General features: G+C 73.8%; 45 protein-coding genes and 1 tRNA gene (1 of these 46 only partly in view). 30 read left to right on the forward strand and 16 right to left on the reverse strand.

What is annotated here, in order from left to right:
- The 4 genes from ABGA99_RS07070 to ABGA99_RS07085 form a co-directional block, all read left to right on the forward strand.
- Positions 1–11 carry the final stretch of a helix-turn-helix transcriptional regulator gene (locus ABGA99_RS07070; protein ID WP_347582322.1) on the forward strand. The gene continues 1,174 nt to the left of window position 1, outside the view, so 11 of the gene's 1,185 nt are visible here — the last part of the coding sequence; its start codon lies off the left edge, out of view; it ends in the stop codon at positions 9–11.
- A gap of 213 nt (positions 12–224) precedes the next feature.
- The gene (locus ABGA99_RS07075; protein ID WP_347582323.1) at positions 225–617 is read left to right on the forward strand and encodes an ATP-binding protein; all 393 of its coding nucleotides are present in this window, start codon (positions 225–227) and stop codon (positions 615–617) included.
- Positions 618–954: 337 nt separating this feature from the next.
- A complete protein-coding gene (locus ABGA99_RS07080; RefSeq protein ID WP_347582324.1) occupies positions 955–1,932 on the forward strand; it encodes a CPBP family glutamic-type intramembrane protease in 978 nt (325 codons plus the stop codon).
- A gap of 373 nt (positions 1,933–2,305) precedes the next feature.
- Positions 2,306–2,503 carry a hypothetical protein gene (locus ABGA99_RS07085; protein ID WP_347582325.1) on the forward strand — a complete coding sequence of 66 codons (198 nt, stop codon included), beginning with the start codon at positions 2,306–2,308 and terminating at the stop codon, positions 2,501–2,503.
- 15 nt (positions 2,504–2,518) lie between these two features.
- Here ABGA99_RS07085 and soxR read toward each other — a convergent pair whose 3' ends face one another.
- The 3 genes from soxR to ABGA99_RS07100 form a co-directional block, all read right to left on the reverse strand.
- Entirely contained in the window at positions 2,519–2,974 is a 456-nt protein-coding gene (soxR, locus tag ABGA99_RS07090) for a redox-sensitive transcriptional activator SoxR (RefSeq protein ID WP_347576201.1), read from the reverse strand.
- Between the two features lie 47 nt (positions 2,975–3,021).
- Positions 3,022–3,882 (reverse strand): alpha/beta hydrolase, encoded by an 861-nt coding sequence (locus ABGA99_RS07095; protein ID WP_347582326.1) that lies wholly within the window; start codon positions 3,880–3,882, stop codon positions 3,022–3,024.
- 396 nt (positions 3,883–4,278) lie between these two features.
- The gene (locus ABGA99_RS07100; protein ID WP_347582327.1) at positions 4,279–5,727 is read right to left on the reverse strand and encodes a DEAD/DEAH box helicase; all 1,449 of its coding nucleotides are present in this window, start codon (positions 5,725–5,727) and stop codon (positions 4,279–4,281) included.
- A 473-nt stretch (positions 5,728–6,200) separates the two neighbouring features.
- Here ABGA99_RS07100 and ABGA99_RS07105 point away from each other — a divergent pair, with 473 nt between their 5' ends.
- On the forward strand, positions 6,201–6,974 hold the full coding sequence (locus ABGA99_RS07105; RefSeq protein ID WP_347576198.1) for a ferritin-like fold-containing protein: 774 nt from the start codon (positions 6,201–6,203) through the stop codon (positions 6,972–6,974).
- 74 nt (positions 6,975–7,048) lie between these two features.
- Here ABGA99_RS07105 and ABGA99_RS07110 read toward each other — a convergent pair whose 3' ends face one another.
- From ABGA99_RS07110 to ABGA99_RS07125, 4 genes are all read right to left on the reverse strand, one after another.
- On the reverse strand, positions 7,049–7,336 hold the full coding sequence (locus ABGA99_RS07110) for a hypothetical protein (protein WP_347576469.1): 288 nt from the start codon (positions 7,334–7,336) through the stop codon (positions 7,049–7,051).
- A gap of 148 nt (positions 7,337–7,484) precedes the next feature.
- Complete coding sequence (locus ABGA99_RS07115; RefSeq protein WP_347576197.1) at positions 7,485–7,712, reverse strand: DUF3107 domain-containing protein; 228 nt, start codon at positions 7,710–7,712, stop codon at positions 7,485–7,487.
- 124 nt (positions 7,713–7,836) lie between these two features.
- A complete protein-coding gene (locus ABGA99_RS07120) occupies positions 7,837–8,478 on the reverse strand; it encodes a TetR/AcrR family transcriptional regulator (RefSeq protein ID WP_347576196.1) in 642 nt (213 codons plus the stop codon).
- A gap of 162 nt (positions 8,479–8,640) precedes the next feature.
- Positions 8,641–8,892, reverse strand: coding sequence for a hypothetical protein (locus ABGA99_RS07125; RefSeq protein ID WP_347576195.1), 252 nt, complete (start codon positions 8,890–8,892; stop codon positions 8,641–8,643).
- Positions 8,893–9,050: 158 nt separating this feature from the next.
- Here ABGA99_RS07125 and ABGA99_RS07130 point away from each other — a divergent pair, with 158 nt between their 5' ends.
- From ABGA99_RS07130 to moeZ, 7 genes are all read left to right on the forward strand, one after another.
- Positions 9,051–10,058: an alpha/beta hydrolase gene (locus tag ABGA99_RS07130; RefSeq protein WP_347576194.1), complete on the forward strand. Its 1,008-nt coding sequence runs from the start codon at positions 9,051–9,053 to the stop codon at positions 10,056–10,058.
- Between the two features lie 506 nt (positions 10,059–10,564).
- Positions 10,565–11,833, forward strand: a complete 1,269-nt coding sequence (locus ABGA99_RS07135) for a DUF3152 domain-containing protein (RefSeq protein ID WP_347582328.1) — start codon at positions 10,565–10,567, stop codon at positions 11,831–11,833.
- Between the two features lie 155 nt (positions 11,834–11,988).
- Entirely contained in the window at positions 11,989–13,647 is a 1,659-nt protein-coding gene (locus ABGA99_RS07140; RefSeq protein WP_347582329.1) for a DUF3492 domain-containing protein, read from the forward strand.
- 335 nt (positions 13,648–13,982) lie between these two features.
- Positions 13,983–15,095, forward strand: coding sequence for a hypothetical protein (locus tag ABGA99_RS07145; protein WP_347582330.1), 1,113 nt, complete (start codon positions 13,983–13,985; stop codon positions 15,093–15,095).
- Complete coding sequence (locus tag ABGA99_RS07150) at positions 15,092–16,171, forward strand: NAD-dependent epimerase/dehydratase family protein (protein WP_347582331.1); 1,080 nt, start codon at positions 15,092–15,094, stop codon at positions 16,169–16,171. Before ABGA99_RS07145 ends, ABGA99_RS07150 begins: the two co-directional genes overlap by 4 nt.
- Positions 16,159–16,971, forward strand: a complete 813-nt coding sequence (locus tag ABGA99_RS07155) for a spherulation-specific family 4 protein (RefSeq protein WP_347576189.1) — start codon at positions 16,159–16,161, stop codon at positions 16,969–16,971. Before ABGA99_RS07150 ends, ABGA99_RS07155 begins: the two co-directional genes overlap by 13 nt.
- Before the next feature lie 61 nt (positions 16,972–17,032).
- Positions 17,033–18,211, forward strand: coding sequence for an adenylyltransferase/sulfurtransferase MoeZ (gene moeZ, locus ABGA99_RS07160; RefSeq protein ID WP_347576188.1), 1,179 nt, complete (start codon positions 17,033–17,035; stop codon positions 18,209–18,211).
- 69 nt (positions 18,212–18,280) lie between these two features.
- Here the strand turns inward: moeZ and ABGA99_RS07165 are convergent, their stop codons facing one another.
- Positions 18,281–19,843 carry an alpha/beta hydrolase gene (locus ABGA99_RS07165; RefSeq protein WP_347582332.1) on the reverse strand — a complete coding sequence of 521 codons (1,563 nt, stop codon included), beginning with the start codon at positions 19,841–19,843 and terminating at the stop codon, positions 18,281–18,283.
- 130 nt (positions 19,844–19,973) lie between these two features.
- On the opposite strand from ABGA99_RS07165, the gene ABGA99_RS07170 reads away from it, so the two are divergent.
- Entirely contained in the window at positions 19,974–20,249 is a 276-nt protein-coding gene (locus ABGA99_RS07170; RefSeq protein WP_347576186.1) for a YciI family protein, read from the forward strand.
- A 69-nt stretch (positions 20,250–20,318) separates the two neighbouring features.
- Here ABGA99_RS07170 and ABGA99_RS07175 read toward each other — a convergent pair whose 3' ends face one another.
- Positions 20,319–23,213 (reverse strand): flippase-like domain-containing protein, encoded by a 2,895-nt coding sequence (locus ABGA99_RS07175; protein WP_347582333.1) that lies wholly within the window; start codon positions 23,211–23,213, stop codon positions 20,319–20,321.
- Positions 23,214–23,374: 161 nt separating this feature from the next.
- On the opposite strand from ABGA99_RS07175, the gene ABGA99_RS07180 reads away from it, so the two are divergent.
- The 5 genes from ABGA99_RS07180 to nudC all read left to right on the forward strand — a co-directional run bounded on the left by ABGA99_RS07180 (position 23,375) and on the right by nudC (position 32,782).
- Positions 23,375–23,752 (forward strand): MGMT family protein, encoded by a 378-nt coding sequence (locus ABGA99_RS07180; protein ID WP_347576185.1) that lies wholly within the window; start codon positions 23,375–23,377, stop codon positions 23,750–23,752.
- 174 nt (positions 23,753–23,926) lie between these two features.
- Positions 23,927–27,469 (forward strand): UvrD-helicase domain-containing protein, encoded by a 3,543-nt coding sequence (locus ABGA99_RS07185; protein ID WP_347582334.1) that lies wholly within the window; start codon positions 23,927–23,929, stop codon positions 27,467–27,469.
- A 92-nt stretch (positions 27,470–27,561) separates the two neighbouring features.
- The gene (locus ABGA99_RS07190; RefSeq protein ID WP_347576183.1) at positions 27,562–28,272 is read left to right on the forward strand and encodes a hypothetical protein; all 711 of its coding nucleotides are present in this window, start codon (positions 27,562–27,564) and stop codon (positions 28,270–28,272) included.
- Positions 28,273–28,423: 151 nt separating this feature from the next.
- A complete protein-coding gene (locus tag ABGA99_RS07195; RefSeq protein ID WP_347576182.1) occupies positions 28,424–31,726 on the forward strand; it encodes an ATP-dependent DNA helicase in 3,303 nt (1,100 codons plus the stop codon).
- Between the two features lie 105 nt (positions 31,727–31,831).
- Positions 31,832–32,782: an NAD(+) diphosphatase gene (gene nudC / locus ABGA99_RS07200; protein ID WP_347576181.1), complete on the forward strand. Its 951-nt coding sequence runs from the start codon at positions 31,832–31,834 to the stop codon at positions 32,780–32,782.
- A 78-nt stretch (positions 32,783–32,860) separates the two neighbouring features.
- On the opposite strand, the gene ABGA99_RS07205 is transcribed toward nudC, so the two are convergent.
- Positions 32,861–33,118, reverse strand: coding sequence for a mycoredoxin (locus ABGA99_RS07205; RefSeq protein ID WP_347576180.1), 258 nt, complete (start codon positions 33,116–33,118; stop codon positions 32,861–32,863).
- A 178-nt stretch (positions 33,119–33,296) separates the two neighbouring features.
- Between ABGA99_RS07205 and ABGA99_RS07210 the strand changes: the two genes are divergently transcribed.
- The 4 genes from ABGA99_RS07210 to ABGA99_RS07225 all read left to right on the forward strand — a co-directional run bounded on the left by ABGA99_RS07210 (position 33,297) and on the right by ABGA99_RS07225 (position 36,812).
- Positions 33,297–35,534: an ATP-dependent DNA helicase UvrD2 gene (locus ABGA99_RS07210; protein ID WP_347582335.1), complete on the forward strand. Its 2,238-nt coding sequence runs from the start codon at positions 33,297–33,299 to the stop codon at positions 35,532–35,534.
- Positions 35,535–35,704: 170 nt separating this feature from the next.
- Complete coding sequence (locus ABGA99_RS07215; RefSeq protein WP_347576178.1) at positions 35,705–36,025, forward strand: hypothetical protein; 321 nt, start codon at positions 35,705–35,707, stop codon at positions 36,023–36,025.
- A gap of 113 nt (positions 36,026–36,138) precedes the next feature.
- Positions 36,139–36,504: a WhiB family transcriptional regulator gene (locus ABGA99_RS07220; RefSeq protein WP_106966315.1), complete on the forward strand. Its 366-nt coding sequence runs from the start codon at positions 36,139–36,141 to the stop codon at positions 36,502–36,504.
- Positions 36,501–36,812 (forward strand): hypothetical protein, encoded by a 312-nt coding sequence (locus ABGA99_RS07225; protein WP_027773090.1) that lies wholly within the window; start codon positions 36,501–36,503, stop codon positions 36,810–36,812. Before ABGA99_RS07220 ends, ABGA99_RS07225 begins: the two co-directional genes overlap by 4 nt.
- Positions 36,813–36,854: 42 nt before the next feature.
- Here ABGA99_RS07225 and ABGA99_RS07230 read toward each other — a convergent pair whose 3' ends face one another.
- Both ABGA99_RS07230 and ABGA99_RS07235 read right to left on the reverse strand, forming a co-directional pair.
- A complete protein-coding gene (locus ABGA99_RS07230; RefSeq protein ID WP_347576177.1) occupies positions 36,855–38,255 on the reverse strand; it encodes an AarF/UbiB family protein in 1,401 nt (466 codons plus the stop codon).
- On the reverse strand, positions 38,248–39,612 hold the full coding sequence (locus tag ABGA99_RS07235; protein ID WP_347582336.1) for a ThiF family adenylyltransferase: 1,365 nt from the start codon (positions 39,610–39,612) through the stop codon (positions 38,248–38,250). The genes ABGA99_RS07230 and ABGA99_RS07235 overlap by 8 nt, the downstream gene beginning before the upstream one ends.
- A gap of 169 nt (positions 39,613–39,781) precedes the next feature.
- Between ABGA99_RS07235 and ABGA99_RS07240 the strand changes: the two genes are divergently transcribed.
- A complete protein-coding gene (locus ABGA99_RS07240; protein ID WP_347576176.1) occupies positions 39,782–40,366 on the forward strand; it encodes a M48 family metallopeptidase in 585 nt (194 codons plus the stop codon).
- Between the two features lie 81 nt (positions 40,367–40,447).
- Here the strand turns inward: ABGA99_RS07240 and ABGA99_RS07245 are convergent, their stop codons facing one another.
- Entirely contained in the window at positions 40,448–41,323 is an 876-nt protein-coding gene (locus tag ABGA99_RS07245; protein ID WP_347576175.1) for a peptidoglycan DD-metalloendopeptidase family protein, read from the reverse strand.
- A 112-nt stretch (positions 41,324–41,435) separates the two neighbouring features.
- Here ABGA99_RS07245 and ABGA99_RS07250 point away from each other — a divergent pair, with 112 nt between their 5' ends.
- Positions 41,436–42,527, forward strand: coding sequence for a GH25 family lysozyme (locus tag ABGA99_RS07250; protein WP_347576174.1), 1,092 nt, complete (start codon positions 41,436–41,438; stop codon positions 42,525–42,527).
- Between the two features lie 58 nt (positions 42,528–42,585).
- On the opposite strand, the gene ABGA99_RS07255 is transcribed toward ABGA99_RS07250, so the two are convergent.
- On the reverse strand, positions 42,586–43,116 hold the full coding sequence (locus ABGA99_RS07255; RefSeq protein WP_347576173.1) for an NUDIX hydrolase: 531 nt from the start codon (positions 43,114–43,116) through the stop codon (positions 42,586–42,588).
- Complete coding sequence (locus tag ABGA99_RS07260) at positions 43,113–44,606, reverse strand: zinc-dependent metalloprotease (protein ID WP_347576172.1); 1,494 nt, start codon at positions 44,604–44,606, stop codon at positions 43,113–43,115. Before ABGA99_RS07260 ends, ABGA99_RS07255 begins: the two co-directional genes overlap by 4 nt.
- Positions 44,607–44,781: 175 nt before the next feature.
- Between ABGA99_RS07260 and ABGA99_RS07265 the strand changes: the two genes are divergently transcribed.
- The 3 genes from ABGA99_RS07265 (at position 44,782) to ABGA99_RS07275 (ending at position 47,881) form a co-directional block, all read left to right on the forward strand.
- Complete coding sequence (locus tag ABGA99_RS07265) at positions 44,782–45,927, forward strand: SDR family oxidoreductase (RefSeq protein ID WP_347576171.1); 1,146 nt, start codon at positions 44,782–44,784, stop codon at positions 45,925–45,927.
- A gap of 109 nt (positions 45,928–46,036) precedes the next feature.
- Positions 46,037–46,516, forward strand: a complete 480-nt coding sequence (locus tag ABGA99_RS07270) for a molybdenum cofactor biosynthesis protein MoaE (RefSeq protein WP_347576170.1) — start codon at positions 46,037–46,039, stop codon at positions 46,514–46,516.
- 270 nt (positions 46,517–46,786) lie between these two features.
- Positions 46,787–47,881, forward strand: a complete 1,095-nt coding sequence (locus ABGA99_RS07275; protein ID WP_347576169.1) for a PDZ domain-containing protein — start codon at positions 46,787–46,789, stop codon at positions 47,879–47,881.
- A 76-nt stretch (positions 47,882–47,957) separates the two neighbouring features.
- On the opposite strand, the gene ABGA99_RS07280 is transcribed toward ABGA99_RS07275, so the two are convergent.
- Positions 47,958–48,557, reverse strand: coding sequence for a PPA1309 family protein (locus ABGA99_RS07280; protein WP_347576168.1), 600 nt, complete (start codon positions 48,555–48,557; stop codon positions 47,958–47,960).
- A 147-nt stretch (positions 48,558–48,704) separates the two neighbouring features.
- On the opposite strand from ABGA99_RS07280, the gene ABGA99_RS07285 reads away from it, so the two are divergent.
- From ABGA99_RS07285 to ABGA99_RS07295, 3 genes are all read left to right on the forward strand, one after another.
- Complete coding sequence (locus tag ABGA99_RS07285) at positions 48,705–51,677, forward strand: UPF0182 family protein (protein ID WP_347576466.1); 2,973 nt, start codon at positions 48,705–48,707, stop codon at positions 51,675–51,677.
- A 99-nt stretch (positions 51,678–51,776) separates the two neighbouring features.
- Positions 51,777–51,850: transfer RNA gene (locus ABGA99_RS07290), tRNA-Met, on the forward strand.
- A 375-nt stretch (positions 51,851–52,225) separates the two neighbouring features.
- Positions 52,226–54,022 (forward strand): tetratricopeptide repeat protein, encoded by a 1,797-nt coding sequence (locus ABGA99_RS07295; RefSeq protein WP_347576167.1) that lies wholly within the window; start codon positions 52,226–52,228, stop codon positions 54,020–54,022.
- The last annotated feature ends 79 nt before the right edge of the window (positions 54,023–54,101 follow it).

Raw genomic sequence — 54,101 nt, forward strand, 5'->3', positions numbered from 1 at the left:
TCGGTCTCTAGCAATCACACTCCGTAGCCCCCACTTTCACTCAACTGTGAAAGCTGGGGGCTCTTCGTGTCCTCAGGATGGATCACGGGCCGATCGAGCGACTGGGACCCGATGGGCGGCCCAAGACCAACGTTTTGAGGCGATGAGTGATGCCGAGGACAACGGGCGATCGGACCTCCGACCCATCGGTGATGACGTGGCAGTGGCGGCAGCATCCCCGGTGTGTGGCGCTGGCGCGCGCGCAGTTGCGTAAGGCGTTGGCCGGGTGGGGGCTGGCCGGGATCGAGGGATCGGCCGTGTTGGTGGTCTCGGAGTTGGTCACGAACGCGGTCGTGCATGCGGGTGTGTCGCCGGGGCGGGATGTCGCTACGCGGTTTGTCCGTCAGGACGGTGGGGTGCGTATCGAGGTGCATGACGCCTCGGATGTGTGGCCGGTGCCGCGTGTGCCCGGTGATGACGGGGGCTTCGGGTTGCACCTGGTTGATGAGTTTGCGGCTGCGTGGGGGGTCGAGGAGCGTGAGATCGGCAAGACGGTCTGGGCTGTGGTGCTCGATCCGGCTGCGGCGAACAGTGATGCTCCGGCAGATGGGGGCGATGCGTCGTGCGGCAACGACTGATGGTTGCGTTGTGGTTCGCGGCGTGCGCGGTGGTGTTCGTGTGGCTGGCGAACAAGGCCGACCCCTCCTGATGTTCGATAGCCCGGACCACCCCGGTACCCGTGATCGCCGGGTAAGCCCCCGCCCGTCCCTGCGCCGTAGCTCCCGCGCGGGAATCGGTCGGGCGGGGCGGGTCGTCGTTCTGTCGGCTCCGGCGGCTCGCCCCATCCACTCCTCCCCTCACCAAGGATCTGCATCACTTATGCCTCTGCTCGGCATCGCATCTTCGATCGGCACGTGTCCGCACCGCCGAGTCCACGTTCCGGGCCCGCTCACGGGCCGGTCGTGGGCCTGCACCGTGCGCGTCTACCTCACGGTCGCGGTGCTGTGGTTCGTCGTTACGGCCCCGTACGCATGGTCCGCGGGGGAGGAGTTCCTGAGCCTGTGCGGGGTGGATGTCAGCGCTCGTTGGAACGGGGCGGCGTTCGTGTCGTCGCTGTCGATTCTGTGCACCACTGCCGTGGTGGCCTGGCTGCACATCCTGACGCGGGGCAGGCCGAACACCGACCCGTCGACCGCTGTGCGAACGGTCTTAACCGGCGCCGCGCTGTTCGGCCTGTACCTGGCGCCGCTGCTCCTGGGCGGAAGCGCCGTTGCCGCCGTGGTCAGCAGGCTGGCGCACCTGGGGCTGCTGGTGTGGCTCGTCGTCAGCCTGTGCCGTCGTCACGGCCTGAGCCCGCAGTACTGGGGACTGTGGCCCCGGCCGGCACGTGACCTGTGGTCCGGCAAGAGCGCCAAAACGATGTCCCTCGCCCTGGAGGCGTGCGTTCTGGCCGCACCCCTGGCCCTACTGCTCTCCACGCTGCCCGGTCCGGTTCAGCAGGTCGACCAGACCACCGTCGAGGGCTACGGCCCCGGCCTGTTCTTCGGTCACATGCTGTGGTCCTCCGTGGTGGAAGAGGTGGTGACCACCGGCGCCGTCGCGGCGCTGCTGAGCACGGTGCGGCGGCCGGTGGGGGAGATCGCGCTCGTCATCGGCGTGATGCGTGCGATCCCGCATCTGTACTTCGGTCTCCCGGCCCTGGCGATGCTCGCACTCGGTGCCGCCTGCACCGTGCTCTACCTGCGTCACCGCCGTCCCCTGCCGCTGGCCGCAGGCCACTTCACCTACAACCTGCTCACCCTCCTCCCCTTCATCCTCGCAGCGGGACTCGCAGGTCTCGTCCTCGTCCTCCTCGGCCGGGTCGAGAAGCGCACCGCTCCGGGCGCAAAAGGCCCGGCAGGCACCGCAATGCGAACCCGGCCTGACGGACATGCCAGGGGACCGGCGTCGTGAGTCCATCCGCGCTACCGATGTCCCCCGGGCTCCGAGCCGAGAACTCCTGTGCGGTGCGTGGCCGGGTGGCTGTGGCGGGCTTTGGCCGGTGCCGGTGCGGGTGCACAGGCTCCACCGCCGGCGAGACCGGGCGGGGGTGCCGTGGACGTAAGGGGATCGGCGCTCTCGCCCTCACCAACTCCCCCGTCGTCCGGGAGCAACCAGAGAGCTGATGACCGGACCACCCCGAACCTCGGCGGGCAAGGGTGGCCCGGCTGGGAGTCGCGAGCGACCCCGGTGCCGAGGGTACCGGGGCGCTCGTCGTGCCTTGGCCCAACTCGGCAGATTGATAAGGGCGTTCGGCCACGACAGCAATCGAGGAGTGATCCGGCACATGGGTGACCCTGGGGACGCGGGGTTCGAAGAGGAGGAGGTGTTCGACCTGGACGCGGTGGTGTGGCTGCCGGGGGTGGACTACCTGAGCGGCTGGCGCGAGGCGCAGACGGCGGCGGACGAGTTGGCCGGGGCGCCGGCGACGATCGCGGTGCAGCAGATCGCCAACGGCGTCACGGAGTTCCTCCGGCAGGCGTGAGCGCGTACCGCGGCCTCACACCCCGAGGCCGCGCGCGCCCGGGCCGCGTTCGCCCAGCCGGTCGTCGGTGTTGGCCAGCGCGCACTTGTCGAGCGACAGGCAGCCGCAACCGATGCACTCGGTGAGGTTGTCGCGCAGCCGCTCCAGCCGGCGGATGTGGGTGTTGAGGTCCTTGCGCCAGCCCTCCGACAACTGCGCCCAGTCGGCGCGGGTGGGCGTACGGCCCTCGGGCAGCACCGCGAGCGCCTCGCGGATCGCCGCCAGCGGGATGCCCACGCGCTGCGAAGCGCGGATGAACGCGACCCTGCGCAGGGTGTCCCGGGAGAAGCGGCGCTGGTTGCCGGTGGTGCGGCGGCTGCTGATCAGGCCCTGGCGCTCGTAGAAGCGCAGTGCGGACTGGGGGACTCCGCTGCGGTCGGACAGCTCGCCGATGGAGGCTTCCCTGGCCCGCGGGGAGAGGTGGTGCGTCATGTCCGCCAGCGTAACTTGACCTCAACCACGGTTGAGGTTCTCTGCCCCTACCGCTCTGCCGACCAGAACGCGGCGAGCGCGGCGGCGGTCTCGGCGGGGCGGTCGACGTTGGGGGAGTGGTCGGCGCCGTCGACGACGGTGCGGTGGGCCTTGAGCCGGCGCGCCATGTCGTCCATCTCCGCCACCGGCCACACGTAGTCGGACGTGCCGGTGAGCACGTGCACGGGCAGCGGCAGGCCGGCCAGCTCCGCGGTCCTGTCGGGCTCCTCGCACAGTTGCCGGGCGGTGGCCATGAGCTGGGCGGGGCTGGTGCCGACCCAGCGGCGGTGCAGGAAGTCGTCCACGTCGGCGGGGGTGCCGGCGTCGGCGGCCTCGGGCGGGTCGAAGGCGCGCATGGCCTGCCAGACGGACTCCATGTCGTACGTCGCCAGGGCGTCGCCGAGGAGCTTCGCGCGGGACTGCTGTTCCTCGCAGACGATGCCGGGGCCGCAGCTCATCAGGGTCAGCGACGCGAAGGCGCCGGGTGCGCGGAGGACGGCGGCGCGGGCGATGTGCCCGCCGAGGGAGTGCCCGAGGAGGTGGAGCGGCGGGTCGTGGGGGGCGGCGAGCGCGGTGGCGAGGGCGAGGAGGTCCTGCGCGAGTTCGTCCTGCGCGTACGCGGCCTCGTCGGCGGGGCCCTCGGTCTCGTACTGCCCCCGGCCGTCGACGGCGATCACGCGGAAACCGGCGGCGGCGAGCGGTTCGAGGAGGGCGATGAAGTCCTCCTTGCTGCCGGTGAACCCGGGCAGCAGAAGCGCGGTCCCGTGTACGGGCCACCCGGCCCGCAGCGCGGCGAACGCCCCGCGCGGAGTCTCGATCCGCAGGGCCTCGGCCCCGCCCGGCAACGCGACGAACGGCGGCTTGCTCATCCCCCGACCCTAGCCGTGGCCGTACGCGCCCCGGCCACCACCCCGCTCCCCGGCGGGGGCGGACGGGGGCGGGGGAGCGGCACGAATGCGGCCGGGCCGTCGCCTCGTCCTCGGACTCGGGTGCTGCGGCTGTGCGGCCACCCGGCGGCACGGGCTTCGCGGCGCCGCCGGGTCGGAGCCCTGGGCGGTCGCGGCCGGGCCGGCGGTCGTTGGCGGGGGCCCGGCGGGCGCGCCGGGATTCCGGCGGGCGCGGCACCGGGCGCCTGCCGCTCCGGCGCATGGCTCCCGCGACCCCGCGAGCCGCGGCTCCGCTCGCGGACACACGGCGGACACACCTCGGGCCCGGGACGTACGTCGTGACGCACGTCCCGGGCCCGAAAGGGTTCTGCTGTTGCGCTACTCCGCGGCCGGCTGGCCCGCGTTGCCGCTGCGGGTGCGGCGACGGCGGCGGCGCGGCTTGCGGGCAGCGGCGTCCGCCGCGGCCGGGGCCGGCTCCGCCGCGGTCTCCCGCGGCTCGGCGGCACCCTCGGCGGCGTCCGCCGCCACCGGGAGGCCGCTGCGCGTGCGGCGGCGCTGCCGCGGCGTACGGGTCCGCTTCGGACGCTCCTCGGTGGCCGCCGTCCGGCGCGAGCCCGCGCCCCGGCGTCCGCCGCCCGTCTCGCCCAGGTCCTCCAGCTCCTCGGCGCCGAGTCCCGCGCGGGTGCGCTCGGCGCGCGGCAGCACGCCCTTCGTCCCCTCCGGGATGCGCAGCGCTTCGAAGAAGTGCGGGGAGGTGGAGTACGTCTCCTCGGGGTTCTCCAGGTCCAGCTCCAGCGCCTTGTTGATCAGGTGCCAGCGCGTGATCTCGTCCCAGTCGACGAACGTGACCGCCGTGCCGGACGCGCCCGCGCGGGCGGTGCGGCCGATGCGGTGCAGGTACGTTTTCTCGTCCTCCGGCGTCTGGTAGTTGATCACGTGCGTGATGCCGGCGACATCGATGCCGCGCGCCGCCACGTCCGTGCAGACCAGCACGTCGACCTTGCCGTTGCGGAACGCCCGCAGCGCCTGCTCGCGCGCGCCCTGGCCCAGGTCCCCGTGGACCGAGCCGGCGGCGAACCCGCGCCGGGTCAACTGCTCCGCGACGTCCGCGCACGTGCGCTTCGTACGGCAGAAGATCATGGTCAGCCCGCGGCCCTCGGCCTGCAGGATGCGCGCCAGCATCTCCGGCTTGTCCATCGAGTGCGCCCGGAACGCGTGCTGCTCGACGGCGGCGACGGTCGCGCCCTCGTCGTCAGGCGCGGTGGCGCGGATGTGGGTGGGCTGCGACATGTAGCGCCGGGCGAGGCCGATGACCTGCCCCGGCATGGTGGCCGAGAACAGCATCGTCTGCCGCTTGGCGGGCAGCTGCTGGATGATTTTCTCGACGTCCGGCAGGAAGCCGAGGTCCAGCATCTCGTCGGCCTCGTCGAGCACCAGCACCTTGATCTTCGACAGGTCCAGCTTGCGCTGCCCGGCGAGGTCGAGGAGGCGGCCGGGGGTGCCGACGACGACGTCGACGCCCTTCTTCAGCGCCTCAAGCTGGGGCTCGTACGCCCGGCCGCCGTAGATCGACAGCGCGCGGACGTTACGGACCTTGCCGGCGGTCAGCAGGTCGTTGGTGACCTGGACGCACAGCTCGCGGGTGGGGACGACGACGAGCGCCTGCGGGGCGTTCGTCAGGGCGCCGGTGTCGGCGCGACCGGACTCGACGTCGGCGGGGACGACGACCTTCTCCAGCAGGGGAAGGCCGAAGCCGAGCGTCTTACCGGTACCGGTCTTGGCCTGGCCGATCACGTCTGTGCCGGCGAGGGCCACGGGAAGGGTCATCTCCTGAATGGGGAAAGGAGTGGTGATTCCCACGGCCTCCAGGGCCTCAGCAGTCTCGGGGAGGATCCCGAGGTCTCGAAACGTGGACAGGATGCTTGCCTCTTCTGTCGGTCGCGGCGAGCGGCGGGGGACGGGGGTCGTACCGCACGGGTCGGCGCGGGACCACTTCTACCGTCACTCGCGCGCTCCAGCCGCGAGAATTCCCTCCGGCGGTGTGCGTACGGCGGGACAGGCCGCACGGGCTCCGCTGAGAGCGGTCGGGGTCGGAGCCGATCGGGCCACCGACCGGGCATCCTTCAATACAGGCTTCCCACGCGCCTCCGGGCTCACGCCCGGGGCATGGGGGACCCGCCGTGACCGACGGGCGCTATACCACTCTACCTAAAATCGTGCAGCCGTGTTGTGCGATGTCTCATAGTCCACGGGCTGACCAGGCTCTTCCCAGCTCCCTGCGGGCCGCTATATTCCGCTCCATGGACACTCCCTCTGCCGACGAGGCCGCACCCCAGGACACCGGCGAAACCGGCGACGCCGGGGACACCGCCGCCGCTTCCGGCGTAGCCGCCGAGGACTGGGCACAGGCCGCCGCCGACCCGCAGTACCGGGCCGCGGTCGTGGACCTGCTCGGCGCCCTCGCCTACGGTGAGCTGGCCGCCTTCGAGCGGCTGGCGGAGGACGCCAAGCTGGCGCCCGGGGTGGAGGACAAGGCGGAGCTGGCGGCGATGGCCGCGGCCGAGTTCCACCACTTCGAGCGGCTGCGGGACCGGTTGGCCGAGATCGACGAGGACCCGGCGCGGGCGATGGAGCCGTTCGCCACCGCACTGAACGAGTTCCACCGCCAGACGGCGCCGTCCGACTGGCTGGAGGGGCTGGTCAAGGCGTACGTCGGCGACTCGATCGCCAGCGACTTCTACCGCGAGGTCGCGGTCCGGCTGGACTCCGACACCCGCGGTCTGATGCTCGGTGTGCTGGACGACACCGGGCACGCGACGTTCGCCGTCGGGAAGGTCCGCAGCGCGATCGAGGCCGACCCGCGCGTGGGCGGCCGGCTGGCGCTGTGGGCACGGCGGCTGATGGGTGAGGCGCTGAGCCAGGCGCAGCGGGTGGTGGCGGAGCGGGACGCGCTGTCGATGATGCTCGTGGGCGGGGTCGCCGACGGGTTCGACCTGGCGGAGGTGGGCCGGATGTTCTCGCGTATCACCGAGGCGCACACCAAGCGGATGGCGGCGCTGGGTCTCTCCGCATAGCGCGGCGCCCCGGCCCGCGGCCCGGGCGCGCGTGCGTCGTCGCAGATTCAGGGTTCGTACGGGCCACGGGCCGCTCAGCGCACCGGGCGGCCCGCGAGGTACGCCGCCGCGGGGCGGCTCCGCTCCGGGTTCTTGACGAGCAGCGACAGCATCGCCGCCGCGAAGGCTCCGGCGACCGGCAGGACGATCGGCAGGTTCCCCGCGCCGAGCACCGTGTGGGCCAGGGCGGCGCCGAGCGCGGCGGCCCCGGGGCCGGTGGCCAGTGTCAGGTTCCGGTGCCGGAACCGACCGGGATAGCGGGAGAGTGCGGCCAGCGCAATCGCCAGGCCGATGACTGCGGAACACACGGCTGTCAGGATCATCATCTCGCGCCCGCCCTTCGTTGGGCCCCCACTGCTGGGGCGAATCGGACGCTCCGGATCTACCCGCATGGATCCGCGGGCAAACGACGGCCCCCCGGTGTCGGACACCGGGGGGCCGGACGAGCTGGGCGAGCGGGGGAATCCGCCCTCAGAGGGCGCCGAAACCCACCTTGCGCGCGGTGGGCGCGCCGATCTCGACGTAGGCGATGCGGCCCGCCGGCACGAGGATCTTCCGGCCGCGGTCGTCGACCAGGGTCAGCACCTCCGACTTGCCGCCGAGCGCGTCCGCCACCGCGCTCTCGATCTCTTCGGCGGTCTGCCCGCTCTCCAGGCTGATCTCTCGGGGGGCGTGCTGCACGCCGATCTTGACCTCCACGGCCTGATCCCTTTCGGTCAGTTGGATGTACGTGTGCACACTAACCCGGCGTGCACACCCCGCGGGACCGATGCCTGCACGCCCGCAGCGAACACCGCGGCGGACGTTTCTGCGGGGCCGGCCCTTACGGCTGGTCCGGGCCCCCGTGCATCGGGAAGCCGGCGATGCCGCGCCACGAGAGCGAGGCGATCAGGCGGGCGGCGTCGTCGCGCGGGATGGACCGGCCGGCGCCCAGCCAGTACCGCGCGGTGATCTGCGCCATGCCGCACAGTCCCACCGCGAGCAGCATCGCCTGCTCGACGGGCAGGTCGGTGTCCTCGGCGATGACCTCGCTGACCGCCTGCGCGCAGTCCAGGCTGACCTTGTCGACGCGCTCGCGCACCGCGGGCTCGTTGGTCAGGTCGGACTCGAAGACCAGGCGGAAGGCGCCGCCCTCGTCCTCGACGAAGGCGTAGTACGCGTCCATCGTGGCGGCGACGCGCTGCTTGTTGTCCGACGTGGACGCGAGGGCCGCGCGCACCGCCTTGAGCAGCGCGTCGCAGTGCTGGTCGAGCAGGGCGAGGTACAGCTCCAGCTTGCCGGGGAAGTGCTGGTAGAGCACGGGCTTGCTGACGCCGGCGCGGTCCGCGATGTCGTCCATGGCGGCGGAGTGGTACCCCTGGGCGACGAAGACCTCCTGGGCCGCACCGAGGAGCTGGTTGCGGCGCGCACGGCGGGGGAGCCTCGTACTGCGTGGACGCGTCTCGGCCTGCTCCATGGCTGTCACTGCGCCTCCTGGTTCCTGAGATGATCGCCCCCGGGACGCCGGGCCTGTCCGGCGGGCCGACCGCAGGTGCCATCGTACGTGCGGGTAATCGTCAGGCGCTCCGTCGCTGCGCGAAATTTCATCGGCCCTGACCCGGGCCGAACCGGGGCAATACAGAGCACGTCACCGGTATTCGTCCTCGCCTTCTTCGACGACGCGGGCCTGCTCGGCGGCGTCCGCGGGGTCCACGTCGTCGCCGTGCCGCTCGCCCGGCGTGACGTCCTCGTCGCCTTGCTCCACTTCGGCGCGCTGCTCCGCGGCGTCGGCCTCCGGGGTCTCGGCGTCCGGGCCCCGGGGGTCGTCCGCGGGCCCGGACGGGCCCTTACGGCGGGCGGGCTCGTCGAAGGTGTCCGAATCCTGCGGGTCGGCCGCCATGGCGTCGTCTCCTTCTCCGCGTCTTCGTCACCCGGACTTCGGGCACAGTTTCGGGCGATGCCCTCCACACGAGCGTAAGAGAGGGCGCTTTCGGCCGCGAGGCGGCTTGTGAGCGCGAACACATGAACCACTGCGTGACTGTCTCGTAACATTGCCCCATGCCGTCGACAGAGCCCTCTCTGGCGGGCGACGAAACAACCCCGGCGAACGGCTCGCCGGGGACCGTCCCGCCCCCTCCGCCCGAAGGCCGGGGCGGTGTCGCGCGACGGCAGGTGACGCTCCCCGGGCTCACCCTCGCCGTCCGTGACCACCCGCCGGCGTGCGCGGGACTGCCGCCCGCGGTGTACGTGCACGGGCTCGGCGGCTCCGCGCTGAACTGGGGCGGCCTCGGCCCCCTGCTCGCCGCCCGCGTCGACGGCGACGCCGTCGACCTCCCCGGCTTCGGCGACTCCCCGCCCCCCGACGACGGCGACTACTCCCTCTCCGGCCACGCCCGCGCCGTCATCCGCTACCTCGACGCGGGCGACCGCGGCCCCGTACACCTCTTCGGCAACTCGCTGGGCGGCACCATCGTCACCCGCGTCGCGGCCCTCCGCCCCGACCTGGTGCGCACCCTCACCCTCGTCTCCCCGGCGCTGCCCGAACTGCCCCCGCAGCGCACCGCGATGCCCACGGCGCTGCTCGCCGTGCCCGGCGTCACCGCGCTCTTCGCCCGGCTGACCCGGGACTGGACGGCGGAGCAGCGCACCCGCGCCGTGCTGGGCCTTTGCTACGGCGACCCGGGCCGGGTCAGCCCCGAGGGCTTCGCGGAGCACGCGCGCGAGTACGCCAGGCGCATGCGGCTGCCGTACCACTGGGACGCCATGGAGCGGTCGGCGCGCGGGGTCGTCGGCGCGTACACCCTGGGCGGGCAGCATTCGCTGTGGCGGCTCGCCGAGCGGGTGCTGGCCCCTACCCTGCTGATCTACGGCCGGCGCGACCAACTCGTATCGTTCAGGACGGCGCGGCGGGCGAAGACCGCATTCCGCAACTCGCGGTTGCTGGCCCTGCCGGCGGCCGGACACGTGGCCATGATGGAGTACCCGGAAGTGGTGGCCAGGGCGTTCACCGAGATGCTGGACGAGTACGAGACAGGGGCCGCCGACGCGAGCCCCGGTGGGAGCTGACACACAGGGTGGGCAGGCACAGCGCGTCCGGCAAGGGCAAGAAGCAGGCGCGGGACGGCGGCGGGACCCGGCCGGGGTCGGGGGCCGGGTCGGGACCGCGGCCGCCGCTGCCGCGGCGGGGCGACACCGGGCCGATCCCGCGGATCAGCGACACGGGCCCGATCCCGCGGGTGACGGACACGGGGCCGGTGCCGCGGATTTCCGACACCGGTCCGGTGCCGCGGGTGCCGGGGGACGGACGGACCGTCTCGGGCACGGGCGCAATGCCGCGGTTCGGCGATACGGGTCCGGTGCCGCGGGTCTCCGACACGGGGCCGATCCCGCGGCCCGGCGGGCCGGGGCCGATGCCGAGAGGCGCCGGGACCGGGCCGATGCCGCGGGTCTGCGATACGGGGCCCCTTCCGCGGGCCGGCGGCACCGGGCCGATTCCGCGGGTCTCCGGGACCGGGCCGATTCCGCGGGTCACCGACACCGGGCCGACGCCCCGGGTCACCGACACCGGGTCGGTGCGGCAGGTCGCCGGGCCCGGCGGGCCGCCGCCCGCGCACGGGATGCCGCGCGCGCGCCGTACGGCTCCCACGGACGACACCGGCGAGCGCCCCCTCGGGCACCCCGAGCACCGGGAGCCCGGCGGCGGGTGGGGCTCGCCGCCGTACGAGCAGCCCGGGCGCGGGCTCGGCGCCGCCACCGTCGCGGCCACGCCCACGCCCGTACGACAGGACTACCTCGACGCCTTCGACGGGCCCGGACCCGGCCGCACCGCCGGTCCCGCCGTGCGCTCCCGCGACGTGCCCGGGCCGTCCCCCGCCGACGACGACCGCGGCCGGCCGCCGCCCGGCGACGACGACGGACCGCCCGACGACTCCGCCGCCCTGCAGTCCATCGGCGGCAGCCACCGCCGCCCCCGGCAGCGCACGACCAACCGCGGCCGCGTCGCCACCGGCGTCGCCGCCGCCGTCGTGACCTGCGCGCTCGCCGCCGCCATCGCCGGCCAGGTCTCCGACGGCCGCGCCAAGCGGGCCGACGCCGCGGCGTCCGACGCGCGCAAGCAGCGTGCCGGCGCCGACGACGCCGCCTCCCGCTCCGGCGACCGCGACGACCCTGCGGGCTCCGACGACTCGGACGACGCCGACGACTCGGGCGACGCCGACCGGGACGCGCGGGCCGTGCCCGCCACGTACACCGAGAAGATGGCGGCCACGTACCCCCTCAGCCGCAATCTCACCGCCTCCGGCAAGCTCACCGCCGTCCCCGGCGGCGACAAGGCGCCCGGCCGCGGCGAGGTCGTCAGGTACCGGGTGGACGTCGAGGAGGGACTGCCCCTCGACGGCGAGCTGTTCGCGGCCGCCGTGCACAAGACGCTCAACGACGAGCGCAGTTGGGGCGGCCGGGGCGATCGCACCTTCGAGCGCGTGGGCCCGGACGAGGAGTCCCGGTTCGTCATCACCCTGGCGAGCCCCGGGACCACGGACGAGTGGTGCGCCAAGTCGGGTCTCGACACCAGCGACGAGGACGTGTCCTGCGACTCCGCCGCCACCGAGCGCGTGATGATCAACGCCTTCCGGTGGGCGCAGGGTTCGGAGACCTACGGCGACGACATCCACGCCTACCGGCAGATGCTCATCAACCACGAGGTCGGCCACCGGCTCGGGAACGGGCACGTCGGCTGCGCGCAGGACGGCGCGCTGGCGCCGGTGATGATGCAGCAGACGAAGTACCTGTCGACGGACGGCGCCACCTGCAAGCCCAACCCCTGGCCGTTCCCCCGCGACTGACTCCGGCGGAGTGACGGGAGCGGGCAAAACGCCCCACACCCCGAATAGTCACGGGTATTCACCCCTTCCGGTGGTGCGACGGACAACCGTCCGTCGCGCTGCCCCGCGGCGTGCGTACGGTCCTCCCACTGGACGGAGCCACAGCAGGTTCGGGGGTGTTCTCGTTGCGCATCGGCCTTCTCGCGGAGGGCGGGTTCCCGTTTGCCGCGGGCGAGTCGCCGGGGTGGTGCGACCGGCTCGTACGCGGGCTTGCGCACCACGAGTTCGACGTTTTCGCGTTTGCGGTCGATGCGGCGCAGGAGGCGTCGGGGCTCGTGCCGCTGCCGCCGCAGGTGCGGGCGGTGCATGTCGCGCCGCTGTGGCGCCCGGCGCCGGGTGAACGCCGCTACGGGCGCGCGGAGCGGCGCCGGTTCGCCGAGCACTTCACGGAGTTGGCGGGCGCGCTGGCGGCAGGGGGCGCCGGGGAGGAGCCCGGGCGGGAGTCCGGGCAGGACCGTTTCGCTTCCGGGCTGTACGGGCTGGCGGAGCTGGCCAGGGACGCGGGCGGGCCGGGACGCGCGCTGCGTGCGGAGCAGGCGGTGCGGATCCTGGAGCGGGCCTGCCGGGCGCCGGGTGCACATCCGGTGGTGCAGGGGGCGCGCGTCGCGGAGCTGCTGGCGGTGGCGGGGCATCTGGACCGGGCACTGCGGCCGTTGGGAGCCGAGTGGTACGGGGACGGCGGGACCGGGCTGGCGGACGCCGACCTGTGCCACGCGCTGTCCGGCGGCCCCGCTGCGCTCCCGGGGCTGCTGGCGCGGCGGTTCTTCGGCACGCCGCTGCTGGTGACGGAGTACGGGGTGCGGCTGCGGCGGCACTACCTGGAGAGCGGTCGGGGGGCGTACGCCGGCGGGACGGTGACCGTACGGGCACTGGTGACGGCCTTCCACCGCCGGCTGGCGGCCGAGGCGTACGACAAGGCCGCGCTCGTGACCCCGGGCAACGCGCACGCGCGGCGCTGGGCGCTGCGCCTGGGCGCGGAGGGGCACAGGCTGCGGACGGTGTACCCGGGCATGGACGCGGCGCGGTTCGCCGACGTGGACGACTCGCCGGTGTCCGGCGACGACAGGACCCTGGTCTGGGCCGGCCGGATAGAGCCCGCCGGGGATCTCGTCGGGCTGCTGCACGCGTTCGCGGAGATCCGCAGGGAGAAGCCGGCAGCCCGCCTCGTCGTGGCGGAGACGGGTCCTCCGGCCGCCGCCCACGCGGGCTACCGCGACCACTGCCGCGCGCTGGCCGCCCACCTCTTCCCCGACGAGGGCGCCGACGCGCACGCGGTCGGCGCCGGCCCGGTGTCGTTCGAGGAGATCGGCGACCCCGTGCTGCCGGACCGGGCGGCGGCGTACACGACGGGCGGGGTGGCGGTGCTCTCCAGCATCGTGGCGGGCTTCCCGGTGGGCCTGGTCGAGGCGATGCTCTGCGGCCGGGCGACGGTGTCGACGGACGTCGGCGCGGTACGGGAGGTCATCGGCGGTACGGGCCTCGTGGTCCCGCCGCGGAACCCGCGGGCGCTGGCGGACGCCTGCCTGGCGCTGCTCCGCGACCCGGCGCGCCGCGCGCGGCTGGGCGCGGCGGCGCGGGCACGGGCGGTGGAGCTGTTCACGGCGGAGCAGAACGTGGGCGCGTTCGGCGGCATCTACCTGGAGCTGGCCTCCCACGGCCCGGCCCGCACCGCGGCCCGCGCCACCCCGCACCCCTTCGCGCACCCTCCGGAGGCGTATCTGGCGGGCGCACCGGCGCCGGACCCGGGCCCGGTGCTCAAGGAGGCCGGCCGATGACGGACGGCCCGAGAGCGGCCTCGGAGCCGCAGACGCGGGAGCCGTCGCCGCCCACACCGGCGGAAGACCTGGCGGAAGCCCTGGAGGAAGCTTTCGGCCCGGCCCCCACACCCCCCGCCGTCACGTCCCTCCACTCCGGCACCCCCGGCGCCCCCGCCCCGCCGCCCCCCGCCGGAGGCGGGCCGGGGGAGCCCGCCGCCGCGACGCAGCGTGCGGCACCGGCACCGGCACCGTCCGCCGCGAGCAGGGCTGCTTCCCGTGCCGGGGCCCCGGCCGACCCCGCGGCGCCGGCAGTCCGGCCGCGGCGCGGGTCCGCCGATCCCGTGCGGGGGCTCATGTACCGGCATCGGGAGCTGTGCCGCCGGGCCGTCGATCCGCTGGAGATCGCCGCCGGGCTGGAGGCCCACGGCGTGACCGATCGGACCGCCGTGCGGTACCGGCACCGGGACGTGTTCTCCCTCGCCGAGGAGATGTACGTACGGTCCCGGCGGCCCGGCGCCGAACCGCCGTCGCCGGGCGGCCCCGAGCCCCGTGCCCCCCTCGCCCCTCTCGCCCATCTCCTGCCGCTCGGCGGCGGGTTGCTCGTGCTCGGCGCTGCCGGGTTGCACGGCCGGGCGCAGGTGGCCCTGACCGCCGCCGGCGTCGCCTGGGTCGTGGTCGCGCTGGTGCTCGGGTTGCAGCGGGGGCCGCTCAGGGTCGGGCCCGGCCTGCCGCCCGCGGCCGGCCTGGCCGTGGGGTGGTTGCTGGCGTACGCGGTCTACGGGGACTGGTTCCTCGGCGAACTGCTCGGCGGCGCCACCGGCGTCACCCGCGCGCCCGTCGTTCCGTACGCCACCGCCGCCGCCCTCGCCGCGCTCACCGCCGCCGTGCTGCCCGCCGCGACCGTGGCCCGGTGGTTCGCCGCCCGGGCCCGCGGCAGCCTGCGGGACAGCCGCGATCTGGCCGAGTTCCGTGCCCGGGTCCGCCCGCTGCCGGCCGCCGCCGTGGCCGCGGTGGTGGCCGTCCTCGCGGCGCTGCAGCTCGCCGCCGCGGCCGCCGCACCCCTCTTCGGCGGGACCACCCGCCGGCCCGCCGTCGCCGTCGCCGTCTGCGCCCTCGGCGCGCTGCTCTTCCTCGCCCGGCTGCTCGCCGTGCACGGCTTCCCCCGGGCCGCCGCGTACGGTCTCGCCGCCGCCTGCGCCGCGCAGGTCACGGCGCTGCTGCTGGTCCTGGCCGCCCGGGTTCCCGGGCTGGCCCTGCTCGGCCGCCCGGTCGAGCTGCTGGTCGCCGGCTCCGCAGGCTTCCGTATGGCCGCCGTGCCTGCGGTCGCCTGCGGCGTCGCCGCGCTCGCGCTGCTGGCGTACGCCGGCCGCGCACTCACCCGAGCCTCCGCTCATCGCAAGGAGCACAACGAGATGACCGCACCACCACTGGCCACGCCCTCCTCGAACGACGGGGGTGCGCGATGAGGGTGTTGCTCATCGGCGGCACCGGCTTCGTCGGCCGCTACGTCGCCGACCGCCTGCTGGCGGACCCCGCCGTGCAGCTCACCGCGCTCGGCCGCGGCGACGACGCCGACGTGCGGTTCGACCTGTCGTCCGGCAGCCCCGGCGCGCTGACCCGGTTCCTCGACGCCGTGCACCCGGGCGTCGTCGTCAACTGCGCCGGCACCACCCGCGGCAGCGCCCGCGACCTGACCCGGCACAACACCGTCGCCGTCGCCACCCTCTGCGAGGCCATGCGGCGCAGCAGTTGCTCGGCGCGGCTGGTGCACGTGGGCTGTGCCTCGGAGTACGGGCCCTCGCCGGCCGGCTCGTCGACGGCCGAGGACGCGCTGCCGCGCCCCGGCGGCCCGTACGGCGTGAGCAAGCTGGCCGCGACCGAGCTGGTGCTCGGCTCAGGGCTGGACGCCATCGTGCTGCGGGTGTTCTCGCCCGCGGGCCCCGGCACCCCGGCGGGCTCCCCGCTCGGCCGGCTGGCGGAGGCGCTGCGCCGGGTGATGCAGCAGGGCGACGGCGAGCTGAAGCTCGGCGGGCTCGGCGCGCAGCGGGACTTCGTGGACGTACGGGACGTGGCGCGGGCGGTGCACGCCGCGTCGCTGTCGGCGGCGCAGGGGGTGGTGAACATCGGCGGCGGGCGCGCGGTGCGGCTGCGGGACGCGGCGGCGGCGCTGGCGCGGATCGCGGGGTACGGCGGCCAGTTGCACGAGTACGACACGACGCTGACCGGCCGGATCCCGCAGCCCGCGGGCGCCGGCCACGGCCTCGGGCACGGCCTCGGGCACGGCGGCCACGGCCCGGGGCACGGCGTGAGCCACGCCCTGGGCCACGGCCACGGACCCGCTCACGGACCCGGCCACGGCACGAACGGAGGCCCCGGCGCGGAACCGGCGGCGGTCGCCGCGGCGTATCCGTACCCGGACGGGTGCGGCGCCTGGCAGCAGGCGGACATCCGGACGGCGCGGGACCGCCTCGGCTGGCGGCCCCGGATCGGAATCGAGGAGAGCCTTGCGGATATCTGGATGGAGGCGGCATGCCGCATCTGAGACCTGACGGGCCGGGCACACCGGCCGGCCCGGCCGCGGCGCTACGGGACCTGCCGGGCACCCCGCCCGCGCCCGAGGGCCGGTGGCAGCTCCCGCCGCAGCCGGCCGAGACCCCCCTCCGCCTCGCCGTCCCCGGCTACGCGCACCCCCTCGTCGCCCCCGTCGAGTGGGGCGAGCTGACCCGGCCCGCCGCCGCGGGAGCCGTCCACTGGGCGGTGCTCGACGTCGCCGGCGGGCCCGGCGCCCGCCCCGACCCGCACTGCCTGGACGCCGCGGGCCGGCTGAAGTCGGCGCGGGTGCGCACCCTCGGCCGGCTCGACCTGCGCCACGGCCGGCGCCCCTTCGGCGAGTTGATCAGCGACGCGCACCGGTTCCTGGAGTGGTACCGCGTCGACGGCTTCTACCTCGGCCGCTGCCCCGCCGACCGCGACCGGCTGCCGGAGGTCCGGCGGCTGGCGACGACGCTCGGCGCGCTGGCTCCGCGCACCCACGTCGTCCTCGGCATCGGCACCCACCCGTACCCCGGCTACGCCGAGGCCGCCGACCAGCTCGTCACCTTCGCGGGCCCGTGGGCGGACTACCGCTGGTCGCAGGTCGCCGAGTGGACCGCGGAGCACCCCGCCGAGCGGTTCTGCCACCTGGTCCACGGCGTACCGCCGACGCATCTGGACGAGGCGATGCGGGTCGCCCGCTGGCAGGGCGCTGCCTCGGTGTTCTTCACGGACCGGCCGGGGTGGGAGGCGTTGCCCGGCTACTGGGACGACCTCGTCTCGCGTCTCGGACAGGGTGTCTCGGAATGAGGAGGCGCGTGGCAGTGTTACCGGAAGACCCACTGTGCTCTCACACGCTTACGGAGTCCCCGTGTCGCTGCCACCGCTGGTCGAGCCCGCCCCCGAGCTCTCCGTCGACGAGGTCCGCAGGTACTCGCGCCACCTGATCATCCCGGACGTCGGGATGGCCGGCCAGAAGCGGCTGAAGAACGCAAAGGTGCTCTGTGTGGGCGCCGGCGGCCTCGGCTCGCCCGCGCTGATGTACATGGCGGCGGCGGGTGTGGGCACGCTCGGGATCGTCGAGTTCGACGAGGTCGACGAGTCGAACCTGCAGCGGCAGGTCATCCACAGCCAGGCGGACATCGGCCGCCCCAAGGCCGAGTCCGCGCGCGACACGGTGCTGGGCATCAACCCGTACGTGACGGTGCGGCTCCACCAGGAGCGGCTGGACTCCTCGAACGTCATGGAGATGTTCGCGGAGTACGACCTGATCGTCGACGGCACGGACAACTTCGCCACCCGCTACCTGGTCAACGACGCGTGCGTGCTGCTCGGCAAGCCCTACGTGTGGGGCTCCATCTACCGCTTCGACGGCCAGGCGTCGGTCTTCTGGGCCGAGCACGGCCCGTGCTACCGCTGCCTGTACCCCGAGCCCCCGCCGCCCGGCATGGTGCCGAGCTGCGCCGAGGGCGGCGTGCTGGGCGTGCTGTGCGCGTCGATCGGCTCGATCCAGGTCAACGAGGCCATCAAGCTGCTCGCCGGCATCGGCGACCCGCTGGTCGGCCGGCTGGTGATCTACGACGCCCTGGAGATGCAGTACCGCCAGGTCAAGGTCCGCAAGGACCCGGACTGCGCGGTCTGCGGCGAGAACCCGACGGTCACCGAGCTGATCGACTACGAGGCGTTCTGCGGCGTCGTCTCCGACGAGGCGCAGGAGGCCGCGGCCGGCTCCACGATCACTCCGAAGCAGCTCAAGGAGTGGATCGACGACGGCGAGAACATCGACATCATCGACGTCCGGGAGCCCAACGAGTACGAGATCGTCTCGATCCCCGGCGCCCGGCTGGTCCCGAAGGACGAGTTCCTCATGGGCAGCGCCCTGGAGGGGCTGCCGCAGGACAAGAAGATCGTCTTGCACTGCAAGACGGGTGTCCGGTCCGCGGAGGTCCTGGCGGTGCTGAAGTCGGCGGGCTTCGCCGACGCGGTGCACGTGGGCGGCGGCGTGGTCGGCTGGGTGAACCAGATCGAGCCGGAGAAGCCCATCTACTGACGTACGACGCATGACGCACGGGTGCCGCCGCCAAAAGCCTTCCGGCGGCGGCACCCGTGCGTGCGGGGGCTACTTCCGGCAGGTCGTGTCGTTCTGCGGGGCCCGGCCGTCGAGCAGGTAGGTGTTGACGGCCTCCTGCGTGCACTGGTTGCCGCTGCCGTACGCCCCGTGCCCCTCGCCGACGCGGGTGAGCTTCACCGCCACGTCGCCGCCGAGCGCCTCGACCATCCGCTCCGTGCCCTCGAACGGCGTCGCCGGGTCGCCGGTGCTGCCGACGACCAGCATCTTGGCCGCGCCCTTCGCGCTCACCTGCGGCGTCGAGCGCTTGCCCGTCACCGGCCAGCCGTCGCACGACGCCAGGCCCCAGGCCATGAAGTCGCCGAAGACCGGCGACGCCTTGCGGAACTCAGGCAGCCGGCCGCGGATGTCCTCCGTCGAGTAGCGGTCCTTGGTGTCCGCGCAGTCGATCGCGAGGAAGGACGACTGGAGCGTGGAGTAGTGCCCGTCGGGCTCGCGCCCGTTGAGCGCGTCGGCCAGGAGCAGCAGGGTCGCGCCGTCGTCGTCCCCGGCCTGTTCCAGGCCCTGCGTCAGCAGCGGCCAGAGCTGCTTGGAGTACAGGGACTGCGCGATGCCCCCGGTCGCCAGCGACTCCGTCAGATCGCGGCCCGAGGTGCCCGGGATCGGGTTGCCGTCGAGCCGCTGCAGCAGGTCCGCGACGTCTTCGGTGGCGACGGCCCCCTCGCCGGCGGCGGCGTCGCCGAGGGGGCACTTCCTGCCCTGCCGCGCGCAGTTCTCGGCGTAGTTCTCCAGCGCCCGCTGGAAGCCCTTCGCCTGCGCCAGCGAGCGCTGCTCGCTGTTCTGCGTCGGGTCCACGGGGCTGTCGAGCACGGCCCGGCCGATCCGCTCGGGGAAGAGGTGGGCGTAGACGGCGCCCAGTTCGGTGCCGTAGGAGATGCCGAAGTAGTGCATCTTGTCGTCGCCGAGCGCGGCGCGCATGAGGTCCATGTCGCGGGCGGCGTTCTCGGTGCCGACGAAGGGCAGCACCTTGCCCGACTTCTCCTCGCAGGCGGCGGCGAAGTCGTGGATCCGGTCGAGGTACGCCTTCTCCTCCGTCTTGTCGTCGGGGGTGTTGTCGGCGGCGAAGTACTTGTCGAGCGCGCGGTCGCCGAGGCAGCGCACGCCCTCGCTGCGGCCGACGCCGCGCGGGTCGAAGCTGACGATGTCGTAGCGCTTGTGCAGGGTCTTGTACTGGGTGGCCAGGCCCGGGAGGGTGTCGATGCCGGAGCCGCCGGGGCCGCCGAAGTTGAAGAGCAGCGAGCCGATGCGCTCCGACTGCGGCCCGGTGGCCTTGGCGCGGATCATGGCGATGCCGATCTTCTCGCCGTCCGGCTTGTCGTAGTCGAGCGGTACGTCGAGCGTGCCGCACTGCCAGTCGGTGTCCGAGGCCGGCGTCCCCGGCGCGGGTGCGGGGAGGTTCTTGCACGCCCCCCAGTGGATGCCGGCGGCCGCCGCGCCGTCCTCCAGGCCGCCGTCGCGCTCGGACGACGACGCGATGCCGCAACTGCCCGCGGCCAGGGCGGCCAGCAGGACGGCGGTGGCGGTGACGGCGGTGGTCGGCTTGGTGACCCGCACGGCGGCTCCCCGGTCTCGGCGGTGGCGGACTGCCATCGTCCGGCGGGGCGCGGGCGGGCGCGCGCTGCGCGGGGCGTACGGGTGAGTACGGTGGTCCCGTACCGTTCACCCCCGCCACCAGGGAGGCCGCGTGTCCTACTACGTCCTCGACTACTCCTACGTCGACGACTACCTGGAGCGGCGGGACGCCTACCGCGAGGCCCACCTCGACCTCATCCGCGAGTGCCACCGGCGCGGCGACCTCTTCATGGCCGGCGCCATGACGGAGGCCCCGCCGCGCGGCCTGCTCGTCTGGCGGACCGACGGCCCGGGGCCCGCCGAGGAGTTCGTCAGGAAGGACCCGTACGTGGCGAACGGGCTGGTGGACGAGTGGAGCATCCGCCCCTGGAACGTCGTCGGCCTCTGACGCGCCCTTCCCGGCGACCGCCCCGGCTCCGCATCCGGTAGCCGTCCCCGGAGGGCTGCCGCCGCGTGGCTACAGCGCGCCCTTGCGGGTCAGGTGCGTGAACGACAGCCACCCCGGCAGCACCGGCATCCAGAACGTCAGCAGCCGGAACAGCAGTACCGCCGACAGCGCCGTGTCGCTGGGCATCCCCGCCGCCGTCAGACCCGCCGTGAGCGCCAGCTCCACCGCGCCCACGCCGCCCGGCGTCGGGGCCGCCGAGCCCAGCGCGTTGCCGGCGAGGAAGACGACCGCGACGCTCGCGAAGCTGAGGTCGCCGCCGAAGGCCCGTACCGAGGCGTCCAGACAGAGCACGAACGACAGCGTCATCAGCACCATGCCGCCGATGCCCGCCGCGAGCTTCTGCGGGCGCTGCAGCACGTCCAGCATGCGCGGCACCACGCCCGCGAAGAGCGACCGGATCCGCGACGAGACGGCCTTTCGCAGGAACGGTACGGCCGTGACGATCAGGATCAGCACCGCCGCCGCGAGCAGTCCGGCGATGACCGTACGGGACGGGGACAGCGACGGCGTCCGCTCGGTCCCCGTCAGATAGCCGAAGGTCAGCAGCAGCAGGATGTGGCTGCCCAGCCCGAAGAGCTGCGAGGCGCCGACGCTCGCGACCGCCAGGCCCGGCCGCACGCCCGACTTCTGCAGGAAGCGGGTGTTGAGCGCGACCCCGCCGACCGCCGCAGGGGCGACCAGCTTGACGAACGAGGCGGCGACCTGCGCCAGCACCGTGCGCCCGTACGGCACCCGCTCGGGGACGAAGCCCAGCAGCGACAGCGCGGCGGCGAGGTACGTGGCGGAGGAGAAGACCGCGGCCAGCGCCGCCCAGCGCCAGTTCGCCTGCGACAGCACGTCGTCGACCTTGACGTGGGTGAGCTGCGTCAGCAGGAAGTACGCGGCGAAGACGCCCGCGATGATGCTGACGAGCGTGCGCGGCCGGATCCGCTCGATCCGTACCGGCTCCACCGGCGCCTGCGGCCGGATCAGCAGCACGTGCTGGCGGATCTGCGTCAGCACGTCCTCCTCGCGGGCCTCGTCGAGGGCGCCCTCGATCGCCCGCTTCTCGGCCTGCTTGGCGGCCCGCATGCTCTTGCGGTCCCCGGCCGCCTGGTGCTTGCGCGACCGCGACGCCTCAATGACCGCCTCCCGCTCGCGCGCCGCCCGCTCGCGGGAGAGCCGGCGCAGCTCCGCGCGGGTGTCCCGGGTCAGCGCGATCGGCTGGAGCAGCGGCAGCGCGTCGGCGATCGCGTCCGGGCCGAGGACCTCCACCGCCGCCCCGACGGCCCGCTCGGCGCCGACGCGCAGCGCGAACGTGGTGAGCAACTGGGCGATGTCCATGCGCAGCACGACGTCGCCCGCGGCGATGTCGCCGTTGCTGAGGTCGGTGAGGATCACCTTGCCCGAGCGCGTCACCAGCACGGCGTCCGCGTCCAGCCGGCGGTGCGCGATGCGGCGTGACTGGAGCGCCTTGACCTGCCGCCAGCTCTCGCGCATCAGCAGGTCGGTGAGGGTCGCGTCGGCGACGGTGGCCAGCGGCCGGCCGCCGGTGTGCTCGTAGACGAGGATGACCGCGTCGGGGCCGAGGTCGGAGGTGGCGATGAGCTTGGGGGCGTTGGCGCCGGCGGCGATCGCGGCGTAGGAGAGCAGCGCCTCCTGCTCCAGCGCCTGCCGCAGCGACTGCATGCTGCGCCGCTGGTAGACGCCGCGCAGCGACAGGCGGCGCCAGGCGCGGTAGAAGAAGCCCTGGGCCTGCTGCTCGCGGTCGACGACGGTGACGTCCAGCGGCGGGCCGTCCTCCAGCGTGACGACGAAGCGCCGCCCGCGGCCGTCGCCCTCCAGGTCCGGCTGCTCCTCGGGCACCAGCGCGCTGACGGGGCGGAAGCCGACGCGGCGCAGTCCGGCGAGGAGGTTGCGGCCGGTGGGGCGGACGTTGGGGGAGCCGACCGCGTACATCGTGCCGTAGGCGACGGTCCAGCCGATGAGGACGGTGAGCACGATGGCGAACGGGGTGGTGTAGCCGCCGACGAGCACCGCGAGGCCGTCGAGCACCAGGACCGTCCACATCAGCACGCGCCAGCGGGCGTGCCTGGCCATGCCGACGGCGGTCATGTACGCGATGACGGGGGCGAGATAGCCGTGGACAGGGTCGGTGCGCTCGCCGCCGCGGGCGATCTGTGTCAGCGCCCCCTGCACGGAGCCGGGGGCGGCCTCGGAGACCCAGAGCGAGACGGCGAGCCCGGCGCCGTGCGCGAGCACGGCGGCGAGCACGCCGTCGGCGATGCGCAGGCCGTCGCGCTTGACGAGGCGTTCGACGGCGAAGGCGACCGGGACGATGAGGACGGCGATGCTGGAGGTCAGGCCGCCGAGGGTGACGACGAACGAGGGCGTGTACTCGGCGCCCTTGGTGATGTCCTCCTCCAGGCCCTCGGTGGTGGCGTGCGCGACGGCGGCCAGGCCGAGGACGGCGGCGATGCCGAGGACGCCGAGGAGCAGCCGCATGAGGTCGGAGGGGCGGTGCACGCGGGCGGGGAGGAGGGGGTCGTCGCCCTCGATGGGGCCGGGGGCGGCGCGGCGGCGGGAGTCGTTGCGGGTGGCGGCGGGGGAGTGGGGGCGGGGGGTGTCGTAGAGGCCGCGGGGACGGTCGGGGGAGCCGGGCGCGTCGTCGGTGTCCGGCTCGTCGTACGGGCCCTGCCCGCCGCGCCCGTCGTGCTCGTCCGGTTCGTCCTGCCCGTCCCGCTCGTCGCGCGCGCCCCCCGCCTCGTACGCGTCCACCGCTGCGTACGGGCCCTGCTGCACGTGCGGAACCCGGCCGCGGCGCGCGACCCCTTCGTCGCTCTCGTCACCGTCCGGGCGGGCAGGGCTCTGCGCCTCCGTGGCCGGCTCTGCCGGCGGAGGCTCGGCCGCGGAGTCGCGCCGCATGCCCTGAGTTGTCCCGTCTTCGTCTCGTATCACCAGTCACCGCCCGCACGATGGTGGCACGAGCATGTCTCCGATGGTCGCATCCGGGTGTGCTTTACGGCGGTGTGCCCGCTGCCGGTCGCCACGCCGGACTGTCGGCGGTCTGCGGCAGGATGGGGCGGATGGACGACGCGACGCCCTCCGCCGGCGCCCCAGGCCCCGACGCGGCTCTTCTCGACGAGTATGCGGACCGGGTGCTCTCCGTGGCGGAGGGCATCCCGCCGGGCCGCGTGATGACGTACGGGGATGTGGCGGAGTTCATAGACCGCGGCGGGCCGCGCCAGGTGGGCCGGGTGATGGCGCTCTACGGGAGCGCCGTGCCCTGGTGGCGCGTGGTGCGCGCGGACGGCCGACCGCTGCCGGGCCACGAGCGCGAGGCCCTGGAGCACTACCGGGTGGAGGGCACGCCCCTGCGTGCCACCACCGCGGGTGACCAGCGCATCGACATCCGCCGCGCCCGCTGGGACGGCAGCGGCGACGGTGTCGAGGGTCATATCTGACAGCTTCCGACACCGGGCACCAAACGGCCCGGGCCGCCGCCCGTACGGAGTACGGTTCGGCAACCGGCACCTGAATCCCGTCCCCTGTCACCGGCGATACATGTGAGCACTTTGTCCGTCTCCTCCCCGGCTTACCGGCTCGTCCGCACCGCGCCCGTGCGGCCGGTCCCCCCTGTGCCGGACGCAGCGCAGCGCGCGGTGGTTCATCACGGGAACGGACCGCTTCTCGTGCTCGCCGGGCCGGGGACGGGCAAGACGACGACTCTGGTGGAGGCCGTCACCGAGCGCATCAGGCGCGGGGCGGACCCCGAGCGGATCCTCGTGCTGACGTTCAGCCGCAAGGCTGCGGTGGAGTTGCGCGACCGGATGGCGGCCCGGCTGGACGGCGCGCCGGCGCCGCAGGCGAGCACGTTCCACTCGTACTGCTACGCGCTGGTGCGGGCGCACCAGGACGCCGAGATGTTCGTCGAGCCGCTGCGGCTGCTGTCCGGTCCCGAACAGGACGTCGTCGTACGCGAACTGCTCACCGGCCACGACGCGGACGGCCCCCGCGCGCGGGTGTCCTGGCCGGCGGAGCTGCGGGCCTGCCTGACGACACGCGGGTTCGCCGACGAGGTACGGGCGGTGCTGGCGCGCAGCCGGGAGCTGGGACTGGGGGCGGCGGCGCTGGACCGGTTCGCGGCGTCGGCGGGGCGGCCGGACTGGGGCGCGGCGGGGGAGTTCCTGGCGGAGTACCTGGACGTGCTCGACATGCAGGGGGTGCTGGACTACGCGGAGCTGGTGCACCGGGCGGTGCTGCTGGCCGAGTCGGAGCGGGTGGCGGCGGACCTGGCGGGGCGGTACGACGCGGTGTTCGTCGACGAGTACCAGGACACGGACGCGGCGCAGGTGCGGCTGCTGCGCGCGCTGGCGGGCGGCGGCCGGACGCTGGTCGCCTTCGGCGACCCGGACCAGTCGATCTACGCGTTCCGGGGGGCGGACGTCGGGGGGATCCTGACGTTCCCGGAGGTCTTCCCGCGGCGGGACGGCACTCCCGCGCCGGTCGCGGTCCTGGGCACGTCGCGGCGCTCGGCCGCGAAGCTGCTGGCGGCGACGCGGCTGCTCACCCGGCGGATGCCGCTGCCGCGGCTGCCGTCGGCGGCGGTACGGGCACACCGGGGGCTGGCGCCGGTGCGCGACGGGGGGCGGGTGGAGGCGTACACGTACCCGACGGCGAGCGGCGAGCTGGACAACGTCGCGGACATCCTGCGCCGGGCGCACCTCGAAGAGGGCGTCCCCTGGCGTGAGATGGCGGTCCTGGTCCGCGCGGGGGCCCGCACGATCCCGTCGGTCCGCCGCGCCCTGACGTCGGCGGGAGTCCCCCTGCACATAGCGGGCGACGACCTCGCCCTGCGCCGCGAACCGGCGGTCCAGCCGTTGCTGACGGCCCTGCGAACGACGGCCGGCGCCGCGGCACCGCCTGCGGCGGGGCAGGCGGGACGAACGGAGGAGGGGGGCCCGGACGCCGGCGCGGCGCCCGGCCGGATGCCGGTAAGGCGTGGGCGGGTCGAAGACCCGGCGCCGGAGGCGCAGCCGGCCGGCGGAACGGGAGACGCGGCACCTGACGGGGGGACGAACCCCACGGGGCGGGACGGCGGGGGCGCCGACGCCGCGGAGCCCGGCACCGGCTCGGTGCCACCGCGTATGCCGGTCACGGGTGAGCGGGTGGGAGACCCCCCGCCGGAGGCGCCGTCGACCGGCGCGACGGAAGATGCGGCACCCGACCCGGGGACGAACCCCGACGAGCGCCGCCCCGACCCCGCACCCGCAGCCACCCCCGCACCCGCGGCCGAGCCGCACCGTGAACCGGAATCCTGGATCCCCCCCGACGTCGCCATCACCCTGCTCTCCTCCCCCCTCGGCGGCATGGACGCCGCCGACCTGCGCCGCCTCGGCCGCGCCCTCCGCGAGGAGGAGCGGGCCGCCGGGCGGTCCGTACCGCGGCCCTCCGACGTCCTTCTCGCCGAGGCCCTCGCAGAGCCCCGGCGCCTCGTCGTCCACGACCGCGCCTACGCCGGCAACGCCCTGCGCCTCGGCCTCCTCCTGGCCAAGGCCCGCGACCTCCTCACCCGCGGCGGCACCGCGGAAGCCGCGCTGTGGGAGCTGTGGGACGGCACCCCCTGGCCCGCACGGCTGCAGCGCGCCGCCGCCCGCGGCGGTCCCGCCGGGCGCAACGCCGACCGCGACCTCGACGCCGTCTGCGCCCTCTTCGAGACCGCCGCCCGCGCCGAGGACCGCACCGGCGGCCGCGGCGCCCTCAACTTCCTCGAAGAGCTGGAAGCCCAGGACATCGCCGCCGACGTCCTCACCCGCCGCACCGACGACTCCGCCGGCCCCGACGCCGTACGCCTCATGACGGCCCACCGCGCCAAGGGGCTGGAGTGGCGGCTCGTCGTCGTCGCCCAGGTCCAGGAGGGGCTCTGGCCCGATCTGCGCCGCCGCGGCTCCCTGCTGGAGGCGGACCGCATCGGCCGCGACGGCCTCGCCGAGCCGCTGCCGCCCGGCGCGATCCTCGCCGAGGAGCGCCGGCTGTTCTACGTCGCCGCCACCCGCGCCCGCGAACGGCTCGTCGTCACCGCCGTGAAGGCGCCCGCGGAGGACGGCGATCAGCCGTCGCGGTTCCTCGCGGAACTGGGCGTCGACCCCAAGGACGTCACCGGCCGCCCCCGCCGCCCCCTGTCGGTCGCCGCGATGGTCGCCGAGCTGCGCGCGACGACCGTCGACCCCGAGGCGTCCGACGCCCTGCGCGCCGCCGCCGCCGAGCGGCTGGCCCGCCTGGCGGCCCCGGCCGACGACGGCCGTCCGCTGGTGCCCGCCGCGCACCCGGACCGCTGGTGGGGCCTGGAGGAGCCGACCGAGAACGCGGTGCCGCTGCGCGACCGCGACCTGCCCGTCGCGCTCTCCGGCAGCGCCGTGGGGCAGTTGGCCGACATCTGCGCGCTGCAGTGGTTCCTCGGCCGCGAGGTACGCGCCGACACCCCGGCGTCCGCCGCCCAGGGCTTCGGCCTCGTCGTCCACGCCCTCGCCGACGAGGTCGCCTCCGGCCGTACCCCCGCCGACCTCGACGCGCTCATGGAGCGCCTCGACGGCGTGTGGGACGGCCTCGCCTTCGACGCCCCGTGGAAGTCCGCGCAGGAGAAGGGGAACGCCCGCGCCGCCCTGGAGCGCTTTCTGCGCTGGCACGTGCTGGAGCGGGGCCGCCGCCCGGTGGCCAGCGAGCGGGATTTCGACGTCACGCTCAAGGCCGGTACGTACGAGGTGCAGATCAAGGGCACCATGGACCGGATCGAGGAGGACGCCGAAGGCCGCGCGTACGTCGTCGACTTCAAGACCGGCAAGTCGCGGCCGACCGGCCCCGAAGTCGCCGAGCACGCCCAGCTCGCCGTGTACCAGGCCGCCGTCGCGGAGGGCGCGGCCGGCGCGGACCGTACCGTGTCCGGCGGCGCCGAACTGGTCCACCTGCGGATCGGGGCGCCGGTCCGGGAGGGCGGCGACGCGCTGCCGAAGGTGCAGCAGCAGCCGCCGCCGGAGGGCGACTGGGTGCCCCGGCTGCTCGCGACCGCCGCCGCCCGGGTGCTCGACGAGCGCTTCGGGCCGACGCCCGGCGACCACTGCGCACAGTGCGCTTTCCGCAGCTCGTGCAGCGCCCGTCCGGAGGGGCGGCACGTCGTGGAGTGAAGACCACAGTGTGAGACCCGGTGTGACACCGCGGCCTTCTATGTGGTCGTATGACCAATCGGTCAGACGTAAGCAACGAGTAAGGATTTACTGTGCGGAAGAGCGTGGTGGCGGCGGCGCTGGTCTCGGCCCTGGGTGTGACGGCCCTCTCGGCGTGCGGCAGCGAGGACAGCGGTCTCGCGAGCAAGTCGGCCGAGGAGATCAAGGACGAGACGGCGACGGCCATGCGCTCCGCCAAGTCCATGACCCTGGACTTCCAGCAGACCGGGGCGGCGGCGACGGCGATGAAGCTGTCGGTGACCAAGGGCGGCGAGTGCGCCGGCACCGTCACCACGCAGGGTGCCACCGCGGAGATCCGCCGCGTCGACGGCACGTCGTACATGAAGCCGGACACGAAGTTCTGGGAGCAGAACGCCGGCAGCCCGGAGCAGGCGCAGCTCATCGAGGCGACGGTGGGCGACCGCTGGGTGGAGATGGGCGCCGGCCAGGACGACTTCGCGTCCTTCTGCGACCTCGACACCGTCCTCAAGGACATGGACGACGAGGACAAGGGCGACAAGAAGGACAACACCGAGAAGGGTGACGAGGGCGAGGTGCGCGGCACCCCGACCATCACGCTGATCGCGAAGGAGGACGGCGAGACCACGCGGGTCCACATCGCCACCGAGGGCGAGCCGTACATCCTCAAGATGGAGATGGAGGGCGGGGACGAGCCGGGCACGGCGGAGTTCTCGGAGTTCAACGAGAAGGTGGACGTCACGGCGCCCGCCGACGCGGTCAGCCTGGACGAGCTGGGCGGCTGAGCCCGTAGCGGATCCCGGGGCCGCGGCCCGGCCGGGCGCCGAACTCCGGCCGGAGTTGGGCGCGTACGCCCCGTAGCGCATCCCGCGTCCCTCGCGCCCGTCGGCAGCCGTACGACCCCGGCTGTCGGCGGGCGCCGCTACGCTCGCTGGAATGCCGGCTCGTATCACCCACCCCGACCAGCTCAAGGAGCTCCTCGGGATCCCCTTCACCGCGGAGCAGACGGCGTGCATCACCGCACCGCCCGCCCCCCAGGTCATCGTGGCGGGCGCGGGGTCCGGCAAGACGACGGTGATGGCGGCCCGGGTGGTGTGGCTGGTAGGTACGGGTCAGGTGGCGCCGGAGCAGGTGCTGGGGCTGACGTTCACGAACAAGGCGGCGGCGGAGCTGGCGGAGCGGGTGCGCCGGGCGCTGGCGCAGGCGGGGGTCACGCCGGCGGACGGGGCGGACGGGGCAGGGGTGTTCGGCGACGGGGCGTTCGGCGACGGGGCGCCGGGCGACGGCTCCGCGGAGCCCGGCGAGCCGCGGATCTCCACCTACCACGCCTTCGCCGGCCAGCTGCTCAAGGACCACGGCCTGCGCATCGGCCTCGAACCCGGCGCCCGCCTCCTCGCCGACGCCACCCGCTACCAGCTCGCCGCCCACGTCCTGCGCACCGCCCCCGGCCCGTACCCCGCGCTGACGAAGTCCCTGCCCACCCTCGTCAGCGAACTCCTCGCGCTCGACGCCGAGCTGGCGGAACACCTCGTGGAGCCCGACGCGCTGGCGGACTTCGGCGCCGCGCAGCTCGACGGCCTCGACCGGATCCGGCTCACCAACGACGAGCTGCGCAAGGCCCCCAGGGCCGCGCAGGCCCGGCTGGAGCTGCTGCATCTCGTACGGGCCTACCGGCGCGAGAAGCGCCGCCGCGATCTGCTCGACTTCGGTGACCAGATCGCCCACTCCGCGCTGCTCGCCGAGGACCACCCGGCCGTCGGGCGGCTGCTGCGCGAGGAGTGCCGGGTGGTGCTGCTGGACGAGTACCAGGACACCTCCGTCGCCCAGCGGCGGCTGCTGGCCGGGCTGTTCGGCGGCGGTACGGGACACGCGGTGACCGCCGTCGGCGACCCCTGCCAGGCGATCTACGGCTGGCGCGGCGCGTCCGTCGCCAACCTGGACGACTTCCCCGCCCACTTCCCGTACGCCGACGGCACCCCCGCGCGCCGCCAGGCGCTCAGTGAGAACCGCCGCAGCGGCGGCCGCCTGCTCGAACTCGCCAACGGCCTCGCCGCCCCCCTGCGCGAACGCCACGTCGGCGTCGAGGCGCTGCGCCCCGCCGCGGGCGCGGAGCGGCACGGCACGGTGCGCTGCGCGCTGCTGCCGACGTACGGGGCGGAGCTGGAGTGGCTGGCGGACTCGGTGGCGCATCTGGTGCGTACGGGCACGGCCCCCGGCGACGTCGCCGTCCTGTGCCGCACCGCGGGCGACTTCGGCGACATCCAGGCGGCGCTGGTCGCCCGGGACGTTCCCGTGGAGGTCGTGGGTCTCGCCGGGCTGCTGGATCTGCCGGAGGTCGCGGACCTGGTGGCGATGTGCGAGGTGCTCCAGGACCCGACCGCCAACGCCGCGCTCGTGCGCCTGCTGACCGGTCCGCGGTGGCGCATCGGCGCCCGCGACCTGGCGCTGCTGGGGCGCCGCGCGCGGCTGCTGGTGGCCACGGCGCGTACGGAGGGCGAACCGGACGCCGACGAGCGGCTGGCGCAGGCCGTCGAGGGCGTCGACCCGGCGGAGGTGGCGTCCCTCGCCGACGCACTGGACACGTTCCTGGAGGCGCGGCAGCCCGACGACGGGCTGCCGTTCGGTGCGGCGGCGCGCAAGCGGTTCGGCCGGCTGGCGACGGAGCTGCGGGACCTGCGGCGGTCGCTGGCGGACCCGCTGATGGACGTGCTGCACCGGGTGCTCGGGGTGACGGGCCTGGAGGTCGAGCTGTCCGCGTCGCCGCACGCGCTGGCGGCGCGGCGGCGCGAGACGCTGTCGCGCTTCCTCGACGTGGCCGCCGACTACGCCTCGTCGGCCGCCCTCGACGGCGAGGCGACGCTGCTGGCGTTCCTGGGCTTCCTGCGGACGGCGGCGCAGTACGAGAAGGGGCTCGACAGTTCGCTGCCGGGCGACGGGCGGGACACGGTCAAGGTGCTCACGGCGCACAAGGCGAAGGGCCTGGAGTGGGACGTCGTGGTGGTGCCGGGGCTGGTGGAGAAGCACTTCCCGAGCCGGCAGCCGCGCGAGTCGTGGGTCACGCAGGGCAAGGTGCTGCCGCACGCGCTGCGGGGCGACGCGGAGACGCTGCCGGACGTGGCGGAGTGGACGGCGCGCGGGCTGAAGGACTTCAGGGCAGCGATGCGGGAGCACCAGGAGGTGGAGGAGCTGCGCCTCGGGTACGTCACGGTGACGCGCCCCCGGTCGCTGCTCCTGGGCTCGGGGCACTGGTGGGGGCCGACGCAGAAGGAGGCGCGGGGCCCGTCTGCGTTCCTGCACGCGCTGCGGGAACACTGCGAAAGCGGTGGCGGAGAGGTCGAGGAGTGGGCCCCGGAACCCCCGAAGGAGGCGGAGAACCCGGCCCTGGCGGAGCACGCCGCGGAACGCGCGTGGCCCCTCCCGCTGGCCCCGGCCGCGACGGCCCGCCGCCGGGAGGCGGCGGCGGCGGTGGAGGCGGCACTGACCCGCCGGGCGGCGGCGGACGAGCACTCCCCGGGCACCGACCCCGACGGCGCTCGGCCCCACCCCCTCGGGCCCGCCGACGTGCGGACCGTCGAGTCCTGGGACCGGGACATCGACGCCCTCGAAGCCGAACTGCTCGCCGCCCGGCAGCCCGTCCGGGACGTCACCCTGCCCGCCTCCCTCACCGCTTCGCAGCTTTTGCGGCTCGCCGCCGACGCCGAGGCGTTCACACAGGAGCTGGCCCGGCCCATGCCCCGCCCGCCGATGCCCGCCGCGCGGCGCGGGACGCGGTTCCACGCGTGGGTCGAGTCGCGGTTCGAGGCGCTGCCGCTGCCCATGCTCGGCCCCGACGAGCTGCCCGGCGGCGAGGAGGACGCGCCGGAGATCGCCGACGAACGCGAGCTGGCCGCCCTCAAGGAGTCCTTCGAGCGGTCCCCGTACGCCCGGCGCACCCCCTACCGGCTGGAAGCCCCCTTCCAGCTCAGCCTCGCCGGCCGCCTCGTCCGCGGCCGCATCGACGCCGTCTACCGCGGCCCCGGCGGCGGCTACGAGATCGTCGACTGGAAGACCGGCCGCAGCGGCAGCGCGGACCCCCTCCAGCTCGCCGTCTACCGGCTCGCCTGGGCCGAGCAGGAGCGGCTGCCGCTCGCCGACGTCACCGCCGCCTTCCTGTACGTACGCACCGGGGAGATCGTGCGTCCGGCCACACTGCCGGGCAGAGCGGAGCTTGAGGCCCTGCTGTCCGGCCGGACGGATTAGGCTCGGGGGCATGAGCACCACCCCCGGCAGCGTCGCCGACCCTTCCGCGTACCTGCGGGACGAGCGCGCGGGGGCCGTGTGCGGCGCGGCGGAAGGGGAGCAGCAGTGACCACGGGCATCGACCGGGCGGCCTTTCGGCCGGTCTCCTTCACGGCGGACAGCGGCGTCGACCGCGCCGCCCACCACCGCATCGACGAGGCGTGGCTGGCCGCGGCCTGGAGCCATCCGACGACCCGTGTCTTCGTGGTCTGCGAAGGCCAGGTGCTCATCGACGACACCGCCGACGGCGGCACGGAGCTGGTCACCACGCCGGCCTTCGAGGCCCCGCCGACCGAGCAGCACCGCTACTTCCTGGGCACCGACTCCGGCGGCGTGCGCTACTTCGCGTTGCAGAAGGACTCGCTGCCCGGCCGCATGGACGACACCGCGCGCGCCGCGGGGCTGCGCGAGGCGGGGCTGCTGCTGTCGGAGCAGGACGCCGGGCTGATGGTGCACGCCGTCGCGCTGGAGAACTGGCAGCGGCTGCACCGCTTCTGCTCGCGCTGCGGCGAGCGTACGGTCATCGCCGCCGCGGGCCACATCCGCCGCTGCCCGGCGTGCGGCGCGGAGCACTATCCGCGGACGGACCCCGCCGTGATCATGGCCGTGACGGACCCGGAGGACCGGATCCTGCTGGGCCGCCAGGTGCACTGGCCGGAGGGGCGCTTCTCGACGCTCGCGGGCTTCGTCGAGCCCGGCGAGTCGCTGGAGCACGCGGTGCGCCGGGAGGTCTTCGAGGAGGCGGGGGTCGTGGTCGGCGACGTGGAGTACGTGGCCAGCCAGCCGTGGCCGTTCCCGTCGAGCCTCATGGTGGGCTTCCTCGCACGTGCGGCGGACGCCAAGGGCGCGGAGATCCGGGTGGACGGCGAGGAGCTGCACGAGGCGCGCTGGTTCTCCCGCGAGGAGCTGGGCGCGGCGTACGAGACGGGCGAGGTGCTGCCGCCGTACGGCATCTCGATCGCCGGGCGGCTGATCGAGCTGTGGTACGGCTCGGATCTGCCGCGGCGGCCGGGCTGACGGCCGCCGCGGGCCCGCCGGCAGCGGCCTGCGGGCTGATGCCGGGCGCCGGCCCGCGGGCCGGGCCGGCGCCTGTGGTCAGGCGCCGAGGGCGGCCTTGACCTGGGCCAGCGAGGGGTTCGGCATGGCGACGGACTCGCCGCCCTGCCGCGGAACCACGACGACGGTGGGCACGAGCTGGTTGCCGTTGTTCACGCTCTCGACGTAGGCGGCGGAGTCCGGGTCCTGCTCGATGTTGATCTCCTCGAACGCGATGCCCTCGCGGTCCATCTGGCTCTTCAGCCGACGGCAGTAGCCGCACCAGGTGGTGCTGTACATCGTGACGGTGCCCGCCATGTCGCTGCGCTCCTTTGGGGGTCGGCCGGGTCGCGGCGTGATCTGTCCGGAGGGTGAACGTACCCGGGGACGCCGCCATTCCCGTAGTCCCGCCCGGCATCTGTGGATAACAGGCCCCGCACGCGGGGCCTGTGGACAACCGGCACACCCCTCCCGGGAGACCTGGCAGCATGGCGGGGTGACAGCAGCACCGCAGCCCCCGTCGTCCTCGCAGCCCTCCCTGTCCACGGAGCCCACTGAGTTCCCCGCCGTCCCGGGCTCGGCGGACGCGGTGCTGGCCGGGCTCGACCCGGAGCAGCGCGAGGTGGCCACGGCGCTGCGCGGCCCGGTGTGCGTGCTGGCCGGCGCCGGCACGGGCAAGACCCGCGCGATCACCCACCGCATCGCGTACGGGGTGCGGGCCGGCGTGCTGCAGCCGGGAAGTGTGCTGGCCGTCACGTTCACGAACCGGGCGGCCGGCGAGATGCGCGGCCGGCTGCGGCAACTCGGCGCCCCGGGCGTGCAGGCGCGGACGTTCCACTCCGCCGCGCTGCGGCAGTTGCAGTATTTCTGGCCGCGGGCCGTCGGCGGAGAGCTGCCGCGGCTGCTGGAGCGCAAGGTCCAGTTGGTCGCGGAGGCGGCGGCACGCGCCCGCGTCCGGCTCGATCGCAACGAGCTGCGGGACGTCACCGGCGAGCTGGAGTGGGCGAAGGTCACCCAGACCGCCCCCGAGGACTACGCCGCGGCGCTCGCCAAGACCGGCCGCGACGCCCCGCGCGACCCCGCCGAGATCGCCGGGATCTACCGGGGATACGAGCAGTTGAAGCGCGACCGCGGCGTCATCGACTTCGAGGACGTCCTGCTGCTCACCGTGGGCGTGCTCCAGGACCGCCCGGACATCGCCGAGCAGGTGCACCGGCAGTATCAGCACTTCGTCGTCGACGAGTACCAGGACGTCAGCCCCCTCCAGCAGCGCCTGCTCGAACTGTGGCTCGGCGGCCGGGACAGCCTGTGCGTCGTCGGCGACGCCAGCCAGACGATCTACTCCTTCACCGGCGCCACCCCCGACCACCTGCTCGACTTCCGCACCCGGCACCCGGACGCCACGGTCGTCAAGCTGGTCCGGGACTACCGCTCCACACCCCAGGTCGTCCACCTGGCCAACGGCGTCCTGGCCCAGGCCACCGGCCGGGCCGCCGCCGCCCGGCTGGAGCTGGTCGCGCAGCGCGACGCGGGTCCGGAGCCGGCCTTCGCGGAGTACGCGGACGAGCCCGCCGAGGCCGAGGGCACCGCCCGGCACATCCGCCGGCTCATCGACGCGGGCGTGGCGCCCAGCTCCATCGCCGTGCTCTACCGGATCAACGCCCAGTCGGAGGTCTACGAGCAGGCGCTCGCCGACCGCTCCGTGCCGTACCAGATGCGCGGTGCCGAGCGGTTCTTCGAGCGCCCCGAGGTGCGCGAGGCGGGGGTCAAGCTGCGCGGGGCGGCGGTGGCCGGCAAGAACGACGCGATGCTGGACGAGGCCGGCCGGGACGGCGACCTGGCCGCGCAGGTGCGGGCCGTGCTGGGGACGATGGGCTGGTCCGCGGAGGCGCCGGCCGGCAGGGGCGCGGCGCGGGACCGCTGGGAGTCCCTGGCCGCGCTGATGCGGCTGGCCGAGGACTTCGCGCGGGCCCGGCCGGGTGCGGCGCTCGGGGATCTGGTCGAGGAGCTGGCGGAGCGCGCGGCGGCGCAGCACGCGCCGACGGTCGAGGGTGTGACGCTCGCCTCACTGCACGCCGCGAAGGGCCTGGAGTGGGACGCGGTGTTCCTGGTGGGGCTCACGGAGGGCATGCTGCCGATCACGTACGCCAAGACGCCCGAGCAGATCGAGGAGGAGCGCCGGCTGCTCTACGTCGGCATCACCCGGGCGCGCGTGCACCTGTCGCTGTCCTGGGCGCTGTCCCGCTCGCCCGGCGGGCGGGCCTCACGGCGCCCGAGCCGCTTCCTGACCGGCCTGCGGCCGGGCTCCGGGCGCGGGGGCGGCGCCGGGGTGGTGTCGCAGGGCGGGGTGGAGCGCGGTGGCGCGGAGCGGGGCGGGGCCGCCCGGCGGCGGCGCCGCGGACCGGTGCGCTGCCGGGTCTGCGGGCGGACGCTGACGGACGCCGGCGAGCTCAAGCTGATGCGCTGCGAGGACTGCCCGTCGGACATGGACGAGGGGCTCTACGAGCGGCTGCGCGACTGGCGCGCGGTCCAGGCACAGCAGCTCGGACAGCCCGCGTACTGCGTCTTCACCGACAAGACGCTGATCGCCATCGCCGAGGCCGCGCCGGACAACGAGCAGGAACTGTCGGTCATTTCGGGTGTGGGCAAGCGCAAGCTCGACCGATATGGCGCCGATGTCCTGGATCTCTGCGCGGGCCGGGAGCCCGCCGGCGAGCCCGCCGAGGAGTCCTGACGGGACCCGGAAAAAAAGTTCTCGGAAAATGGTTTGCGATCGCCGGGAGTTGCCTCATAGCCTTCCGGCACGGAAGAACAGCTCTTCACGGAGCCGGTGATTCCGTGTTGTACTAGGAGACCTTGGACCGGCTCGCCGGTCCGACGAGACCAGAGAGGAGGAGAAAACCCATGATCAGCATCACGAAACTTGACGGTCGTGCTGCCGACGGTCGCGAGGTCGTCTCCTCCTGCCTGCTCGCCCTCTCCAAGCTCCAGGTCCCCGCCACCGGTGTGTCCGGTGTCCGTGGCGGTCTGGGTGCCGACATCCGTGACGAGCGACCGACCAAGGCACTCCTGGTAGCAGCGGCGCAGGCTCCGGCCTATGCGGCGGCGGCAGCGGGTGCCGACCTCCAGCAGGAGTGGGTCAATGGCGCCTTCGCAGGCGGCATTGCGGCCACGACGCACATGCGGGCCTTCCGCGGGCCTGATCCCTGGAAAGAACCATCTTGATCGAATCGATCGAGACGGCACCTTCCAGGGCCGCGGAACCCGAACCGGGATCCGCGGCCCTTTTGATTTGCCCAACGCAGAAGTTGATCAACACGACGAGCAAGGACGGAACCGTGTCCCTCCCCGTGCACACCCCGCACAGGCCCACGCCCGACCCCGTGCCCGGCACCACCGACCTGGAGGTCCCCTTGACTCAGCTGACCGCTCTCACCGAGCTCGACGAGCGAATCGACGCGCTCGGCGACCTCGTGCCCTGCCGGAGCTACGACCCCGAAGTGTTCTTCGCGGAGACTCCGGCGGACGTCGAGTACGCCAAGTCCCTCTGCCAGACCTGTCCCGTCCGTGAGGCCTGCCTCGCGGGGGCGAAGGAGCGCCGCGAGCCCTGGGGTGTCTGGGGCGGCGAGCTGTTCGTCCAGGGTGTGGTGGTGCCGCGCAAGCGGCCGCGTGGGCGCCCGCGGAAGAACCCGGTCGTGGCATGAACGCCCACGGCACGATCGACCGTCCACGCGCACACGCACCGGCAGAGCAGGAAACGACGATGAGCCCGTCCACCGACTACCCCGCAGCACGCCACGAAGCAGGCGCCTACGACGAGCGCCAGAACAGGAACCTTCAGATGCAACTCATGCCAGAAGCCCTTGCCCGGGCCCAGTATCGGGACCGAGTGGAGGCCGCCGAGCAGGAACGCAGGGCCATGCGCCTGATCGCCGCCCGGCGGATGCAGCGACGGGCCGAGCGCGCGCACATGCGCGCCCGGCGCGCGCTGGCCATGGCCGTCATGCAGTAACGGCACCGGCGCTCGCGCGCCGGCCGCCGGCGGCCGGCCCGGTCAGGCGGTCGCCGTCGCCGGGTCCTCCGTCGCCGAACCCTCGTGGGGGTCGTCCTCCGGACGGCCCCCTTCGGCGTACTCGGCGAAGCCCGGCAGCCACTCCGTCAGCTCCTCGCGCATCCGCACCTGCGCACCGAGCTGGCAGAGCACCCCGATGGTGCTGAGCGTCACCCGGTGTATCAGCAGATACGACGGCGGCAGGTTGAGCTGCCGGCCCAACTGGTGTGCGGGGTTGCGGGGGTCGGCGATCCGGGCCGCCTGCGTACGCATCCACTCGCGGCTGAAGGCGAACTCCTCCACCCCGGCCGGCTCGATGATCGGCACCAGATAGTCGATCACCGCCTCCGGGTCCAGCTCGACGTCCGGCTTGACGAACCCCTGCTCGCGCAGCAGCTCGTAGACCTCGTCCGCCTGGCCTTCGAGCGACATCCCGAGCGCGATGCCGATCTCCTCCGGCAGCCCGCCCGGCAGCCGGTCCACCGTGCCGAAGTCCATCACCCCGAGCCGCCACTCCTCCGGCTCGCCTTCCTTCACCAGCCGGAAGTTGCCCGGGTGCGGATCGGCGTGCAGCAGTCCCGTGCGCGCCGTGCCGGCGAAGAGGAACCGCGCCAGCAACTGGCCCACCCGGTCCCGCTCCGCCCGCGAGCCGCTCGCTATCAGCTCCGAGACCGGCACGCCGTCCAGCCACTCGGTGACCAGCACCTGGTCCGCCTGGTGCACCACGTCCGGCACCAGTACGTCCGGGTCGTCCGCGAACTCCTGCGCGTACGCGCTCTGGGCCCGGGCCTCCAGCCCGTAGTCCAGCTCCTCCGCCACCCGGTCCCGCAGCTCCTGGATCAGCGGCTTGATGTCCAGCCCCGGTACCAGCGGGCCCAACAGCCGTGCGAGGCGGCCCAACTGCGCCAGGTCGGACAGCAGCGCCTTGCCGGCACCCGGGTACTGCACCTTGACCGCGACCTCGCGGCCGTCGTGCCACACCGCCCGGTGCACCTGCCCGATCGACGCCGCCGCCGCGGGCGTGTCCTCGAACTCCAGGAAGAGATCGCGCCAGTCCGGGCCCAGCCGCTCCGCCAGGGCACCGTGCACCGTGCGCACCGGCATCGGCGGCGCCGCCTCCTGCAGCTTGGTCAGGGCTGCGCGGTAGGGCCCCGCTATCTCCTCCGGCAGCGCGGACTCGAAGACGGACAGCGCCTGCCCGAACTTCATCGCCCCGCCCTTCAGCTCGCCCAGCGTCTTGAACAACTGCTCGGCGGTGCGCTGCTGGAGCTCCCGGGCCACCAGCTCCGCCGGCCGGCCGCCGAGCCGCTTGCCGAGCCCCCAGGTGGCGCGTCCGGCGAAGCCCACCGGCAGCGAGGCCAGCCTGGCCGTACGCGTGATCGCCTTGCGCGGAAGGTCAGACATGGGCCACTCCCGTATCCCGGTCAGCGGCTGCCGCCGCACCGCACCCGCACCTCGGGTGTGGATCGAGCTCCGTCAACTCCCAGGCCAGGCCCGGCAGCGCGAACTCCAGCCGGGCCCCCGTACACACCGGCAGCCGCCCGTCGAGAAAAGTCAGCGCGTGGGCGGCCGTCAGCCCTGCCACTATTGTCGCCAACGCCACATCGCACGCGGCGACCCCCTCCCGATCACCTCCGGCCCGCCACTGGGCGAGCATCCGCGGCCACTCCGGCTCCCGCTCCGTCCGGGCGGCCGTGAGGCAGCCCGCACACGCCGAACCACCCGGCAGCACGAGCGGTCCCACCACCCCCGTGCCCTCCAGCACCCCCGCGTACACGTGCGGAATGCCCGCTTCGCGGTAGCGCCGGGCGACCTCCGGATCCGGTGCGTACGCGGCCAGCCCGTCCCGCGGCGCCAGCACCACGAGCGACACCGCTCCGCCCGGACGCCCGCCCCGCGCCGCCGGCCACGGCCCCGCCCGCCGCACGGCGCCCAGGGCCGCGTCACTACGCCGCCGGCCGACGTCCCCCGCACCCACACCGCCGGGCGCCACGTCCCACGGCTCGACGCAGCCGCCGTCGACGACCTCCACCCCGCCGACGCCCGCCGCGGAGAGCAGCGCCGCCACCGAAGCTCCCACCCGCCCGGCGCCGCGCACCACCACCCGCAGCCCTCGCCGGGCCTCCAGCCGCGCCACCGCGGCGCCGGGCTCGGGGTGCACGACGGACAGCGAAGCCCGGTCGCCCCGCAGCCGCGCCGGTATCGCCCCGCCCCGCCCCCGGCCCCCGGACATCGACGGCCGGTCCGTCGACGGAGCGGCCGTCGATGAGCCGGACGAGAGCGAGTCAGACCGTCGCGGGGCAGCCGGTGGGCCGGACGGCAGCGGGCCGGTCGGGGGCGGATCGGTCGGAGGCGGATCGGTCGGAGGCAGAGGAGGTCGTGCCGCGTCGGCCGGTGGTGCGTGTGCTGCCGGGGGACCGGCGTGCGGGGAACGGTGGATGCGGCGTGGACGGTCCGTGGAGGCCGGGTGGTCATCCCGGGGAGTTCCGGTGCCCTTCGGCGGGGGCGGCCCGTCGTCGATCAGCCCGGCCCGTGTCAATCGGGCGACCAGTGTGTCCACCGACCGGGGCGAGAGGCCGAACCTGTGCCCCTCGCGGCGCAGCGCCTCCAGCCCGCGCGTGCCGTCCAGCCTGCGCAGGAACAGCCCCGTCGCCGAGTCCACCGGATGGATCGACACCGCATGTGCCCTGGTCACGCCGATCTGCATGGTGTGCCTGCCGCGCCAGCTCCGCCGCAGCGCCGGCTTGATCATCGGATGCATCGCGCCCCCCTCGTGCCTCCGCCACTCTGCCAGCCTGCCGCCCCACTGGATCACGAGTTATCCACAGGTGCCGGAAAAAGTATTACGAATTGACCGCGACCTCGGCAACGGTCTCGCACACCTGCTCCTGGCCGGGACTTTCTTCACCCTGACCAGGTAACGTCATGCCGTGCCCGCTGACCCAGAGCACAGCCCAGGACGGCCGAAACCGTCGAGAGCGGTCGAGGTCAGACGCAGCGCGCGCAGGCGCAGGACCGTTTCCGCATATCGCGAGGGCGACCGCACCGTCGTGCTGATCCCCGCCCGCATGAGCGAGGCGGAGGAGCAGCGCTGGGTGACGGTCATGCTCGACAAGCTCCAGGCCCAGGAGAACCGGCGGATGCCCGGCGACGGCGAGCTGGCCGACCGGGCCCAGCGGCTGTCCGCGCAGTACCTCGACGGCCGGGCCCGGCCCACCAGCGTGCGCTGGGTCACCAACCAGAACACCCGCTGGGGCTCCTGCACCCCCGCCGAGGGCACGATCCGCCTCTCGCACCGGCTGAAGGGCATGCCGGAGTACGTCATCGACTACGTGCTGATCCACGAGCTGGCCCACCTGCTCGTGCCGGGTCACGGCCCCCGCTTCTGGGACCTCGTCGCCGCCTACCCCCGCACCGAGCGGGCCCGCGGCTACCTGGAGGGCGTCGTGGCGGGGGAGAGCCTGCCCTTCATCCCGCGCCCCGCGCCGACCGGCCCGCCACCGGCCGCCGACTAGGGGATCGAGGGGCGGGGCTGCGGACACGCTGTCGACGCGGGCCGTGGATGGGGGGCGGGCGTCCGCCAGGTTCGGCCGGGGTCAGTCCCAGCGGTCCTGGTTGATGAACCGGGCGTAGCCGCGCCAGGAGTTGGGGCCCATGACCCCGTCGATCGGGCCGGTGTAGCCGTGCGCGGCGGCCAGCCGTTGCACGGCGGCCCAGGTGTGGGTACCGGGTACCCCGTCGATCGGGCCGGTGTAACCCCAGCCCCGCATGGCCCGCTGCAACGCCGCATAGGTGTTCGGACCCGGCACCCCGTCGATCGGACCGGTATACCCCTGCTCGATCCGCAGCCAGTTCTGCGTCCGCTGCCACATCACCGGCCCCGGCACCCCGTCCTGCTCCGTCGACGTCTTCGGCAGTCCCCCGCCGCCACCGAGGTAGCCGAGCGGGTTGACGCGCACGCCACCGGGGGTGATGAGGTGCCAGTGGACGTGCGGACCGGTCGAGTTGCCGGAGCCGGGGGCGCCCGCGGCGCCGCCGGAGCGGCCGACGATGCCGCCCTTGCCGACCCAGGCGCCATTACCGAGCAGGAACGCGGACAGGTGCATGTACTGCGTCCGGTAGCCGTCGCTGTGGGTGATGGTGACGGTGTGGCCGCCGGTCCCGTTGTCGGGGATGTTGGTGACGGTGCCGGCGCCGGATGCCGGCAGGTTGGTGCCGACGCCCATGGCGTAGTCGATCCCGCCGAGTGAACCCCGGTTCAGGTGGTCCTGCCAGCCGCTGGTGAGCGGGTAAGCGGTGAACGGGTTGTACAGGTCGGCGGCGCGCGCCGGCGAGGCCGTCAGGAGGCTCCCGCCGGTGACCAGTCCGAGCGTGGTGACGGAGCCGCGCAGCAGGGTCCGCCGGCTGACCCGCGCCCTGACCGGGCCCTCCGGAGCCCGTTCCCGGTCCAGTTCTTCGTGATGCTCACACATGGCAACTCCCTTGGGATGAATGACCACTTGGGATCGCGGGCAAGCTCCACGACACGGTAACCTACGCGCGTAGTTTTGATAAGGACATGACATTCTCCTGTTCGGAGGGACCGTGCACAGAAGGACTGTCGTACGCGCAGGACTGGTCGCGGCGCTCACTCCGGCCGGACTGCTCGCGGCCACCACCGCCACCCGCGCCGCCGGCCGGGGCACCGCGGCCGCCGCCGCCGACCTGCCCGGCATCGATGTCTCCACCTACCAGACCGGCATCGACTTCGCCCGGGCCGCCGCCGAGGGACAGCGGTTCGCCATCGCCAAGGCCGGCGGCTGCCAGCTCCGCGAGGGGCCCTACGTGACCTCCTCCTACCCCGGTCACATCGACGCAGCCCGCTCCGCGGGGCTGCGGGTGGGCCACTACTTCCTCTCCGGCGACTTCCTCACCCCCGTGGCCGCCGCCGACTACTTCGCCGCGAACCTGCACGACTACCGGCCCGGCGACGTACTCGCGCTGGACGTGGAGATCCTCGACGACTCGACCCGGCTGTGGAACGACACGGACGTGTCGGCCTGGTTCCTCCGGGTGCGGGAACACGTCGGCGCCTACGCGCCGTGGTTCTACATCAGCGCCGGAGCGCTGCGGGCCGGGTCCTGGCAGCGGACCATCGCCGCCGGCGCCCGTCTGTGGGTCGCCTCCTGGGGGCCGAACAACGGCTCGTATCCCGGCGCCCCGGACCTCGGCGGACGGTACCCGGACTGGGGGGCACACCAGTACTCCTCAGTGGGGTCGGCCGGCGGCGTGGCACCCGTCGACCTCAACCTGGCCCGTCCCTGGGCGTTCGACCCGACCGAGCCGACCGACCCGCCGCCGACCGGCGAGGACCCCTTGCCGAAGACGTCGACGGAGCAGGACGGGGTGCCGGGGCCGGTGATGTGGCAGCGGACGCAGAACTGGCTGCGGATCGAGCAGGGGTATACCGGTCCGATCGACGGGGTGCCGGGTCCGAACACCTATGCGGCGTTGCAGCGGGCCATGCGGGGCTGGGGTTACACCGGCCCGATCGACGGGGTACCCGGTACCCACACCTGGGCCGCCGTGCAACGGCTGGCCGCCGCGCACGGCTACACCGGCCCGATCGACGGGGTCATGGGCCCCAACTCCTGGCGCGGCTACGCCCGGTTCATCAACCAGGACCGCTGGGACTAGCGGTTTCGTCCGCAACTCGCCGCGGAGGTCCCGCCGTCGCCGTGTGACGGCGCGGTCCTCAGGCCAGCCGCGCCCGGGTGCGCTCCATCAGCAGCGCCACGGACGGGTCGGCGACGCCGGCCACCTCGTCGTACCCGTACCAGCGCAGATCCAGTGACTCGTCGCTGATCGCCGGCACCGCTCCCTCGGGGGCCAGCGCCGCGTACTGCACGTCCAGGTGCCAGGCGCACGGTGTGTGGTGCCGGTCGAGGCCCACCGGCCCGCCGGGCAGCAGTGTGAGGCCCGCCATACCCGACTCCTCGTGGGCCTCCCGCAGCGCCGCCGCTGCCAGCGTCGCGTCCTCCGGCTCGCAGTGCCCGCCCGTCTGCAGCCACATATTCAGCTTGCGGTGGAGGGTCAGCAGTACCCGCTCACCCGCCGTGTCGACGATCAGCGCGCTGGCCGTCACATGCCCGTCCGCGCACGGCTTCCACATCCCGTCGGGATGCGCCGCCAGGTACTCCAGATACGTGAGGCGGAGCGCCTCCTGACCGCTGTCAGGCGCGCTCCACTCCTTCAGTACGCGCTCGGCGTCGTCCTGCAGCGTCACTTGTCCGCGTCGCCCTTGCCGCCGTCGGGGCCGTCCGGGCCGTCCTTCTCGTCCGGCCCGCCGGCGTCGGCGGAACCACCGGAATCACCGGAACCGCCGGACTCGACGCCGCCACCCGAGCCCAGCAGCTTCTCCAGCTCCGAGAAGTCCGCCTGCTCGCTGTGCACGAACCCGTCCGGGTCGTCCAGGTCGCCCGCCGTCGGCAGCATGTCGGGGTGCGCCCACAGCGCGTCCCGCCCGTCGACCCCGCGCGCGTCCGCCAGCGACGCCCACAGCCGCGAGGCGTCCCGCAGCCGCCGCGGCCGCAGCTCCAGCCCGATCAGCGTCGCGAACGTCTGCTCCGCGGGACCGCCCGTGGCGCGCCTGCGGCGCAGCGCCTCGCGCAGCGAGTTCAGCGACGGGGCGTCCAGGTGCGGCTCCGCGGCCGCGTGCACGACCGCGTCCACCCAGCCCTCGACCAGCGCGAGCGCCGTCTCCAGCCGGGCCAGCGCGGCCTTCTGCTCCGGGGTGTCCTCCGGCTGGAACATGCCCTGCTGGAGCGCCTCCTGCAACTGCTCGGGACGCTCGATGTCGACCTGGCCGACCAGGTCCTCCAGCTTGGAGGTGTCCACCTTGATGCCGCGCGCGTAGCCCTCGACGGCGCCGAACAGGTGCGAGCGCAGCCACGGTACGTGCGCGAAGAGCCGCTGGTGCGCCGCCTCGCGCAGCGCCAGATACAGCCGGACCTCGTCCTGCGGTACGCCCAGGCCCTCGCTGAACCTCTTGATGTTCACCGGCAGCAGCGCCGCCTTGCCCGCGGGTCCGAGCGGCAGCCCGATGTCGGTGGAACCGACGACCTCGCCGGCCAGCACCCCCACCGCGTGCCCGATCTGGGTGCCGAACATGGCCCCGCCCATCGAGCGCATCATGCCGATGAGCGGGCCGGCCATGGCCTGCATCTCCTCCGGCAGCACCCCGCCCATGGCGGCGCCCACGCGCTCGGCGACCGGGTCGACCAGCTCCTTCCACACCGGAAGCGTCGCCTCGACCCACTCCGCGCGGCTCCAGGCCAGCGCCACGCCCGAGCCGGAGGGCAGCGACGTCACGCCGTCCAGCCACAGGTCGGCCAGCCGCACGGACTCCTCGACCGCCTTGCGCTCGGCGTCCCCGACGCTGGCGTCCTTCGACTCGTCGGCCGCGCCCTGGGCGACGGTCTGCCGGGCGATGTCCTTGGCCATGTCCCAGTTGACCGGCCCGCCCTCGTAGCTCAGCATCTGGCCGAGCTGCTGGAAGGCCGCGCCCAGGTCCTGCGGGCCCATGGCGCCGCCCTGGCCGCCGAGGGAGCCGAAGATGGCCGCGAACGGGTTTTGCGGGTCGCCTCCGGCGCCCCCGAAGCCGAACGGGTCCCGGCTGCTCCGGTCGCCGTCCCCCTTGCGGGCGCCCTTGTCGTCGCCCTCGCCGTCGTCGTCCGGCTCCTTCGGGGGGCCGAATCCGAATGGGGTGTCACTCACGGTTTCCTCGGCTCGTCGGGCCGCCTGCACAGGGCCGGCGGCGTACGCCCTCCACTACCTCCACCCTATGCCGCTTCGTATGCCTGCACGATGTCCTGGCGCCCGCCGCCACCGCTACGGGTGCGGCTGGGGCAGGATGGATGGAACTACTGCACACAACAGCTGGAGCCGCCCGGTGAGTTCCCCGGAACCGAACGTTCGCGCAGCGCGAAAGGCCGCCGATGGGGCCGGGGCCGACGAGCCCGCCCCGGGCACGTGGCGCCCCGTCGTCGCCGTCACCGGGGCGGCGGCCGGCATCGGCGCCCTGGTCACGGAGCGGCTGGCGGCCTCCGACGAGGTCAAGCAGGTCGTCGCCATCGACGAGCGCCGCGGCGAGCTGCCCGAGGCCCACTGGCACGTGCTGGACGTGCGGGACCCGGCCATCGCCGACAAACTGCGCGGCACGGACGTCGTCGTGCACCTCGCCCTCGACCTTGACCTGGAGACCGACGCCACGGCCCGAACGGCGTACAACGTACGTGGTACGCAGACGGTGCTCACCGCCGCCGCCGCGGCCGGCGTGCGCCGGGTCGTCCTGTGCACCTCCGCCATGGTCTACGGGGCGCTGCCCGACAACCCCGTCCCGCTCGCCGAGGACGCCGAGCTGCGCGCCACCGAGGAGGCCACCGGCGTCGGCGACCTGCTGGAGATGGAGCGCCTGGGCCGCCGTGCGCCCCGCGCGCACCCCGGCCTGAACGTCACCGTCGTGCGCCCCGCGGCCGTCGTCGGCGGCGTGGACACCCCGCTGACCCGGTACTTCGAGTCGCCCCGGCTGCTGGTCGTCAAGGGCACCCGGCCGTGCTGGCAGTTCTGCCACATCGACGACCTGGCCGCCGCCCTGGAGTTCGCGGCGCTGGAGAAGGCCGAGGGGGAGCTGGCGGTCGGCTGCGACGGCTGGCTGGAGCAGGAGGAGGTCGAGGAGCTGACCGGCATCCGGCGCATGGAGCTGCCGTCGGCCGTGGCGCTCGGCGCCGCCTCCCGGCTGCACCGCCTCGGGCTCACTCCGTCGCCGGCCGGTGACCTGGCGTACACGATGTACCCGTGGGTCGTCAGCGGCAGCCGGCTGCACGACGCGGGCTGGCGTCCGCAGCACACCAACGAGGAAGTGCTCGCCGAGCTGCTGGCGGAGGTCTCCGGCCGGCACACCGTCGCGGGCCGCCGGCTGGGCCGCAAGGACGCCGCCGCCGCGGGCGCCGCGGGCGCGGCCGGGGCGACGGTCGCGCTGCTGGGCACGGCCGCGGTGGTACGCCGGGTGCGCAAGGCGCGACGCGGCAAGATCTGAGCCGCCGCGGCGGAGCGTCGCGTACGGACCGCGTCCGGGCCCGTACGCGCGGGCCCCGCCGCCCGCCGCGCGGGGGCGCGCTGTCGGCCCCGTGCGGCAGGATGGACGCATGGCAGACACCCCGCAGCACCCGGGCGAGCAGGCCGCCGCGGACCCCGTGCGGCTCGTCGCCGTCCGCGAGGAGCCGCTGTCGCTCGACGAGGTCTTCGCCGCCGTCGGCGACCCCGCCGCGGGCGGCACGGCGCTCTTCGTCGGCACGGTCCGCGACCACGACCGGCAGGCGGCGTCCGAGCGCGTCCAGGACGTGACCGCGCTGGGGTACTCGTCCCATCCCACCGCCGAGGCCGAGATGCGCCGTATCGCGGAGAAGGTCGCGGCCGACTATCCGGTACGGGCCCTGGCCGCCGTCCACCGCGTGGGGGAACTGGCCGTGGGGGATCTCGCCGTCGTCGTCGCCGTCTCCTGCCCGCACCGCGCCGAGGCGTTCGACGCCTGCCGCCGCCTGGTCGACACCCTCAAGCGCGAAGTTCCCATCTGGAAACACCAGAAGTTCACGGACGGGACGGAGGAATGGGTAGGCGCTGGCTGAGGTTGTCGAGTTGCGTAACTTCCGGGCCCGCGTGAGCGTTGGCTTATCGGAAAGACCTCACGTCAGCTAGGAGCACGGGATGGCAGCGATAGCCTGGTTGGTCATACCCCTCGCGTCAGCCGGGGGAGCCGCGATATGGGCAAGCTGGGCGACACGCACCCGCAAGGTGGGCGACAGCACGGAGCTCGCGGGGTACGCCCGTTTCCGGGAAGCCATGGAGCGTAGCCACTCGCGTTCCGGGGCTGCCTGAGCGTCCCGTACTGTCGTTCTATGCCACGCCGCACGGCGACGCTGCTCGCCTCCACCGTGACGCTGCTCGCCATCCTCGTCGCCGGGGTCTTCATCCCCGTGCCGTACGCAGAGATGTCGCCCGGGCCCACGGTGAACACCCTCGGGGATCACGACGGTGAGCCCGTCCTGCAGATAGAGGACCGCAAGACGTACCCGACGAGCGGCAACCTCAACATGACGACGGTCCGCGTCACCGGCGCCGACTACAAGATGAACCTCGTCGAGGCCGTCTACGGCTGGCTCTCCCCCGACGACGCGGTGGTGCCGCACGAGTCGCTGTACCCGGACGACAGCACCGCCGAGGAAGTCGACCAGCAGAACGCCGAACAGTTCACCGCGTCGCAGGAGAGCGCCAAGGTCGCCGCGCTCGACGAGTTGGGCATCCCCTTCACCACCCGCGTGATCGTGGCCTCCGTGGTCGCCGGCGGCGCCGCGCAGGGCACGCTGCACGCCGGTGACGTGATCAAGGCAGTCGACGGCAAGCCCGTCGACGGGCCGGGCGACGTGGTCGAATTGGTCACCAGCCGCAAGCCGGGGGAGAAGGTCACGTTCCGGATCGTCCCCGCGGACAAGGCGGAGAAGGCAGAGAAGAACGGCGAGGACCCGCGCAAGCTGCCGGGCGAGGAGATCACCGTCACCACCCGGGAGTCCGACCAGGAGCCCGGCAAGGCCATGGTGGGCATCACGGCGGGCACCGCGCACACCTTCCCGTTCGAGATCGACATCAAGCTCGCCGACGTCGGCGGCCCCAGCGCGGGGCTGATGTTCGCGCTCGGCATCGTGGACAAGCTCACCAAGGGCGACCTCACGGGCGGCGAGTTCGTCGCCGGCACCGGCACGATCAACACCGAGAGCCAGGTCGGGCCGATCGGCGGCATCCACATGAAGACCGTCGGCGCCCGCGACCAGGGCGCGAAGTTCTTCCTTACGCCCGCAGCGAACTGCGCCACGGCCGCCCGGGACGTACCCGACGGGCTCACGCTCATCGAGATCCGGACGATGTCCGACGCGATGGACGCACTTGAGGACATCCGCGACGGCAACCTCGACCAGCTCGACGAGTGCAAAGGGTAGTTGGGCGCACACGGAGCGCGCGGGGACGTGCAACGGCCGGCCACCCCGGAGGAGGCGGCCGGCCGTTACGGCGGGGTCAGTCGAACGTCGCCGCCAGCGCCCGGGCGAGCCCCGGCACCAGATCCGGCCCCGTGAGCACCTCGGTGGGCGCGTCCTTGGACCGCAGCCGCACCGCGGCCTCCCGGCTGCCGTCGCGCAGCACGCCGACGGTCATCCGGACCTCCTCGCGCCGCGGATGCCCGGCGACCCAGGCCGCGAGTCCCGCCTCGTCGAGGTCGTCGGGCACTTCGGCCTCCGCCGCGGGCGGGAGCATCAGACGCTCGACCGTGAGCGCGCAGCCACCGACCGTGTCGGGCCAGGCGATGGTCCCGAGAAACTCGTCGAGCGGCTGCTCATCGGGCAGTTCCTGCTGCTCGATCGGCGTGTAGGAAACCTGCGCGGCCGGCCCCGCCGCGAGCCCGGCACCGGAGCCTTCGCCGGCGCCGTGACCTGCGTCGAGGCCCAGTCGCCTGGCGAGGTCCGGCTCCTGCGCGCGCAGCCGCGCGGTGTCGACGAGGGCGAAGAGCCGGGCCGGCCGGTCCCAGCCGAAACCGGCCGCGTACTCGTCAAGCTCCAGGACCGCGCGAGTCAGCGGGTCGGCTGCCAGGGGTGGACCGCCGGTGGGAGAGTTGGACATGCTCGCAATCCTGCCTCATCGCTCTCTGCCACCCCCCGGCGGGAACTGAGTAAAGCTTTAGTAAGTTGCCACATTGGGCCCCTGTGCCGCGGGGGCCGTATGACATGACGTTCACGTCTCGATCGAGGTGCCACCTTGGCTTTCCAGATGCCGGACCGCGGCGGGGGCCCCACCGGGCCACGGATCAGTGTGGGCAGGCCGTCCCGGCGAGTACGAACACTGCTGATGACCCTGGGTGTGCTCGCCATCCTGGGCATCATCTTCGTCATGTTCGCCGGCTTCTGGACGGACTGGCTCTGGTATCGCTCCGTCGGTTATTCGTCGGTCTTCACCACCCGGTTGTGGACCAAGGTGGGGCTGTTCTTCGTCTTCGGCCTGCTGATGGCGTTCGCCGTGGGCTTCAACATCTGGCTGGCCCACCGGCTCCGGCCGCCGCTCAGCGCGATGTCGCTGGAGCAGGAGAACCTCGACCGTTACCGGATGAACCTGGCGCCGTACAAGAAGTGGGTGCTGCTCGGCATCGCCACGCTGGTGGGCCTGATCGCCGGCGCCTCCGCGACCGGGCAGTGGCGCACGTGGCTGCTGTGGGTCAACGGCCAGTCGTTCGGCGAGAAGGATCCCCAGTTCCACAAGGACATCTCCTTCTTCGCGTTCGATCTGCCGTGGTACCGCTTCCTGCTCGGCTTCGGCTTCGCCGCGATCGTGCTGTGCACGATCGCCGCCGCGCTCACGCACTACCTGTACGGCGGCCTGCGTATCTCCAGCCCCGGCGCGCGGGCCACGTCCGCGGCCACCGGTCATCTCGCCGTGCTGCTGGGCACCTTCGTGGCGCTCAAGGCGGTGGCGTACTGGTTCGACCGCTACAGCCTGGCGACCAAGACCAGCGGCCTGAAGACCACCGACGGCTGGACCGGCCTGCGCTACGTCGACGCGAACGCCTATCTGCCGGCGAAAACGATCCTCTTCGTCATCGCGATCATCTGCGCGCTGCTGTTCTTCGCCACCCTGTGGCGGCGTACGTGGCAGCTCCCGCTCATCGGCCTCGGCCTCATGGTCCTCTCGGCGATCCTGATCGGCGGGCTGTACCCGGCGATCGTGCAGAAGTTCCAGGTGCAGCCGAACGAGCAGGCCAAGGAGACACCGTTCATCAAGAAGAACATCGATGCGACGCGCAAGGCGTACGACATCGACGCTTCCCAGGTGACGGAGTACTCGGGCCAGGCGCCCAAGGACACCACCAACGAGCAGCTGCGCAGCGCCATCGACAGCACGGCGAGCGTCCGGCTGCTCGACCCGAGCGTGGTCTCGCCGACGTACCAGCAGCAACAGCAGGTCCGTGGCTACTACCAGTTCCCCGGCACGCTGGACGTCGACCGGTACGAGGACGAGGAAGGCGACTCGCAGGACACCGTCGTCGGCCTGCGTGAGATCAACGTGAACGGCATTCCGGAGAAGGGCTGGATCAACAGCCACTTCCGGTACACGCACGGTTACGGTGTGGTCGCAGCCAAGGGCACCGAGGTCACCGAGGACGGCGACCCGGCGTACACGGAGAAGAACCTGCCGCCCGAAGGCGAGCTCGGCGACTACGAGCCGCGCATCTACTACGGCGAGCAGACCCGCGACTACTCGATCGTGGGCGGCCCGCAGGACGAGGTCGACTACGCCGACGACTCCGGCGAGAAGACGTACCGCTACAAGGGCGACAGCGGCGTCGATCTGTCCAACCCGATCAACAGGGCCGCGTACGCGCTGACGTTCAGCGAGCCGCAGATCATGTACTCCGGTGCGATCGGCGACGGCTCGCAGATCATCTACAACCGCACCCCCAAGGAGCGGGTGGAGGCCGTCGCGCCCTGGCTGACGATCGACGGCGACCCGTATCCGGCGGTGGTCGACGGCCGGATCACCTGGATCGTCGACGCCTACACCACCAGCAACGGCTATCCGTACTCGACCAGGACCACCCTGGGCGACACGACGGCCGACTCGCTGACGGACGACCAGCGTTCGGTGATCGCGCAGCAGAACCAGGTCAACTACATCCGCAACTCGGTGAAGGCCACCGTCGACGCCTACGACGGCAGCGTGGACCTCTACGAGTGGGACACCGAGGACCCCGTCCTCAAGACCTGGATGAAGGCGTTCCCCGACACGGTCAAGCCGCGTGCGGAGATCAGCGACGCGCTGATGGACCACCTGCGCTACCCGCAGGACCTGTTCAAGGTCCAGCGCGAGCTGCTGACGCAGTACCACGTCACCAGCCCCAAGCAGTTCTACTCCGGCAGTGAGCAGTGGGAGATCCCGGACGACCCGACCACCAAGGTCGAGAGTTCGGTGCCGCCCTACTACCTCAGTATGAAGATGCCGGATCAGGACTCGCGGACCTTCTCGCTGACCACCACGTTCACGCCACGCAACCGCAACAACCTGGGCGCGTACATGGCCGTGGGCGCGGACGCGCGCACCGACGACTTCGGGCAGATCAGAATCCTGAAGCTGCCACCCAACAGTCCCGTTCCGGGACCGAAGCTCGTGCAGTCCAGATTCAACTCCAACGCCGCGATCGCCGACCAGATCAACATCCTGCAGAGAGGCGATTCGGAAGTCATCTACGGCAACCTGCTGACGGTGCCGTTGGAGGGCGGACTGATCTACATCGAGCCGGTGTACGTGCAAGGCACCGGCACCGGCTACCCGTTGCTGCGCAAGGTGCTGGTCACGTACGGCGATCAGACGGCCTTCGAGGACACGTTGCCCAAGGCGTTGAACGTCGTCTTCGGGGTGGAGGAAGCGACACCACCCGAGGACACGGGCGAGGAGCCACCACCGGAGGAGGAACCGCCGGCCGGTGGCAGCCTCCAGGACGCCGTGGAGGACGCCCAGCAGGCCTACGAGGACGGTCAGCAGGCGCTCCAGGACCAGGACTGGGAGGCGTACGGCAAGGCCCAGGACGACCTGGAGGAGGCGCTCCAGCGGATCGAGGACGCCGAGCAGCAGGCCGGCGCGAACGGCGACGGAGCCGGTGAAGGAGCCGGTGACGCCGGAGCCGACGGCGGCGACGGCGGAGGCGGCAGTGATGCCGGTGATGCCGGTGACGGCGGCGGCAGCGGGGCCTAGAGCGGCCGTGGCCCGCCGGACGTGAGTCCGGCGGGCCACGGGCCGCGAGGACCGGCGGCGTTGGGGCCCTCCGCACCGTGATAGCCTTACGGCACACGACGCGGGGTGGAGCAGCTCGGTAGCTCGCTGGGCTCATAACCCAGAGGTCGCAGGTTCAAATCCTGTCCCCGCTACGCGAGATCGAGGCCCGGAGTCCATCGGACTCCGGGCCTCGACGTGTGTCTGCCGCGTGATCCGTGGGCGCCGTGGGGGCGGCGCGGCCGGAGAGACGAATGTGTCGCGTGTGTGTTCCTGAGGTCATTGTTTTGGGGGTTGTCGGCGTGACAAGGTTTGATCAGTCGTTGTGTCGGGAAGTCGACAAACCGCTGAAGTGACCTTCCTGGCTGCGGTATACCAGGTGTACGCGGGTTGCAGGTGGTGCGACGATGGACCTCATGGGGGACGAGGCAAGGGTGTTGGACGCCCGTAAGACAGGGGGCGCCGGTGGGCAGGAGCGTGAGGCTCCCGCCACCGGTGAGTCGAGTGCTGCGCGGGGCCGGGACCCGGCCGTGGCGCAGCTCAGCGCGCGGGGTGCCGCCCTGCTGCGCAAGGGGGATCTGGACGGCGCGGAGCCGGTGCTGCGCGCGGCGACCGCCGAGGGCGACCGGGCGGCGGCGAACAACCTGGGCGTGCTGCTGTACCAGCGCGGCCAGGTGCACGAGGCCGCCGGCTGGTGGCGTATCGCCGCGGTCGGCGGCTCGCCCGCCGCCGCGCACGCGCTGGGACGCTACTACCGGGAGAACGGCGACGAGCCCGGCGCCGAGTACTGGCTGCGCCAGTCCGCCGAGGCCGGGCACGCGCTCGGCGCGTACGCGCTCGCCGACCTGCTGGAGCACCGCAGCGACGTGGGCGCGGAGCGCTGGTTCCGGATCGCCGCGGACAAGGGCCACCGCGAGGCGGCGTACCGCCTCGCACGCGTCCTGGACACCCGCACGCGGGCGCGGTCCGGCAGCGGCGTCGACACCGGTACGCGGCTGACGCCCCCGGCGGCGCCGGGCACGGTGAGCCTGGTCCGCGATGTGCCCGGGGCCGGCGACGACCCGGTCGCCGAGGCCGAGCAGTGGTACCGGCAGGCCGCCGCGCGCGGCCACGTGCGCGCCGCGCTGCACCTCGGCACGCTCCTGGAGGAGCGCGGCGAGTCGCAGGAGGCCGGCCGGTGGTACGTGATCTCCGCGCGGGGCGGTGAGCCGCGCGCGGCCTGCGCGCTGGGCTTCCTGCTGCGCGACGCCGGCGACGACGCCAGCGCGGCCGTGTGGTGGCGCCAGGCGGCCAAGGACGGCGACGGCAACGCGGCGAACGCGCTCGGCGCGCTCTATGCGGACCGCGGCGAGCCGCAGGAGGCGGAGCGGTGGTACCGGGCGGCGCTCGGCGCGGGCGACGTCAACGGTGCGTACAACCTGGCGCTGCTGTGCGCCGGGGAGAACCGGGTCGAGCAGGCCGAGCAGTGGTACCGGCAGGCCGCGTACACCGGGCACTGCGAGGCGGCCAACGCGCTGGCCGTGCTGCTGCTGCAGCGCGGCGACGCCGCGGGCGCCGAGCCGTGGTTCTCGAAGGCCGCGGAGGCGGGCAGCGTCGACGCGGCGTTCAACCTCGGGATCATCCACGCGGGCCGGGACGACGAGACGGGCGCGCGGCAGTGGTACGAGCGCGCCGCGTCGGCCGGTCACGTGGAGGCCGCGCTGCAGGTCGGCATCGCGCTGCTGCGCGACGGCGAGGAGAAGGACGCCGAGCACCGGCTGCGGACGGCCGCCGAGGGCGGCAGCCCCGAGGGGGCGTTCCGGCTGGCGGCGCTGCTGGACGACCGGCGGCCCGGGCCTTCTGCGAGGCCGGAGGCCGCGGGCGCGCGCAGTGCGCGGGCGTGGGGCGGCGCGGGTACGGCCGGCGACCCGGGCGGCTCGGATGCCGACGCCGCCGAGTGCGAGCGGTGGTACGAGCAGGCCGCGCGGCACGGGCACCGGCGTGCCCAGGTGCGGCTGGGCATGCGCGCGGCCGCCCGGGGCGACACGGAGGCCGCGGGCCGGTGGTACCGGGCCGCCGCGGAGGCCGGCAGCCGCAACGGCGCGTTCAACCTGGGCCTGCTGCTGGCCCGGGAGGGCAGCGTGCCGGAGGCGGCGATCTGGTGGCGCCGGGCGGCGGAGCACGGCCACGGCCGTGCGGCGCTGCGGCTCGCGCTGCTGGCGGCCCGGCGGGGGGACCTGCCGGAGAGCCAGCACTGGTCGTCGCGGGCGGTGGAGCTGGGCCCGGCGGAGGTCGCCGAGCGCGCCGCCCGGCTGCGGGACGCGCTCGCGCAGGAGCTGACCGCCTGAGAAGGCGGCCCGAGGGTTCCTGACCGTCGCTGAACGGCGCCAGGACGGCCTTGTACGGTCCGCAAGCGGGCCGTACAAG

Source organism: Streptomyces sp. B5E4 (genome assembly GCF_039871555.1).
Lineage (GTDB): Bacteria > Actinomycetota > Actinomycetes > Streptomycetales > Streptomycetaceae > Streptomyces.

Bases quoted from the DNA above. Each gene is read 5' to 3' on its own strand.
- ABGA99_RS07100 (WP_347582327.1), bottom strand. From the start codon at position 5,727: ATGACCCTTCCCGTGGCCCTCGCCGGCACAGACGTGATCGGCCAGGCC.
- ABGA99_RS07110 (WP_347576469.1), bottom strand. From the start codon at position 7,336: ATGATCCTGACAGCCGTGTGTTCCGCAGTCATCGGCCTGGCGATTGCG.
- ABGA99_RS07105 (WP_347576198.1), top strand. From the start codon at position 6,201: ATGGACACTCCCTCTGCCGACGAGGCCGCACCCCAGGACACCGGCGAA.
- ABGA99_RS07245 (WP_347576175.1), bottom strand. From the start codon at position 41,323: ATGTGTGAGCATCACGAAGAACTGGACCGGGAACGGGCTCCGGAGGGC.
- ABGA99_RS07130 (WP_347576194.1), top strand. From the start codon at position 9,051: ATGCCGTCGACAGAGCCCTCTCTGGCGGGCGACGAAACAACCCCGGCG.
- ABGA99_RS07235 (WP_347582336.1), bottom strand. From the start codon at position 39,612: ATGCATCCGATGATCAAGCCGGCGCTGCGGCGGAGCTGGCGCGGCAGG.
- ABGA99_RS07205 (WP_347576180.1), bottom strand. From the start codon at position 33,118: ATGGCGGGCACCGTCACGATGTACAGCACCACCTGGTGCGGCTACTGC.
- ABGA99_RS07285 (WP_347576466.1), top strand. From the start codon at position 48,705: ATGCCGGACCGCGGCGGGGGCCCCACCGGGCCACGGATCAGTGTGGGC.
- ABGA99_RS07150 (WP_347582331.1), top strand. From the start codon at position 15,092: ATGAGGGTGTTGCTCATCGGCGGCACCGGCTTCGTCGGCCGCTACGTC.
- ABGA99_RS07180 (WP_347576185.1), top strand. From the start codon at position 23,375: ATGGACGACGCGACGCCCTCCGCCGGCGCCCCAGGCCCCGACGCGGCT.
- ABGA99_RS07195 (WP_347576182.1), top strand. From the start codon at position 28,424: ATGCCGGCTCGTATCACCCACCCCGACCAGCTCAAGGAGCTCCTCGGG.
- ABGA99_RS07270 (WP_347576170.1), top strand. From the start codon at position 46,037: ATGGCAGACACCCCGCAGCACCCGGGCGAGCAGGCCGCCGCGGACCCC.
- ABGA99_RS07095 (WP_347582326.1), bottom strand. From the start codon at position 3,882: ATGAGCAAGCCGCCGTTCGTCGCGTTGCCGGGCGGGGCCGAGGCCCTG.
- ABGA99_RS07230 (WP_347576177.1), bottom strand. From the start codon at position 38,255: ATGTCTGACCTTCCGCGCAAGGCGATCACGCGTACGGCCAGGCTGGCC.
- ABGA99_RS07155 (WP_347576189.1), top strand. From the start codon at position 16,159: ATGCCGCATCTGAGACCTGACGGGCCGGGCACACCGGCCGGCCCGGCC.
- ABGA99_RS07085 (WP_347582325.1), top strand. From the start codon at position 2,306: ATGGGTGACCCTGGGGACGCGGGGTTCGAAGAGGAGGAGGTGTTCGAC.
- ABGA99_RS07215 (WP_347576178.1), top strand. From the start codon at position 35,705: ATGATCAGCATCACGAAACTTGACGGTCGTGCTGCCGACGGTCGCGAG.
- soxR (WP_347576201.1), bottom strand. From the start codon at position 2,974: ATGACGCACCACCTCTCCCCGCGGGCCAGGGAAGCCTCCATCGGCGAG.
- ABGA99_RS07275 (WP_347576169.1), top strand. From the start codon at position 46,787: ATGCCACGCCGCACGGCGACGCTGCTCGCCTCCACCGTGACGCTGCTC.
- ABGA99_RS07175 (WP_347582333.1), bottom strand. From the start codon at position 23,213: ATGCGGCGCGACTCCGCGGCCGAGCCTCCGCCGGCAGAGCCGGCCACG.
- ABGA99_RS07145 (WP_347582330.1), top strand. From the start codon at position 13,983: ATGTACCGGCATCGGGAGCTGTGCCGCCGGGCCGTCGATCCGCTGGAG.
- ABGA99_RS07280 (WP_347576168.1), bottom strand. From the start codon at position 48,557: ATGTCCAACTCTCCCACCGGCGGTCCACCCCTGGCAGCCGACCCGCTG.
- ABGA99_RS07125 (WP_347576195.1), bottom strand. From the start codon at position 8,892: ATGGCGGCCGACCCGCAGGATTCGGACACCTTCGACGAGCCCGCCCGC.
- ABGA99_RS07225 (WP_027773090.1), top strand. From the start codon at position 36,501: ATGAACGCCCACGGCACGATCGACCGTCCACGCGCACACGCACCGGCA.